55 protein-coding genes and 4 tRNA genes (2 of these 59 cut by a window edge) are annotated in these 55,492 nt (G+C 63.3%); 28 read left to right on the top strand and 31 right to left on the bottom strand.

All coding sequences use genetic code 11. The features are described 5' to 3' along the window. Positions 1-546, top strand: partial view of an AraC family transcriptional regulator gene (locus tag BM154_RS19565; protein WP_074888115.1) — the 3' portion only. Its footprint begins 303 nt before the window's first position; 546 of the gene's 849 nt are visible here — the last part of the coding sequence; the start codon falls outside the window, past its left edge; its stop codon occupies positions 544-546. Between the two features lie 6 nt (positions 547-552). Here BM154_RS19565 and BM154_RS19560 read toward each other — a convergent pair whose 3' ends face one another. The 8 genes from BM154_RS19560 to BM154_RS19525 form a co-directional block, all read right to left on the bottom strand. Then, complete coding sequence (locus BM154_RS19560; protein WP_074888770.1) at positions 553-1,197, bottom strand: methionine ABC transporter permease; 645 nt, start codon at positions 1,195-1,197, stop codon at positions 553-555. After that, entirely contained in the window at positions 1,187-2,284 is a 1,098-nt protein-coding gene (locus tag BM154_RS19555; RefSeq protein WP_074888112.1) for a methionine ABC transporter ATP-binding protein, read from the bottom strand. The genes BM154_RS19560 and BM154_RS19555 overlap by 11 nt, the downstream gene beginning before the upstream one ends. A 1-nt stretch (position 2,285) precedes the next feature. Beyond that, the gene (locus BM154_RS19550) at positions 2,286-3,077 is read right to left on the bottom strand and encodes a MetQ/NlpA family ABC transporter substrate-binding protein (protein ID WP_074888109.1); all 792 of its coding nucleotides are present in this window, start codon (positions 3,075-3,077) and stop codon (positions 2,286-2,288) included. Between the two features lie 20 nt (positions 3,078-3,097). Further along, the gene (locus BM154_RS19545; RefSeq protein WP_074888104.1) at positions 3,098-4,516 is read right to left on the bottom strand and encodes an LLM class flavin-dependent oxidoreductase; all 1,419 of its coding nucleotides are present in this window, start codon (positions 4,514-4,516) and stop codon (positions 3,098-3,100) included. Continuing rightward, positions 4,516-5,715: an SfnB family sulfur acquisition oxidoreductase gene (locus BM154_RS19540; protein WP_074888101.1), complete on the bottom strand. Its 1,200-nt coding sequence runs from the start codon at positions 5,713-5,715 to the stop codon at positions 4,516-4,518. The genes BM154_RS19545 and BM154_RS19540 overlap by 1 nt, the downstream gene beginning before the upstream one ends. 3 nt (positions 5,716-5,718) lie before the next feature. After that, entirely contained in the window at positions 5,719-6,963 is a 1,245-nt protein-coding gene (locus BM154_RS19535) for an SfnB family sulfur acquisition oxidoreductase (RefSeq protein ID WP_074888098.1), read from the bottom strand. 111 nt (positions 6,964-7,074) lie between these two features. Continuing rightward, positions 7,075-8,304, bottom strand: coding sequence for an acyl-CoA dehydrogenase family protein (locus tag BM154_RS19530; RefSeq protein ID WP_074888095.1), 1,230 nt, complete (start codon positions 8,302-8,304; stop codon positions 7,075-7,077). Continuing rightward, positions 8,301-9,263: an aliphatic sulfonate ABC transporter substrate-binding protein gene (locus BM154_RS19525; RefSeq protein WP_074888093.1), complete on the bottom strand. Its 963-nt coding sequence runs from the start codon at positions 9,261-9,263 to the stop codon at positions 8,301-8,303. The genes BM154_RS19530 and BM154_RS19525 overlap by 4 nt, the downstream gene beginning before the upstream one ends. Positions 9,264-9,633: 370 nt before the next feature. On the opposite strand from BM154_RS19525, the gene BM154_RS19520 reads away from it, so the two are divergent. The 4 genes from BM154_RS19520 to BM154_RS19505 all read left to right on the top strand — a co-directional run bounded on the left by BM154_RS19520 (position 9,634) and on the right by BM154_RS19505 (position 13,535). Beyond that, complete coding sequence (locus BM154_RS19520; RefSeq protein WP_074888090.1) at positions 9,634-10,950, top strand: OprD family porin; 1,317 nt, start codon at positions 9,634-9,636, stop codon at positions 10,948-10,950. Positions 10,951-11,012: 62 nt separating this feature from the next. Continuing rightward, a complete protein-coding gene (locus BM154_RS19515) occupies positions 11,013-11,996 on the top strand; it encodes an aliphatic sulfonate ABC transporter substrate-binding protein (protein ID WP_074888088.1) in 984 nt (327 codons plus the stop codon). Next, a complete protein-coding gene (locus tag BM154_RS19510) occupies positions 11,983-12,807 on the top strand; it encodes an ABC transporter permease (protein ID WP_074888084.1) in 825 nt (274 codons plus the stop codon). The genes BM154_RS19515 and BM154_RS19510 overlap by 14 nt, the downstream gene beginning before the upstream one ends. Then, complete coding sequence (locus BM154_RS19505; protein ID WP_074888081.1) at positions 12,804-13,535, top strand: ABC transporter ATP-binding protein; 732 nt, start codon at positions 12,804-12,806, stop codon at positions 13,533-13,535. Before BM154_RS19510 ends, BM154_RS19505 begins: the two co-directional genes overlap by 4 nt. Positions 13,536-13,781: 246 nt before the next feature. Here BM154_RS19505 and sseA read toward each other — a convergent pair whose 3' ends face one another. Together sseA and BM154_RS19495 are read right to left on the bottom strand one after the other, a co-directional pair. Then, positions 13,782-14,633: a 3-mercaptopyruvate sulfurtransferase gene (gene sseA, locus BM154_RS19500; protein WP_074888079.1), complete on the bottom strand. Its 852-nt coding sequence runs from the start codon at positions 14,631-14,633 to the stop codon at positions 13,782-13,784. A 110-nt stretch (positions 14,634-14,743) separates the two neighbouring features. Continuing rightward, entirely contained in the window at positions 14,744-15,022 is a 279-nt protein-coding gene (locus BM154_RS19495; RefSeq protein WP_074888076.1) for a peptidylprolyl isomerase, read from the bottom strand. A gap of 143 nt (positions 15,023-15,165) precedes the next feature. On the opposite strand from BM154_RS19495, the gene BM154_RS19490 reads away from it, so the two are divergent. Together BM154_RS19490 and BM154_RS19485 are read left to right on the top strand one after the other, a co-directional pair. Continuing rightward, the gene (locus tag BM154_RS19490) at positions 15,166-16,383 is read left to right on the top strand and encodes a PilT/PilU family type 4a pilus ATPase (RefSeq protein WP_208609462.1); all 1,218 of its coding nucleotides are present in this window, start codon (positions 15,166-15,168) and stop codon (positions 16,381-16,383) included. 102 nt (positions 16,384-16,485) lie between these two features. Next, positions 16,486-17,094 (top strand): DJ-1/PfpI family protein, encoded by a 609-nt coding sequence (locus BM154_RS19485; protein WP_074888071.1) that lies wholly within the window; start codon positions 16,486-16,488, stop codon positions 17,092-17,094. Here BM154_RS19485 and BM154_RS19480 read toward each other — a convergent pair. From BM154_RS19480 to alaC, 7 genes are all read right to left on the bottom strand, one after another. Next, positions 17,091-17,609 (bottom strand): thioredoxin family protein, encoded by a 519-nt coding sequence (locus tag BM154_RS19480; protein ID WP_074888068.1) that lies wholly within the window; start codon positions 17,607-17,609, stop codon positions 17,091-17,093. The genes BM154_RS19485 and BM154_RS19480 overlap by 4 nt on opposite strands. Positions 17,610-17,676: 67 nt before the next feature. Next, positions 17,677-18,396, bottom strand: a complete 720-nt coding sequence (locus BM154_RS19475; protein WP_074888065.1) for a substrate-binding periplasmic protein — start codon at positions 18,394-18,396, stop codon at positions 17,677-17,679. 146 nt (positions 18,397-18,542) lie between these two features. Next, positions 18,543-20,498, bottom strand: coding sequence for an acetoacetate--CoA ligase (locus BM154_RS19470; protein ID WP_074888062.1), 1,956 nt, complete (start codon positions 20,496-20,498; stop codon positions 18,543-18,545). Positions 20,499-20,557: 59 nt separating this feature from the next. Beyond that, positions 20,558-21,328 carry a 3-hydroxybutyrate dehydrogenase gene (locus BM154_RS19465; protein ID WP_074888061.1) on the bottom strand — a complete coding sequence of 257 codons (771 nt, stop codon included), beginning with the start codon at positions 21,326-21,328 and terminating at the stop codon, positions 20,558-20,560. Positions 21,329-21,380: 52 nt separating this feature from the next. Next, complete coding sequence (locus BM154_RS19460; RefSeq protein WP_074888058.1) at positions 21,381-22,772, bottom strand: GntP family permease; 1,392 nt, start codon at positions 22,770-22,772, stop codon at positions 21,381-21,383. A 289-nt stretch (positions 22,773-23,061) separates the two neighbouring features. Continuing rightward, positions 23,062-24,462: a sigma-54 interaction domain-containing protein gene (locus BM154_RS19455; RefSeq protein WP_074888767.1), complete on the bottom strand. Its 1,401-nt coding sequence runs from the start codon at positions 24,460-24,462 to the stop codon at positions 23,062-23,064. A 72-nt stretch (positions 24,463-24,534) separates the two neighbouring features. Beyond that, positions 24,535-25,779 (bottom strand): alanine transaminase, encoded by a 1,245-nt coding sequence (gene alaC, locus BM154_RS19450; protein WP_074888055.1) that lies wholly within the window; start codon positions 25,777-25,779, stop codon positions 24,535-24,537. Between the two features lie 247 nt (positions 25,780-26,026). Here alaC and ampC point away from each other — a divergent pair, with 247 nt between their 5' ends. After that, the gene (gene ampC, locus BM154_RS19445; RefSeq protein WP_074888764.1) at positions 26,027-27,190 is read left to right on the top strand and encodes a class C beta-lactamase; all 1,164 of its coding nucleotides are present in this window, start codon (positions 26,027-26,029) and stop codon (positions 27,188-27,190) included. Between the two features lie 2 nt (positions 27,191-27,192). On the opposite strand, the gene BM154_RS19440 is transcribed toward ampC, so the two are convergent. Both BM154_RS19440 and acnB read right to left on the bottom strand, forming a co-directional pair. Next, positions 27,193-28,542 (bottom strand): pyridoxal phosphate-dependent decarboxylase family protein, encoded by a 1,350-nt coding sequence (locus BM154_RS19440; RefSeq protein WP_208609461.1) that lies wholly within the window; start codon positions 28,540-28,542, stop codon positions 27,193-27,195. Positions 28,543-28,843: 301 nt separating this feature from the next. Continuing rightward, positions 28,844-31,468: a bifunctional aconitate hydratase 2/2-methylisocitrate dehydratase gene (gene acnB / locus BM154_RS19435; protein WP_074888053.1), complete on the bottom strand. Its 2,625-nt coding sequence runs from the start codon at positions 31,466-31,468 to the stop codon at positions 28,844-28,846. A gap of 381 nt (positions 31,469-31,849) precedes the next feature. Between acnB and BM154_RS19430 the strand changes: the two genes are divergently transcribed. Continuing rightward, the gene (locus BM154_RS19430; protein ID WP_074888050.1) at positions 31,850-32,326 is read left to right on the top strand and encodes a DUF1289 domain-containing protein; all 477 of its coding nucleotides are present in this window, start codon (positions 31,850-31,852) and stop codon (positions 32,324-32,326) included. Positions 32,327-32,395: 69 nt separating this feature from the next. Here the strand turns inward: BM154_RS19430 and ppnP are convergent, their stop codons facing one another. Next, complete coding sequence (ppnP, locus tag BM154_RS19425) at positions 32,396-32,677, bottom strand: pyrimidine/purine nucleoside phosphorylase (protein ID WP_074888048.1); 282 nt, start codon at positions 32,675-32,677, stop codon at positions 32,396-32,398. Between the two features lie 62 nt (positions 32,678-32,739). Further along, positions 32,740-33,303, bottom strand: a complete 564-nt coding sequence (locus BM154_RS19420; RefSeq protein ID WP_074888045.1) for a 3'-5' exonuclease — start codon at positions 33,301-33,303, stop codon at positions 32,740-32,742. A 182-nt stretch (positions 33,304-33,485) separates the two neighbouring features. Between BM154_RS19420 and BM154_RS19415 the strand changes: the two genes are divergently transcribed. From BM154_RS19415 to BM154_RS19400, 4 genes are all read left to right on the top strand, one after another. Beyond that, positions 33,486-35,699: an EAL domain-containing response regulator gene (locus BM154_RS19415; protein ID WP_074888043.1), complete on the top strand. Its 2,214-nt coding sequence runs from the start codon at positions 33,486-33,488 to the stop codon at positions 35,697-35,699. Beyond that, positions 35,696-37,606 (top strand): sensor histidine kinase, encoded by a 1,911-nt coding sequence (locus tag BM154_RS19410; RefSeq protein ID WP_074888040.1) that lies wholly within the window; start codon positions 35,696-35,698, stop codon positions 37,604-37,606. The genes BM154_RS19415 and BM154_RS19410 overlap by 4 nt, the downstream gene beginning before the upstream one ends. Before the next feature lie 80 nt (positions 37,607-37,686). Continuing rightward, positions 37,687-37,947 carry a YkgJ family cysteine cluster protein gene (locus BM154_RS19405; RefSeq protein WP_074888758.1) on the top strand — a complete coding sequence of 87 codons (261 nt, stop codon included), beginning with the start codon at positions 37,687-37,689 and terminating at the stop codon, positions 37,945-37,947. A 31-nt stretch (positions 37,948-37,978) separates the two neighbouring features. Then, on the top strand, positions 37,979-38,578 hold the full coding sequence (locus BM154_RS19400) for an START domain-containing protein (protein ID WP_074888038.1): 600 nt from the start codon (positions 37,979-37,981) through the stop codon (positions 38,576-38,578). 56 nt (positions 38,579-38,634) lie between these two features. Here BM154_RS19400 and BM154_RS19395 read toward each other — a convergent pair whose 3' ends face one another. Continuing rightward, positions 38,635-39,303, bottom strand: coding sequence for a Bax inhibitor-1/YccA family protein (locus BM154_RS19395; protein ID WP_074888035.1), 669 nt, complete (start codon positions 39,301-39,303; stop codon positions 38,635-38,637). A gap of 176 nt (positions 39,304-39,479) precedes the next feature. Here BM154_RS19395 and BM154_RS19390 point away from each other — a divergent pair. Beyond that, positions 39,480-39,570: transfer RNA gene (locus BM154_RS19390), tRNA-Ser, on the top strand. Positions 39,571-39,641: 71 nt separating this feature from the next. Here BM154_RS19390 and BM154_RS19385 read toward each other — a convergent pair. From BM154_RS19385 to BM154_RS24210, 3 genes are all read right to left on the bottom strand, one after another. Further along, positions 39,642-40,871, bottom strand: coding sequence for a two-component system sensor histidine kinase NtrB (locus BM154_RS19385; RefSeq protein ID WP_074888032.1), 1,230 nt, complete (start codon positions 40,869-40,871; stop codon positions 39,642-39,644). A gap of 606 nt (positions 40,872-41,477) precedes the next feature. Further along, complete coding sequence (locus BM154_RS19380) at positions 41,478-41,684, bottom strand: hypothetical protein (RefSeq protein ID WP_074888029.1); 207 nt, start codon at positions 41,682-41,684, stop codon at positions 41,478-41,480. Positions 41,685-41,755: 71 nt separating this feature from the next. Beyond that, positions 41,756-41,926, bottom strand: coding sequence for a hypothetical protein (locus BM154_RS24210; RefSeq protein ID WP_167364707.1), 171 nt, complete (start codon positions 41,924-41,926; stop codon positions 41,756-41,758). A gap of 87 nt (positions 41,927-42,013) precedes the next feature. Here BM154_RS24210 and gacA point away from each other — a divergent pair, with 87 nt between their 5' ends. The 5 genes from gacA (at position 42,014) to BM154_RS19355 (ending at position 45,331) form a co-directional block, all read left to right on the top strand. Then, on the top strand, positions 42,014-42,658 hold the full coding sequence (gene gacA / locus BM154_RS19375) for a response regulator transcription factor GacA (RefSeq protein ID WP_074888026.1): 645 nt from the start codon (positions 42,014-42,016) through the stop codon (positions 42,656-42,658). Next, positions 42,645-44,483, top strand: coding sequence for an excinuclease ABC subunit UvrC (gene uvrC / locus BM154_RS19370; protein ID WP_074888023.1), 1,839 nt, complete (start codon positions 42,645-42,647; stop codon positions 44,481-44,483). The genes gacA and uvrC overlap by 14 nt, the downstream gene beginning before the upstream one ends. Before the next feature lie 33 nt (positions 44,484-44,516). Beyond that, positions 44,517-45,077: a CDP-diacylglycerol--glycerol-3-phosphate 3-phosphatidyltransferase gene (gene pgsA / locus BM154_RS19365; protein ID WP_074888020.1), complete on the top strand. Its 561-nt coding sequence runs from the start codon at positions 44,517-44,519 to the stop codon at positions 45,075-45,077. Between the two features lie 66 nt (positions 45,078-45,143). After that, a tRNA-Gly gene (locus BM154_RS19360) sits at positions 45,144-45,219 on the top strand. A gap of 38 nt (positions 45,220-45,257) precedes the next feature. Next, positions 45,258-45,331: transfer RNA gene (locus tag BM154_RS19355), tRNA-Cys, on the top strand. 245 nt (positions 45,332-45,576) lie between these two features. Here BM154_RS19355 and BM154_RS19350 read toward each other — a convergent pair. After that, entirely contained in the window at positions 45,577-45,867 is a 291-nt protein-coding gene (locus BM154_RS19350) for an Arc family DNA-binding protein (RefSeq protein ID WP_074888017.1), read from the bottom strand. A 384-nt stretch (positions 45,868-46,251) separates the two neighbouring features. Next, positions 46,252-46,584: a YgaP family membrane protein gene (locus BM154_RS19345; protein WP_074888014.1), complete on the bottom strand. Its 333-nt coding sequence runs from the start codon at positions 46,582-46,584 to the stop codon at positions 46,252-46,254. Positions 46,585-46,789: 205 nt separating this feature from the next. Here BM154_RS19345 and BM154_RS19340 point away from each other — a divergent pair, with 205 nt between their 5' ends. From BM154_RS19340 to BM154_RS19320, 5 genes are all read left to right on the top strand, one after another. Next, entirely contained in the window at positions 46,790-47,041 is a 252-nt protein-coding gene (locus BM154_RS19340) for a DUF1652 domain-containing protein (protein ID WP_074888011.1), read from the top strand. 80 nt (positions 47,042-47,121) lie between these two features. Next, on the top strand, positions 47,122-47,373 hold the full coding sequence (locus tag BM154_RS19335) for a hypothetical protein (protein ID WP_074888008.1): 252 nt from the start codon (positions 47,122-47,124) through the stop codon (positions 47,371-47,373). 92 nt (positions 47,374-47,465) lie between these two features. Next, the gene (locus BM154_RS19330; RefSeq protein WP_074888003.1) at positions 47,466-47,801 is read left to right on the top strand and encodes an ElaB/YgaM/YqjD family protein; all 336 of its coding nucleotides are present in this window, start codon (positions 47,466-47,468) and stop codon (positions 47,799-47,801) included. A gap of 182 nt (positions 47,802-47,983) precedes the next feature. Beyond that, positions 47,984-48,070: transfer RNA gene (locus tag BM154_RS19325), tRNA-Leu, on the top strand. An 86-nt stretch (positions 48,071-48,156) separates the two neighbouring features. Next, a complete protein-coding gene (locus tag BM154_RS19320; RefSeq protein WP_074887999.1) occupies positions 48,157-48,726 on the top strand; it encodes a GNAT family N-acetyltransferase in 570 nt (189 codons plus the stop codon). 109 nt (positions 48,727-48,835) lie between these two features. On the opposite strand, the gene BM154_RS19315 is transcribed toward BM154_RS19320, so the two are convergent. Both BM154_RS19315 and BM154_RS19310 read right to left on the bottom strand, forming a co-directional pair. After that, on the bottom strand, positions 48,836-49,624 hold the full coding sequence (locus BM154_RS19315) for an outer membrane protein OmpK (RefSeq protein WP_074887996.1): 789 nt from the start codon (positions 49,622-49,624) through the stop codon (positions 48,836-48,838). 218 nt (positions 49,625-49,842) lie between these two features. Beyond that, positions 49,843-50,094 carry a hypothetical protein gene (locus tag BM154_RS19310; RefSeq protein WP_074887993.1) on the bottom strand — a complete coding sequence of 84 codons (252 nt, stop codon included), beginning with the start codon at positions 50,092-50,094 and terminating at the stop codon, positions 49,843-49,845. A 147-nt stretch (positions 50,095-50,241) separates the two neighbouring features. Here BM154_RS19310 and galU point away from each other — a divergent pair, with 147 nt between their 5' ends. After that, entirely contained in the window at positions 50,242-51,078 is an 837-nt protein-coding gene (galU, locus tag BM154_RS19305; RefSeq protein WP_074887990.1) for a UTP--glucose-1-phosphate uridylyltransferase GalU, read from the top strand. A gap of 109 nt (positions 51,079-51,187) precedes the next feature. On the opposite strand, the gene BM154_RS19300 is transcribed toward galU, so the two are convergent. Continuing rightward, entirely contained in the window at positions 51,188-51,610 is a 423-nt protein-coding gene (locus BM154_RS19300) for a VOC family protein (RefSeq protein ID WP_074887987.1), read from the bottom strand. 117 nt (positions 51,611-51,727) lie between these two features. Here BM154_RS19300 and gorA point away from each other — a divergent pair, with 117 nt between their 5' ends. Genes gorA through BM154_RS19285 form a run of 3 tightly spaced genes read left to right on the top strand, consistent with a single transcriptional unit; the run spans position 51,728 to position 55,142 of the window. After that, entirely contained in the window at positions 51,728-53,083 is a 1,356-nt protein-coding gene (gorA, locus tag BM154_RS19295) for a glutathione-disulfide reductase (protein ID WP_074887983.1), read from the top strand. A 7-nt stretch (positions 53,084-53,090) separates the two neighbouring features. Further along, on the top strand, positions 53,091-53,714 hold the full coding sequence (locus BM154_RS19290; protein ID WP_074888755.1) for a trimeric intracellular cation channel family protein: 624 nt from the start codon (positions 53,091-53,093) through the stop codon (positions 53,712-53,714). 48 nt (positions 53,715-53,762) lie between these two features. Then, positions 53,763-55,142: an FAD-binding oxidoreductase gene (locus tag BM154_RS19285; protein ID WP_074887980.1), complete on the top strand. Its 1,380-nt coding sequence runs from the start codon at positions 53,763-53,765 to the stop codon at positions 55,140-55,142. On the opposite strand, the gene tcyN is transcribed toward BM154_RS19285, so the two are convergent. Then, positions 55,143-55,492 carry the final stretch of an L-cystine ABC transporter ATP-binding protein TcyN gene (gene tcyN / locus BM154_RS19280; protein WP_074888752.1) on the bottom strand. It continues 412 nt past the right edge of the window, so 350 of the gene's 762 nt are visible here — the last part of the coding sequence; its start codon lies beyond the right edge, outside the window; the stop codon is at positions 55,143-55,145.

The following is a 55,492-nucleotide window of genomic DNA, read 5'->3' as shown; positions in this document are numbered from 1 at the left end:
AGTGCGCTGCCCAGCTGCCTGTGCCTGCCGCTTGCCACCTTGCCCGATTGCGTGCCGATACTGACGCTGCTGTTCGCCGAAGCACAGGCGACCAACTGCGGGCGGCAGGCAATGCTGGATCGCCTGTTCGAGGTGTTGCTCATCCAGCTGTTGCGCCACCTGATGGAACTCGGCAGCACCCAGGCCGGGCTGATCACGGGCTTGGCACATCCGCAATTGCGCCACGCCCTTGCGGCGATCCACCAGACACCCGCGCAGCCCTGGTCGGTGGAGTCCCTGGCCAGCCTGGCGGGCATGTCGCGCAGTGTCTTCGCCAACCAGTTTCGTGAGGTGGTGGGGGAAACGCCGGCCGGTTATCTGCAGCGCTGGCGTATCGGGTTGGTGCAGAAGTGGCTGAAGAATGGCCAGCCGCTGCGGCTGATCGCCGAGGAAGCGGGCTACAGCAGCGAACCCGCGTTGTCACGTGCGTTCAAGTCCCAGTGCGGCTTGTCGCCAAAGGCCTGGCTTGCTCAGGAGCAGCAGCACTCGCTCGACGCGCGACGCTAGCCCCGGTCAGCGTTTGTTCAACCGCTGCGCCAGCCTGTCGCCACCGAACTGGATGAAGCTGACCATCACCACCAAGACGACGATCACCGTCAGCATCACCTGGGTATCAAAGCGCTGATAGCCGTAGCGGTAGGCCAGATCGCCCAGGCCGCCTGCACCGATGGCGCCGGCCATGGCCGAGGAGTTGATCATGGTGACCAGGGTTATGGTGAAGCCGCCAACGATGCCCGGCAGGGCCTCGGGCAGCAGCACGTGCCAGACGATATGTCGGCGGCGACAGCCCATGGCCTGGGCGGCTTCGATCAGGCCGTGGTCGACTTCGCGCAGGCTGACTTCGGCGATACGGGCGAAGAACGGCGTGGCGGCGATGGTCAGGGGCACCACGGCGGCCCAGACGCCGTAGGTGGTGCCGACGATCAAGCGGGTGAAGGGGATCAGCGCGACCATCAGGATCAGGAAGGGGACGGAGCGGAACAGGTTGACGATGGCGCCGAGCACCCGATTCAGCCGCGGCGCCTCGAAGATGCCACCCCGGCTGCTGGTGACCAGAAATACCGCGAGCGGAATGCCGGCCAACAGCGCGAGCAGGGACGACACGCCAACCATCAGCAGGGTGTCGAGCAGGCCTTGCCAGAGGCGTTCAAACAGCAGCGACATAACCCAGTACCTCCACATGGTCGGCCAGCGCGCGGGCGTTTTCGATCAGCACTGCATGGCCTAGGGTTGATGGTCCGACGGACAGGATCAGGTGGCCCACGGCGTGGCCCTGAATCTGCTCCAGGCTGGCGTCGAGCAAGGTGGCGCGACCTCCCAGCGCCGCGCCAAGCGCCGGCAGATCGGGTTCCAGGCCCGTACCGGCGAAGTGCAGGCGCAGCACCAGGTCATCCGCGCTGCTGCCGCGCTCTAGCTGCAAGCGCTGTTGCAGGCTCGCCGGCAGGGCATGCTGCAGCGGTGCGAGCAGGGTGCGGGTGACGTCGTGGCGCGGCGCGCCGAAGACCTGCCACACCGGCCCTTGCTCGACCACTGCACCACGCTCCAGCACCACCACGCGGTCGCAGATCTCGCGGATCACTGCCATCTCGTGGGTGATCAGCACCACGGTCAGGCCCAGGCGCCGGTTGATCTCGCGCAGCAGGCCGAGAATGGCCTGGGTGGTTTCCGGGTCGAGGGCGCTGGTGGCTTCGTCGCAGAGCAGAATCTGCGGGTCATGCACCAGGGCGCGGGCGATGCCCACGCGCTGTTTCTGCCCGCCGGACAGCTGCGCCGGGTAGGCGCAGTGCTTGTCCTCGAGGCCGACCAGTTCGAGCAGCTCGCGCACCTTGCGCTGGCGCGCATCACGCGGCACGCCAGCGACCTTGAGCGGTAGCTCGACGTTTTGCCATACGGTCTTGGCGGACATCAGGTTGAAGTGCTGGAAGATCATGCCGATGCGCCGGCGCAGCGCCACCAGGGCGTCATCGTCATAGCCGGCGATGTCGCTGCCGTCGATCAGCACGCGGCCGCTGCTGGGCCGTTCCAGGCGGTTGATCGTGCGCAGCAGCGAGGATTTGCCCGCGCCGCTGCGGCCGATGATGCCGAACACTTCGCCGCGTTCGATCGCCAGCTCGATATCGCGCAGCGCCTGAACCGGGCCCTGGGCGCCCTCGTAGGTCTTGCCCAGGCGCTCGAAGCGCAGGTGCGCCTGGGTGACGCGGCTGGCTGCGGCGGCTTGCTGCAGAAAGGGATCGAAACCGCTCATGTCAGCTCTCCCAGCCGGCCTGGTAGAGGTTGCCGTGGGCCTTGTCGAGGGCGGCGCGCACCGCCGGGGAGTGCTGGTAGATATCGATGAACTTGAGCAGGCGCGGATCCTCTGCTTTCGCCGGCTGGGTGACGAACTGGATGATGTACTCGGGGTGATCCACGCCGTCGAACAGCAGGGCCGAGGCGGGATCGAAGGTCTTGGCCAGGCGGATGTAGGCCGGGTAGCCCTGTACCAGATCGACCTCGTCATAGGCGCGCACCAGTTGCACGGCCTCCAGCTCGATGATGCGGATGTTCTTCGGGTTGGCGGTGATGTCCTGCTGGGTCGCCTTGTAGCCGACGCCCGGTTTGAGCTCGATCAGCCCGGCTTTTTGCAGCAGTTGCAGGCCGCGCCCGCCGTTGACCGGGTCGTTGGCGATGGCCACCTTGGCGCCGTCCGGCAGGCTGGCGAAATCCTTGTGTGTTTTGGAGTAGAGGCCGACGTTGTTGATCACCCCGCGCGCCACCGGCACCAGGTCGTAGCCGCCTTCGGCCTTGGCGTTTTCCAGGAAGGGGATGTGCTGGAAGTAGTTCACGTCGATATCGCCATTGGCCAGGCTGACGTTGGGAGCGATCCAGTCGGTGAACTCGACCAGTTCCACGTCCAGCCCCTGCTTCCTGGCTTCGGCCACGGCCACTTCCAGGGGCGGCGCGAAGGCAGCGGTAGTGCCGAGTTTGAGGGGGGATTCGGCATGGGCCAGCGAGCTGGCCAGCAGGGCGCCGAGGATCAGGGTTTTCAACGGTTTAATCATGATTAGCGTCCTTGTTGTGCTCAGAGCAGGCTCAGGGCGTTTGCGCTGAGGCCTCGCAGGTTGTGATAGCCGGTGGTGTCGTGTTGCAGGCATGCGGGGTCGCGCCAGGCTGCGCCAGGGTGGTTGGCGGGCAGCCGTGGGCCGTTGCCAAACAGCTTGTGGCGCAGGGCGCCGCCTGAGTAGGCGGTCTTGTAGCGCCCGCGTTGTTGCAGCTCGGGAATCACCAGCTCGATGAAATCGGCGTAGCTTTCCGGGGTGACGATGCGGGTGAGGTTGAAGCCGTCCAGTCCGGTGGCATCGATCCAGGCGATCAGCTGGTCGGCCACCTGGGCGGGCGAGCCGATCACCAGCGGATAACGGCCGCCAAGTGCGTGTTGTTCCAGCAGGCGGCGCTTGGTCCAGCCGCTGAAGGTTTTCACCACCGATTCGATGGCGTTGGTCTTGCGCGCCAGGATCGGTTCGTCGAGGCCAAAGGCCGCCAGGTCGATCCCGGTGGAGCTGGAGAAGTGCGCGATGCCGGCTTCCGGGCTGGCGTAGCACAGGTACTCGGCGTGTTTGCCGCGCGCTTCGGCTTCGGTGCGCGCGACGATCACGCCAATGCCCATGAACACCTTGATCGCATCTGGCCCGCGCCCGGCCGCCACGGCGCTGGCCCGCACCTGTTCGACCTGGGCGCGCACCGCCTCGAAGCCATTGCCGCCAATGAACACGCATTCGGCGTGCTGGCCGGCGAAGCGCGAGCCGCGTGCTGACGAGCCAGCCTGGAACAGCAGCGGCGTACGCTGCGGCGACGGCTGGCTGAGGTGGTAACCGTCTACCTGGTAGAACTCACCATGGTGGCGCACCTTGTGCACCTTGCTGGGCTGGGCGTAGATGCGCCGCTCGCGGTCGGCGAGCACGGCGTCGTCCTGCCAGCTGCCCTCCAGCAGCTTGTAGAGCACTTCCAGGTATTCGTCGGCCTGGTCGTAGCGGCGGTCGTGTTCGACCTGCTGGCTCAGCCCCATGGCCTTGGCCGCACTGTCCAGATAGCCGGTGACGATGTTCCAGCCGATGCGACCGTCGGTCAGGTGATCGAGGGTGGAGAGCCTGCGGGCGAAGGTGTAGGGCGCCTCGTAGCTGAGGTTGGCGGTCACCCCGAAACCCAGGTGCTGGGTGACGCCGGCCATGGCCGAGACCAGCAGCAGCGGGTCATTGACCGGCAGCTGGATGGCTTCCTGCAGGGGCAGGTCGATTCCGCTGCCGTACACGTCATAAACGCCAAGGATGTCGGCGATGAACAGCCCGTCGAACAGCCCGCGCTCGAGCAGCTGGGCCAGGTCGGTCCAGTAGCTCAGGCTGTTGAATTCGGTCGACTGGTCGCGCGGGTGCGTCCACAAACCATGATGGATATGCCCGACGCAGTTCATGTTGAAGGCGTTGAGAAGAATCTGCTTGCTCATCAGATGGTCCCCCGGCGTGGCGGCAGGCGGTCGTTGAGGTAGAAGTCGCCGACGGCGTGGTATTTCCAGCGCACCGGGTCGTGCAGGGTGTGGGTGCGGGCGTTGCGCCAGTGGCGGTCGAGGCCGTGTTCGGCGAGGGTGGCGCGGCTTCCGGCCAGCTCCAGCAGCTTGCTGCCGAGCAGCAGCGAGGTTTCCGTGCTGATGGCCCTGGCTTCGGCCACCGCAACCGAGGCCGCAGCCACGCTGTCGGCATCCGGGGCGGCCTGGGCAAGGTCGACGAATTCACCAGCCCGCTCCAGCAGCGCCTCGCTGGCCGCCAGGCGCACGCGTAGCTTGCCGATTTCCTGCTGGGTCAGCGGGTCGTCACTGGCCTTGTCGATGCCAGCGTCGATCCACGGCCGCGACTTGTGCCGCACGAAGTGCAGCAGGTCTTCGTAGGCGCCGCGGGCGATGCCGGTGTCGATGGCGGCGTGCAGCAATTGAGCGAAGGGGCCGACGGTGGTCGGGCGCTCGAAGGCGCTCTGGAACGGCACCACGTCATCTGCAGCCACTGCAACGCCGTCGAACACCACGCTGCCGCTGCCGGTGGTGCGCTGGCCGAAGCCGCTCCAGTCATCGATCACCTGCACGCCGCCTGCCTGGCGCGGCACGAAGGCCAGAAAGCCGACACCGTTTTCGTCGATCGCCAGGGTCGGAATGCGCTGGGCGAACAGCGCCCCGGTGCAGTAGAACTTGCGCCCATCGATGCGATAACCGTCGGCCGTGCGGGTCAGGCGGGTGTTGCGATCCAGCGCCGTCCTGGTGCCCAGCTCGGCCAGGGCATTGCCAAAGCGCTGGCCGGCCAGCACCTCGGCATACAGGCGGCGCTGCTGCGCATCGCTGCCGTTCACGCGCAGCACCTCCAGGGCGTAGAAATGGTTTTGCGGGATTTGCCCCAGCGAGCCGTCCGCCTGGGCGATGCGGGCGATGACCCTGGCCAGGGTGACGCTGGAAACACCGGCGCCGCCATGCTCGCTGGGCACGCTGATGCCGCCGAGGCCGGACTGGCTGAACTGTTCCAGCTCGCCATAGGGCAACTGGCGTTCGGCATCGCGCTCGGCGGCGCCGGTTACGAAATGCCCGGCCAGGCGGTCGGCGGTGGCCAGTGCCTCGGCGTCGTCGCGGATCTTTACCGCTGCGGTTTTGAGAAGTGCGTTCATGGCTCAGATCCAGGAATGGCGGTTCGGGCGGTTGCCGTTGAGGTGCCAGGCGCCGATGGCGTGGTACTTCCAGCGCACCGGGTCGTGCAGGGTGTGGGTGCGCGCATTGCGCCAATGACGGTCGAGGCCGAACTCGGCCAGGGTGGCGCGGCTGCCGGCCAGCTCCAGCAGCTTTTCGCTGGCTTGCAGACTGATCTCGGTGGTCAGCGCCTTGGCTTCGGCCACGGCGATGGAGGCGCGGGCGGCGGCATCGGCGTCGATGGGCGCCGCAACCGTTTCATCGAGCACGCGCGCGGCTTTGTGCAGCAGCGCTTCGGCGGCGTGCAGCTCGATCTGCAGGCGACCGACATCGGTGATCACGTACGGATCGTCACCGGCGCGCTCGACCTTGGCATCGATCCACGGCCGCGCTTTGTCGCGCACGAAGGCGATGGCATCGCGGAGGGCTCCGTCGGCGATGCCCAGATCGATGGCGGACTGGATCAGCTGGGAAAAGGCGCCCTGGATGCTCGGCTTGTCGGTCAGCGGCCAAAGCGGCACGAGGTTGCCTTCGTCGACTTGCACCTCATCGAGCAGCACGGTGCCGCTGGCGGTGGTGCGCTGGCCGAAGCCGGACCAGTCGTTGACGATGCGCAGGCCCGGGCGGCCGCGCTGGACAAAGGCCAGCCACGGGCGGCCCTGATCGTCCAGCGCCTTGGCAGTGACCCAGTGGGCGAACAGGGCGCCGGTGGAATAGAACTTCTCGCCGCTGAGCAGCCAGCGGCCGCCCCGTTGGATCAGCCGCGCCTGGATATCCAGAGTGTGCTTGCTGCCGCGCTCCGGGCCGCCGTTACCGATGCGCCAGCCGGCCAGCACGCTGGCGAACAGGCGTTGCTGTTGCGCCGGGCTGGCGGCGGCGTGCAGCAGGCCGATCAGGCCGAAGTGGTTCTGCGGGATCTGCCCCAATGCCGGGTCCACGGCGCTGATGATGCGAAACACCTCGGCGATGGTCAGGTATGACAGCTGCGGGCCGCCGAATGCGCGCGGCACGGCGATGCTGCCCAGGCCGCTGGCGGTGAAACGCTCCACCAGCTCCCACGGCAGGCGCCGCTCGCGGTCACGCTGGATAACGCCGGCCTCGGCGGCGCGGGCCAGGGCATGGGCGGCCTCCAGCGCATCGGCATCGCTGGCCAGAATGGCGGCGGGGTGTAGCGGCGGCGCGACGTCCTGAGCGCAGGCGCTGTCCTCGAGGGTAATCGGACTGGTCATGTGAACCTCATCGTGTGGCTGTACCGCAGCGCCGCGGGGTGGGCGCGCTGCGGCGGGCAATCGAGGCTCCGGTGGTCCGGTGGCGAATGGTGTTTGTTTTACGGGGCGCGATCAGCTGTACAGCGAGGCTTGCGGGCCCTGGCCGCTGAGCAGCCAGTGACCGAGGTCGCGCACCTTGTAGTCGACGGGGTCGTGCAGGCTGTGCACCCGCACGTTGCGCCAGAAACGGTCGAAGCCGTAGCGCGAGCTGGTGGCGCGGGCGCCCATGTTTTCGAAGATCTGGCTGGTGATATCCAGGGCGGCGCGTACCGCCACCACCTTGGCTTCGCTGATTGCCAGGGCGACCTCGGCGCGTTCGGCGGCGGTCAGCGCCGACTTCTCCCAGGCACCCTGCAGGCGCACGGCCGCATGTTCGGCCAATGGCACGGCGGCGCGATAACGCAGCCAGAGATCGCCATAACGCTGCTGGATGAACGGGTCGTCGCTGGCTCTGGCCACACCGGAAGCCGGCCAGGCGCGGCTTTGCTCGCGGGTGTAGCGCAGCGCCGCATCGAGCGCGCCCTGGGCGTTGCCCAGGTACAACTGGGTGAGGATCAGCTGCGACAGGCAGGCGCGCAGGGTGGTGCGCGGGCTGGGGCCGACCGGGCCAAGCAGCTCGCTGCTGTCGACGAACACCTGCTCGAACTGCACGGTACCGCTGTCGGTCTGGCGCTGGCCGAAGCCGTCCCAGTCACTGTTCACGCTCAAGCCGTCGCGCCCGCCCGGCAGCACGATGAACACCCGGTCGTCTGGGCGATTGCCGCGTGGTGCGCTGATCACCAGCGCATCGGCGCCCAATGCACCGGAGCAGAAGGATTTGCTGCCGTTGAGTTCGAAGTGCTCCTCGCGCGGGCTCAGCGCCAGGCCGGTGTCGCGGCCATTGGTGGCGTTACCCCAGAACCAGTTTTCCTGCACGGTACGGGTCAGCCAGTAGCGCTGCTGCTCGGGGCTGCCGAACAGCTGGATGGTCGCCACCTGCAGATGCTGGAAGGCGAACAGGTGGGCCAGCGAACTGTCGGCCGCGGCCAGGTGGCGCACGATGCGGTAGATCTCCGGCCAGGCTGCGCCTTGGCCACCAAATTGCTGCGGCACGGCGAGGGTCAGCAGGCCGCTGCCGCGCAGCAATTGGCGCTCGGCCGGTGCGCTGCCGCCGGCCTTGTCGCGCTCCACGGCGCTGGCTGCCAACTGCCGGGCCAGGCGCTCGACCGTGGCGCTGCGGCTGCCGAAATCGGCCGGGAACAGATGCGCGGCGAACAGTGGTTGTTCCGGGTGGGCCAAATGGAGGCGGGCTTCGCTGCTCATTTCGCGGGGCTCCAGAGAGTGACCTTGCTGGCATCGACGGCCTTGGGCAGCAGGCCCGCGGCAAAGAAGGCATCGGCGATTTTCTGTTGTTCGGCCAGGCTGCCCGGTTGCACCAGGCGAACCTGGTAGCTGCGTTTGGCATTGGCTTGCTCGACCACCGCGGGGTCGAGATTGCCCCACAGCGGGCCGAGGATTTCGGCCGCCTGGCGCGGGTTGGCGCGCAGCCAGTCACCGGCTTTCACCAGTTCGCTGAACACGCTCTGCAACACCTGCGGATGCGCCTTGGCGAAGGCGGCGCTGCTCAGGTAATAGCGCTGGTAGTCGGCCAGACCTTCGCCGTCGGCGAGGATACGGGTGGGCAATTGTTGCTGAGCACCGCTGATAAAGGGCTCCCAGGTCACCCAGGCATCGACCTTGCGGTTCTCGAAGGCCGCGCGGCCGTCAGCGGGCGTCAGGTAGGCCGGCTCGATGTCGCTGAACTTGAGGCCTGCCTTGGCCAATGCGGCAATCAGCAGGTAGTGAACGCCGGCAGCCTTGGTGACGGCGACTTTCTTGCCTTTGAGGTCGGCCAGGGTTTTGATCGGCGAATCCTCGCGCACCACGATGGCCTGGGCATGGGGCGAGGGCGCTTCCTGGGCGAAGTAGGCGAGGTCGGCACCGGCGGCCTGGGCGAACACCGGTACGGTATCGGCGACGTCGGCCGAGAGGTCGATATTGCCGACGTTGAGGGCTTCGAGCAGCGGTTGGCCGCTGGGAAATTCGTGCCAGCTGACGGTGATGTCCTGGGCGGCCAGGGTCTTTTCCAGGCTGCCCTGTTGTTTGAGCAGGCTGATCAGCGTCGACGACTTCTGATAACCGATACGCAGCTGTTCAGCTGCCTGAGACAGCGGCGCGGTGGCCAGACCGAGACTCAGGAATAAAGCGAGGAACGGGCGGTGCAGAGAGCGCGGCAATGACATGGCTGGGCCTCGACAAAAACGCGTGACGGCCATGCAGGGACGGTCACACGTACTTCATGAATGAGCTTGAGAAGTCCGGTGGTCCGGTAGAGAGAAGCTAATCGATATAAAAAACGGTTGGTAAATAATTTTTTGTACTTAGCTTAGGTCGACAGTCCTCATTGCATGCATATGCAAAATAGTTACTACAAAGTGAAAAATAATTCTTTTTAGGGATTATCGTTGCTCTCGTAGATTAGCCACCAGCCGACAGCGGACCACCGCATCGGGCCCGAATCAGGGGCTCACTGCCAACGTCTTCATGTCGGCGACCGTCGAGCCCCTGTGCCGTGCCCGTTCATAACAGAACCCCTGCACTGGAGCATCGAACATGAACAAATCCACCCTGGCGCTGGCCGTATCCCTCGCCGCCCTGGCCAGCGAAGCGAGCGCCGCCGGCTTCATCGAAGACAGCAAGGCCAGCATCGGCCTGCGCAATTTCTACTACGACCTGAACACCAAGAACACCGCCAACAACAATGGCGAGGCGCAGGAGTGGGGGCAGGGTTTCATTTTCAACTACGCCTCCGGGTTCACCCAGGGCACCGTCGGCTTCGGCGTCGATGCCATCGGCCTGCTCGGCGTGAAGCTCGATTCCGGCGGCAGGGCGGGCAAGGCCGGCCGTGATCGCACCCCAGGCCAGCTGTTCCCACTCGATAGCGACGGCAGCGCGGTGGACGACTACAGCAAGGCCGGCGTGACCGCCAAGCTGCGTGTGTCGAAGACCGAAGCGCGTATCGGCACCCTGCAGCCCAAGCTGCCGGTGGTGACCTTCAACGATGGCCGTCTGCTGCCACAGACCTTCCAGGGTGGGCAGATCACCTCCAGCGAAATCGATGGCCTGACGCTCACAGCCGGCCAGTTGGAAAGCACCAAGACCCGCAGCTCAACCGACGACATCGCCCTGCGTATCGCTGGCGCCTCGGGCGAGGCGGACACCAACACGTTCTACTTCGCCGGCGGCGACTGGAAGGCCACCAAGGACCTGACGCTGCAGTACTACTACGGCAATCTGGAAGACTTCTACAAACAGCACTTCCTTGGGCTGGTGCACAACTGGGCCATCGGGTCAGGCTCGCTGAAGAGCGACCTGCGTTACTTCGACAGCAATTCCGACGGCAAGAATGGCAGCGCGGCGGGCCGCGCCCAGGGTTACACCAGCACCGGCTACTACGGCAACGGCGTGACCACTGGCGAGGTCGACAACCAGACCTGGAGCGCGTTGTTCACCTACACCCTGGGTGGCCATTCCGCCGGCCTGGGTTACCAGCAGGTCGAAGGCGACAGCGCCTTTCCGTTCCTCAACCAGGGAGGCGGCTCCTCCTCCTACCTGATCACCGACCGGCAGATCGGCAAGTTCGCCAGCGCCGGCGAGCGCACCTGGGTTGCCGAATACGCCTACGACTTCGCCAAGCTCGGCGTGCCGGGCCTGAAGGCCAGCGTCGCCTACCTCAAGGGTGACAACGTCGACTCCTCCAGTGGTGACCTCGAGGAGTGGGAGCGTGACCTGCGCCTGGATTACACGCTGCTCGACGGGCCGCTCAAGGGCCTGGGCGTGTCCTGGCGCAATGCCACCCAGCGCGGCAACGTGGCCACCGATGCCGATGAGAATCGCCTGATCCTGAGCTACACCCTGACGCTTCTCTAACCGCCCGCAATTGCGATGAGCTGGTGGACGGTCCGCCCGCGTCGTTCATAAGGAACAAGAACATGAAAAAAACCGCTTTGCGCGTCGGGCTCGCCGCCCTGTTTGCCGCCTGGTTGCCGGTTGCTGTGCAGGCTGCGCCGCTCAAGGAAGTGCGCCTGGACTACGCCTTCTATTCGCCGGAAAGCCTGGTGATCAAGCACAACGGCTGGCTGGAAAAAGACTTCGCGCCATCGGGTACCGAGGTGCGCTGGGTGCTGTCCCGGGGCAGCAACAACTCGCTGGAGTTTCTCAACAGCGGCGCGTCGAATTTTGCGCTCACCTCCAGCATCTCGGCCTTTGTCAGTCGTGCCAACGGCCAGCCGGTCAAGGCCGTCTACAGCTACCTCTGGTACGTGCCCAGCGCCATCCTGGTGCAGGCCGATTCGCCCTACCGGACATTGCATGACCTGCGCGGCAAGCAGATCGCCGCCACCAAGGGCACCGACCCATACTTCTTCCTGCTGCGCGCCCTGGCGGCTGAAAAGCTCGAGCCAGGCGACGTGAAGATCGTCCACCTGCAGCACCCCGAGGGGCGCACCGCGCTGGAACAGGGCCGGGTGGATGGCTGGGCGGGGCTCGACCCGCACATGGCTGGCGCGCAACTGGCCGGCGCACGCTTCATCTACGAAAACCCTGCGTTCGGTCTCGGCGCCTTTCTCAATACCCAGGAGCGCTTTCTCAGCGAACAGCCGCAAGCCGTGGCCACGGTGGTCACGGCCTACGAGCGTGCGCGGCGCTGGATAGTCGCCAACCCGCAAGAGGCGGCGCAACTGATCGCCGGGGAAACCCAGCTTCCGGTCGAGGTGATTCGCCTGCAACTGGGCCGCTACGATTTCAGCAAGCCGCTGCCAGGCCAGCGTCATCTGGAGGCGATCAAACCGGTCATCCCGCTGCTGGTTGCCGATGGTGTGCTGCGCCGCAATGCCGATAGCGAGGCGGCACTGGCCAGCCTGATCGACGCCCGGATCGCCAAGCAAGTCGTCGAGGCCAGCGATGAACCGCGCTGAGAGTCTGCCTCAGACCCAGCCGGGCGTCGTATGGCGCAGCCGGCTCCCTGGCTCGTCGAGCCTGCGCGGCTGGTTGCTGCCACTGACGCTGCTGGCGGTGCTCGAGTCGGTGGTGCGCATCGGCTGGATACCCGCATACCTGATGCCCGCGCCCAGCGAGCTGGCGATCACCCTCTGGGAACTGGCTGACGGCCCGCTGTGGACGCATATCCTGGCCAGCACCTTGCGCGTTTTGGCGGGTTTCGCCATTGGCGCTTCGCTGGCCCTGATACTCGGTTCGCTGGTCGGGCTGAGCCGCCGTCTGGAGGCTTATCTCGATCCGACCTTCCAGGCGCTGCGGGCGGTTCCGGGGTTGGCCTGGGTACCGCTCTTGCTGATCTGGCTGGGCATCGACGAGTCATCGAAAGTCACCCTGATCGCCATTGGCTCGTTCTTTCCGGTGTACCTCAACCTGGTGGCCGGTGTCCGTAACGTCGACCGCAAACTGGTCGAAGTGGGCGAGCTGTGCAAGCTTTCGCGCCTGGCGACCATCCGCCGGATCTTCGTGCCGGCCGCGCAGCCGTACCTGTTCACCGGCTTGCGTGCAGGGCTGTCGATGGCCTGGCTGTGTGTGGTCGCGGCCGAGTTGCTGGCCGCGACCGAAGGCATCGGCTACTTGCTGACCGATGGCCGTGAGGTTTCGCGCCCCGATCTGGTACTGGTGGCCATTGCCACTCTGGCCGTGATGGGCAAGCTGAGCGACAGCCTGCTCAAGGCGTTGGAAACCCGGGCGCTGATCTGGCGCGACAACTACGGTGGAGACAAGCCATGAGTGGATTGATCGAACTGCGACGGGTCAGCAAAGCCTTCGGTGCCACCCTGGTGCTCGATGAGGTCAGCTGTGGGCTGGCCCCTGGCGAGATCGTCAGCCTGCTGGGTCCCAGCGGCTGTGGCAAGAGCACTTTGCTGCGCATCGCGGCGGGGCTGGATCGCGACTACCAGGGCGGTGTGCAACTCGACCCTCAGCTCGAGCGCGTAGCTGGCAATGGCATTGGTGTGGTGTTTCAGGAGCCGCGGCTGATGCCCTGGCTGAGTGTGGCGCAGAACGTCGGTTTTGCCGATGGCTGGAGCGCCGAGGACAAATGGGTGCAACAGTTGCTGCGTGACGTCGGCCTGCAGGGGCGCGGCGATGCCTTGTCCAAGCAGCTGTCCGGTGGCCAGGCGCAGCGCGTGGCCATCGCCCGGGCGCTGTACGGCAAACCTCGGGTGTTGTTGCTCGACGAGCCGTTCAGCGCCGTGGATGCCTTCACGCGGATGAAACTGCAGGATCTGGTTGCCGACCTGGCGGTCCGCTACGGGATCGCCGTACTGCTGGTCACTCACGACCTGGACGAGGCGTTCTACCTGAGTGATCGGGTGCTGATTCTCGGCGGTACGCCCAGTCGGTTGCAGCGCGAACTGGCGGTGCCGCTGGCGCGTCCCCGTGATCGCCGCTCGCCCCAACTGGCGCAGCTGCGCGGTGAGGCGCTGACCGAGCTGTATCAATCCCACGCGCTATAAGCGCCCGTGAACGATCTTTCTCGGCAATGCGTACGTGCAACAAGGCAAGAGCAGACATCCAGCAAACTCGTGGGAGGGGCTTTAGCCCCGAGTTTTTTATCAAGGCAAACAAAGAGCTCGCGGCTAAAGCCCCTCCCACGATCGCGAACGGCTGGTATCGCCGCGTTGCAGTCAAAATAAATAAGGCCCGGCATGAAGATCATAAGCAGGCGCTAAGCGCCCGCGTTGGAGGCGGGCGCTGGTGTGTCACACCACGCCGGTAGCTTTCGGCGTATCGGCGCGGCTGCCCCATTCGGTCCAGGAACCGTCGTACAGGGCGCCTTCCGGCAGCCCGGCCACCTCCAGGCCAAGCAGCAGTACCGTTGCGGTAACGCCGCTGCCGCAGCTGGTGATCACCGGCTTCTTGCCATCGACACCCGCGGCGCTGAACAGGGTACGCAGGGTCTCCGCTGGCTGCAGGGTATGGTCGCTGCGCAGCAGGCGGCTAAAGGGCAGGTTCTGGCTGCCGGGGATATGCCCGGAGGCGACACCCGGGCGCGCCTCGGCGGTGCTGCCGTCAAAGCGGTTGGCAGCGCGGGCGTCGAGGATCAGCGTGTCGTCGCGCTCGATCGCTTCCAGCACATCGCCCAGGCCACGTACCTTGCGGGCATGAACGTTGACCTGAAAGCTGCGCTCGCCCGTGGCAGCGGGCTCGCCGGCTTCGGTGGCGCGCTGCTCGGCCAGCCACTTGGGCAGACCGCCGTCTAGTACCGCCACCTTCTGGTGACCGAAATAGCGAAACAGCCACCAGGCGCGGGCGGCGGAGAACAGCCCTTTCTGGTCGTAGACCACCACGCGGGTATCGTTGCCCACGCCTTCGGCGCCCGCCAGCCGCGCAAAGCGGCCCTGGGAAGGGAGAGTGTGCGGCAGCGGGGTGTCGGGATCGGAAAAGGTTTCGATATCGAAGAAGCGGGCGCCGGGAATATGCGCCTTGAGGTATTCCTCGCGGCCATTCTTCGCCTCGTTGGGCAGGTAGGTGCTGGCGTCGAACAGCACCAGATCGGTGGCGTTGCCTTCGCGGGCGAGCCAGTCGGTTGTTACCAGAGGTCCAAAAGTCATGCTTGATCTCCTTTCGCAGCGTTGGCGTTCATCCTGCCAGCTTGATGACCGCAGCGCAGCCCTTGGCGACCGGCTGTAACAAACCGATTGTGCCTATGCATAGAACGCGATCAATCGCGAAAGAACACCTGCACCAGGTGATAGCCGAACTGGCTCTTGATCGGCCCGTGCACTTCGCGCAGCGGCTTCTTGAAGATCACCTGGTCGATGACCCGCACCATCTGTCCGGGTCGCACCTCGCCGAGGTCACCGCCTTTCTTGCCCGATGGGCAGGTGGAGTGCTTGCGCGCCAGCACCTCGAAGGCTTCGCCGCCAGCGATGCGCTTTTTCAGGGCAGCGGCTTCCGCTTCGGTCTTGACCAGGATGTGGCGGGCCATTGCCTTTGCCATGACAGGTTCCTCATTTATCGGGCGCGTATTGTGCCAGTATTTGCGGCGCCAGCTAAATGGCGTCATTTATGTGGCCTGTGCGGGCCTTTGTCTTTAGTGAATCTTGGCTAACGTAATAGCTTCAGTCGACGGGAACGCTGCCCATGGATCTTCACGCAATGCTGAAAATACTCTCCAGCCAGGATGGCTCGGACCTGTACCTATCGACCGGTGCGCCACCCTGCGCCAAATTCAACGGCGTGCTCAAGGCGTTGAGCAGCGAGCCGCTCAAGGCCGGGGTCGTGGCGGAAATCGCCGATGGGGTGATGGATGGCGCCCAGCGCGAAGAGTTCGAGCGCGAGCTGGAAATGAACCTGGCGATCTCCCTCAATGGCGTCGGGCGCTTCCGCATCAATATCTTCAAGCAGCGCAACGAGGTGTCCATCGTCGCGCGCAACATCAAGCTCGACATTCCACGCTTCGAGGATCTGAAACTGCCTGAGGTGCTGCTCAAGACGGTGATGGAAAAACGCGGCCTGGTGCTGTTCGTCGGCGGTACCGGCTCGGGCAAGTCGACCTCGCTGGCCGCGCTGATCGACTACCGCAACCGCAACAGCGGCGGGCACATCATCACCATCGAGGACCCGGTGGAATACGTGCACCGGCACAAGAAGTCGATCATCAACCAGCGCGAGGTCGGCGTGGACACGCGCAGCTTCCACGCGGCGCTGAAGAACACCCTGCGCCAGGCGCCGGACGTGATCCTGATCGGCGAGATCCGCGACCGCGAGACCATGGAGCACGCCCTGGCGTTTGCCGATACCGGGCACCTGGCGATTTCTACCCTGCACGCCAACAACGCCAACCAGGCGCTGGACCGCATCATCAACTTCTTCCCCGAAGACCGCCGCCCGCAATTGCTCAATGACCTGGGCAACAACCTCAAGGCCTTCGTGTCCCAGCGCCTGGTCAAGACCGCCGACGGCAAGCGCCGTGCTGCGGTCGAGGTGCTGCTTGGCACGCCGACCATCCGTGACCTGATCAAGCGCAACGAGTTTTCCGAAATCAAGGAGATCATGGAGAAGTCCAGGAACCTCGGCATGCAGACCTTCGACCAGGCGTTGATCGACCTGGTCAACGAAGGCGCCATCGACGAGGAGGAGGCGGTCAAGAATGCCGACTCGGCCAATAACGTGCGTCTCAAGCTCAAGCTATACCGTGAGACGCCAGCTGTTCCGGCCCCCGCAGCCCAGCCAGCGGCTGCAGTGGCCGAGGTTCGCCCGCCCAAGCCGGCCGAGCCCGCAGACTGGGGGTTGGAGCTGAAGCTGGAAGATATCGAGGACGATACGCCACCCGAGGATCCGGGCCGCCACGGCATCTGATTGAGCCCAGCACTGTATGGGCGAAATCGTGAGGCGCTGTGCGTGGCGCGCATGCCGGGATGACCTTAGATTGCACCAGGTTCAAGAATTCTGGAGCAGGGCATGCGCGTAGCCGTACTGACATTCGATGGTTTCAACGAGCTCGATTCGTTTATCGCCAGTGCACTGTTCAACCGCCTGCGCGAGCAGGGCTGGCAGGCGCAGATCACCTGCCCGAGCGCCCAGGTAACCTCCTTGAACGGCGTGCGGGTTGAGGCTCAGCAGCCGCTCGAGTTCGCCCGCGAAGCGGATGTGGTGCTTTTCGGCAGCGGCATCAAGACCCGCGAGGTCGCCCAGGACGAAAGCATCCTCGAGCGTCTGCAGCTCGATCCATGCCGGCAGCTGATCGGCGCTCAATGCTCGGGAACGCTGCTCATGGCCAAGCTGGGTTTGTTGCAGGCGCTGCCGGCCTGTACCGATCTGACCACCAAGCCCTGGGTGGTGGAGGCCGGTGTCGAGGTGCTGAACCAACCCTTCTGTGCCCGTGGCAACCTGGCGACGGCGGGCGGTTGCCTGGCTGCACCGTACCTGGCTGCCTGGGCTATCACTCGGCTCGCCGGTGAACAGGTGAGTGCCGAGGTGCTGCACTACGTGGCGCCCGTGGGCGAAAAGGAGGTATTCGTCGAGCGGGCACTGAATGTGATCCGCCCTTATCTGCCGGCGACCGCTTAACCCTGATCGCGTTTCTCGTGGGCTTCGATGATTGCCAGCAGGTCGGTCAAGGTGCTTTGCAGATAACGGCCGGCGCGGTAGTCCGGTTTGATCGCTTCGCCGCCGTTGATGACTGCCTGGGGGCGCTCGATAAAGCGACCGATGAGTTCGAAGCCCTCGTCCAGCACGGCGACGACCGGTATCAGGATGCGCTCGAGCTCCAGGCGATCCAACAATTCGTCTTCGGCACGGCCCTTGGTGATGATCGACAAATCGATACGCGGCTGCAGGGTTTGCATCCGGTGCATTGCCGTAACATTGAGTTGGCAGTCGGGGCACCACATTTCTGCGGCCACCAGCAGGTGATAACGCCCGGTTACAGCGTGCAGCCGTTGCAGGGTCGTGGTGTCGAACGCATCGCTGGCGTTCAGCAGTTGTTGAACACGCTCCACCGCGGCAATTTCGTCGGGCAGGCCGCGGTGAATGAACGACTCGAAAGACTCGCCAATGGCGAAGAGTGCCTGATAGCTGGCCATGCTGACTTCTCGAATGGGTGAGGGCGCAGTCCAGCAGAAAAGCGCGGGGGCGGCAACCGCTGTCGATCTAGCGCGTTGGCACGTAGCGTTCGACGATGCGCTGCAGGCTGCCATCACTGCGCATGCCTTCGAGGGCGTCGTGGACGGATTCGACCAGCTTGGGGTCGCACTGCAGCGAGCAGGCGATATACATGTCCAGCGGTGCGAGCAGGGCGCTCATCGCCAGCTCCGGGCCGCTGTCCCACTGGTGGCGGCCTTCCAGGTCGGTGGTGAACCAGGCATCCACCCGGCCGCGCCTGACCAGCTGGATCGGCCGGTCGCCCAGTTTCAGGGCATACAGCTGGTCATCGCTGAAACCCGCCTGCCTGAGGATTTCTTCCTGCGCCGTGCCCAGGCCGACAGCTACCAGGCGATAGCGCTGGCGCGCTTGCTCCAGGCTGGAAACCGGATTGTCGAGGGTGAAGAAGGCGCGGGACAGCGGCTGGATATTGGCGACCCAGGTGTAGTGGTCTTCCCGTAATGCGGTTCTGGACAAGGGCACGATCAGCACGTCGTGGGCTTCCTGAGTGCGTTTCTGGGCCCTGGCCCATGGCGCGTTCTGCACCGCCACACGATAGCCGGCCCGCTGTACGGCCATTATGGCGGCATCGCCAGTGATGCCGTGGCCATCCTCGCCATGCTGCGCCAAGGGTGGGGCATCCGGCAGATAGAGCTGGATGGTCGGTGGCTCGGCAGCGAACGAGCAGGGCAGCAACAGTAATGACAGCAGGCAGGCGAGAAGGCGCAACGTGGAGGTTCCTTGGCGTTATGCCAGGAGTATAGGAGCTGCCGGGAGGATATCTGTGAACCATTGTTGATTGGCCGGCAAAAGCAGACAGGCTGCCTGGGCGAGGGGCGCATCGCCCGGGGTGTGCCCCCAGGCGACCGACTGCGTCAGTGCCGCAGCTGAGGCAGGTCGCGGAACAGCTCCAGCGCCTGGGGGTTGGCCAGGGCATCGGTGTTCTTGACCGGCTGGCCATGCACCACGTTGCGCACCGCCAGCTCGACGATCTTGCCGCTGATGGTACGCGGAATATCGGCGACGGCGACGATCCGCGCCGGCACATGGCGCGGTGTGGTGTTGGCACGGATCACCTGGCAGATCTGCTTCTGCAACGCCTCGTCGAGCGTCACGCCGTCGCGTAGGCGCACGAACAGCACCACGCGCACGTCGCCGTCCCACTCCTGGCCGATGGCGATGGATTCCAGTACCTGCTCGACCTTTTCCACCTGGCGGTAGATCTCGGCGGTGCCGATGCGCACGCCGCCGGGGTTGAGCACGGCGTCCGAGCGGCCGTGGATGATCAGCCCGCCATGGGGCGTTTCCTCGGCGTAGTCGCCATGGGCCCAGATGCCCGGGAAGGTCTCGAAATAGGCGCTGCGAAACTTCTCGCCGTCGGCATCGTTCCAGAAGCCCACCGGCATCGAGGTGAAGTGCTTCGCGCAGACCAGTTCACCTTTCTCACCGATCACCGCTTTGCCGGCGTCGTCCCACACCTGCACGTCCATGCCCAGGCCCTTGCACTGGATTTCGCCGCGGTACACCGGCGAAACCGGGTTGCCGAGGGCGAAGCACGAGACGATATCGGTGCCGCCGGAAATCGATGACAGGCAGACGTCGGCCTTGATGTCGCGGTACACGTAATCGAAGCTTTCGTGGGCCAGGGGCGAGCCGGTAGAGAGGATCGCCTTGAGGCGGCTCAGTTTATGGGTTTCGCGGGGCTTGGCATCGGCTTTTTCCAGGGCCGCGATAAACTTGGCGCTGGTGCCGAACACGCTGATGTCCTCGGCATCGATCAGGTCGATCAGCCGCGTGGGCTCGGGATGGAATGGCGAGCCGTCGTATAGCACCAGGGTGGCGCCCAGGGCCAGGCCGGAAACCAGCCAGTTCCACATCATCCAGCCGCAGGTTGTGTAGTAGAACAGGGTGTCCTCGGCCGTCACGTCGCTGTGCAGGCCGAGCTCCTTGACGTGTTGCAGCAGCGTACCGCCGGCGCCGTGGACGATGCACTTGGGCACGCCGGTGGTGCCGCTGGAGTAGAGAATGTACAGCGGTTGCTCGAAGGGCACGGGCGTGAAAGCTGGCTCGCCTTCGGCCTGGTAGAAATCTTCCCAGCAGGCGACCCTAGCCTCGGTCTGGAAGTCGTCGGCCGTGCAGCTGGTGTTGGCGTAAGGCACCACCACCAGTTCCTGCAGGGTTGGCAGGTGGGTGAGGATCTCGTTGAGCTTGCCGGTCAGGTCTAGGTTCTTGCCGGCGTAGCGGTAGCCGGCGCAGGCGATCAGCACCTTGGGCTCGATCTGCCCAAAGCGGTCGATCACGCCCTGGGTGCCGAAGTCCGGTGAGCAGCTCGACCAGGTGGCGCCCAGGCTCGCGGTAGCGAGCATGCCGACCAGGGTTTGCCAGGTGTTGGGCATAAAGGCCGCGACCCGGTCGCCAACATCCACGCCGGCCGCCTGCAGGCTGCGCTGCAGGCCGGCGACATGGGTGGCCAGTTGCGCATAGGTGAGTTGCTCACGGCTGCCGTCCTCGCCCACGGCAACGATGGCCGGGTGCTCATCGCGGCGACGCAGCAGATGCTCGGCGAAGTTCAGGGTAGCGCCGGGAAACCAGTGGGCGCTGGGCATCGCCGGGCCTTCTTCGAGCACCGCCTGCGGCGCCTGCTCGAAGCGGATGTCGAAGACCTCGACTATGGCCTGCCAGAACGCCTCGCGCTCACTCACGCTCCAGGCGTGCAGCGCCGGGTAGTCAGCCAGCTGCTGGCCGTGACGCTCGTTCACAAAGCGCCGGAAGGCGTCCATTCGGGTGCTGCCGATGCGTTCTGCCGAGGGCGTCCAAAGCGCTTGCTGCATGCTGTTACCTCACTACTTTTTATTCGCTGGGCAGCGTCGTGCGACCCTGCCGATGTCTATTACTGTGCCAGCCAGCCGCCGTCCATGTTCCAGGCCGCGCCGCGTACTTGAGCCGCAGCGTCGCTGCACAGGAACAACGCCAGCTCACCGAGCTGCCTGGGAGTGACGAACTCCAGCGACGGCTGTTTCTCGGCCAGCAGATTACGCCGTTCGCCCTCGCTGTCACCGCTTTCGGCGGCGCGCGCATCGATCTGCGCCTGTACCAGAGGCGTCAGCACCCAGCCAGGGCAGATGGCGTTGCAGGTGATGCCGGTGGTGGCGGTTTCCAGGGCCACCGATTTGCTGAGGCCGACCAGCCCGTGCTTGGAGGCCACATAGGCGCTCTTGCCAGCCGAGGCCGCCAGGCCATGGGCCGAGGCGATATTGATGATGCGCCCCCAGTTGCGCCGGCGCATGCCGGGCAGCGCCAGGCGGGTGGTGTGGAAGGCCGAGGACAGGTTGATGGCGATGATCGCGTTCCAGCGCTCCGGGGCGAAATCCTCCACCGGCGAAACGTGCTGGATGCCGGCGTTGTTGACCAGAATGTCGATGGCGCCGAACTCGCGCTCGGCGTAGGCGATCATCGATTCGATCTGCTGCGGGTCGCTCATGTCCGCGGGGTGGTGTAGCACCTTGCCGCCAGATACGGCCACGACCTCGATGCCCGCCTGGGCATCACCGAAACCATTGAGCAGCAGGTCGGCGCCGGCTTCGGCCAGCACCTGGGCGATACCCAGGCCGATGCCGCTGGTGGAGCCGGTGACCAGTGCGGTCTTGCCTTTCAGATTCATAGAAACTCCTCAGGTGCGCGGTGGTTACAGCAGACCGTGCATCTCACAAAAACTAGACGATGCCGGTGCTGTAGAAAACGCCGATGACAAAGAAGACCGCGAGTGTCTTGATGATCGTGATGCCGAAAATATCCTTGTAGGCTTCGCGGTGGGTCAGCCCGGTGACCGCCAGCAGGGTGATCACCGCGCCGTTGTGGGGCAGGGTGTCCATACCGCCGCTGGCCATGGAGGCGACGCGGTGCATGACTTCCAGCGGGATGTTGGCGGCGTTGGCCGCGGCGATGAAGCTGTCGGACATGGCGGCCAGGGCGATGCTCATGCCGCCCGAGGCCGAGCCGGTGATGCCGGCCAGCAAGGTGACGGTCACCGCCTCGTTGACCAGCGGATTGGGGATGCCCTTGAGCGCGTCGGCGAGTACCAGAAAGCCCGGCAGCGAGGCGATCACCGCACCGAAACCGTACTCCGAAGCGGTATTCATTGCCGCCAGCAGCGAGCCACCGACGGCGCTCCTGGTGCCCTCGGCGAGCTTCTCGCGGATCACCCCGAAGGCGCTGACCAGCACCATCAGGATGCCCAGCAGCAACGCGGCCTGTACAGCCCAGATGGCGGTGAGCTTGCTGACGTCGGTTTGCAGCGGTGCGGCCATGCCGGCCAGCTGCAGGCTATGGGTCTTGCCGTAGAACTCGGGAATCCAGTGGGTGAACAGCAGGTTGGCGACGCCCACCAGCACCAGCGGTGCGATGGCCAGCCAGGGACTGGGCAGCTTGATGTCGTCCGGGGTTTCCGGCTCGTTGCGCAGTTCGGTACCGTAGCCTTCGCCAGCGCGCAGCGCCTTGTTCAACTGGCGGCGCAGGTAGAGCATGCCCATGCCGAGCACGAACAGACTGCCGATCAGCCCCAGCCAGGGCGCTGCCCAGGCGGTGGTGTTGAAGAAGGTGGTGGGAATGATGTTCTGGATCTGCGGCGTGCCGGGCAGGGCGTCCATGGTGAAGCTGAACGCGCCCAGGGCAATGGTCGCCGGGATCAGCCGCTTGGGGATGCCGCTCTGGCGGAACATCTCGGCCGCGAACGGGTAGACCGCGAACACCACCACGAACAGCGACACGCCGCCGTAGGTCAGCAGGGCGCACACCAGCACGATCACCAGCATCGCCTGGCCGGTGCCCAGGAGGCGAATGGCGGCTGCGACGATGGAGCGCGAGAAGCCGGACAACTCGATCAGCTTGCCGAACACGGCACCGAGCAGGAATACCGGGAAGTAGAGCTTGATGAAACCGACCATCTTCTCCATGAACACCCCGGTGAACGCGGGCGCCACGGCGCTTGGATCGGTGAGCAGCACCGCGCCGAGGGCGGCGATGGGAGCGAAGAGGATGACGCTGTAGCCACGGTAGGCAGCCAGCATCAGTACAGCCAGTGCAGCGAGGGCGATGATGACACTCATCGACGATCTCCTGACCCTACAACGCGGCGAATCGACAGGCTGCCGTAGCCATTCGAGTAACTCGCACAGGCGCTGTGGGCGCTTTTGTTTTTGTTGTCGGCGGCGGGTGGGCCCGCCGCCAGGCAATAGCGAGTTCTGTGCCAGTTTTATAACTTATTGAATTCCAATGATTTTATTTAAACCCTTGGTAGCTGCGCGTTGATTTATCCCGATTTCGGGATGGAAATTGATTCTGGCGCACGCCACGCCGGTATCTGCTGAAGTCCTGAAAGTGAGATCAGTCCCATTTTCAGGATTGCAGGCCAAGTTCCAGCATCTTGCGGTACAAGGTGGATCGCCCCAGGCCCAGGCGTTGCGCGGCTTGCGGCACATCCCCGGCGGTTATGGCCAATGCCTTGCGGATCAGCTCGCGCTCGAAGCTGGCTCGCGCCTGATGGAAGTCTTCGATCTGCCCATCGCTCGCCGCTGCTCGCTGTGCTTCTGGCAGCGCCTGCAATGTCCCGATCGCTGCCGCCACCGTGGTACGGTCGAGCAGCGTGTCATCGCTGAGCAGGCAGGCGCGCTCCAGCACGTTGTGCAGTTCACGCACGTTGCCGGGCCAGGCGTGGCGGGCGAGCAGGGCCATGGCCTCGGGGTGCAGTTCGTGGCGACCCTGCAGCGCATCGAAGATCGCCTCGCAGAGCGCCGGCAAGTCTTCCAGGCGCTCGCGCAACGGTGGCACGGCGAGGGTCAGCACGTTGAGCCGGTAATACAGGTCGGCGCGGAAGGTACCTTTGCGCACCGCCGCTTCCAGGTCGATGGAGGTGGCGGCAATCAGCCGAACGTCGCTGCGCAGCACTTCGTTGGAGCCCACCGGCTCGAACTCCTTCTCCTGCAGCACGCGCAGCAACTTGCTCTGCAGCGGTAACGGCATGTCGCCGATCTCGTCGAGAAACAGCGTGCCGCCATGAGCGATCTGCAGCTTGCCGGCGCGGCCCTTGCGGTCGGCACCGGTGAAGGCGCCCGGCGCGGTGCCGAAGAACTCGGCTTCGAGCAGGGTCTCCGGGATCGCTGCGGTGTTGAGGCTGACGAAGGGTTTGCTGGCCCGCGGCGAGGCATTGTGGATGGCGTGGGCGAGCAACTCCTTGCCGGTGCCGGTCTCGCCCAGCAGCAGCACTGCAGAGTCACTGGTGGCGCTGCGCCGCGCCAAGCGCTTGACCTCCAGGCTGCGGGCGCTGGTGCCGATGAACTGGGCGAAGCTGTACTTGGCCTGGCGCGACTTGAGTTGCGAGCGGGTCGATGCCAGTTCCTGCTGCATGCTCTGGTAGCGGGCCAGCAGCGGTGACAGCGATTGCAGCTCGTCGAACAGGGCGAAGCCGATGGCGCCGATCACCTGGCCGGCGTCGTCATGGATGGGCAGGCGCATGACCACCAGCGGTTCGCGGGGCGTGTCCATCATGTCCAGCAGGATCGGCCGGCCGCTGTTCACCACATCGCGCAACAGGCTTCCGGGGATCACGCTTTCGCAGGGGCGGCCGATCGCCTCACTGGCGCTTTGCAGGCCGAAGCGCTGGGCGTAGCGCTCGTTCATCCAGACGATATGGGCGTCGCGGTCGACGATGATGGTGCCTTCGCTGGATTGCTCGAAGATCTCGAACAGCGAACGGATGGCCGACTGGCGAATGTGGGGGTAGTTGCCGAGGTCCTGCATGGCGCGCTCGTATGCGGGGTGAGCGTCGATCATAACGCGGCGCGGCACCCTTGCGGTGCCGCGCCATGGCGGTCAGCCGGCTTCGCTGGCCTTGCGCGGGGTTTTCGCGGCTGGCGCCTCGATCAGCCCGTCGGCGCGGAACATCGCCTTGATACCGCGCACGGCCTGGCGGATACGATCCTGGTTCTCGATCAGCGCGAAGCGCACATGGTCGTCGCCGTAATCACCGAAGCCGATGCCCGGCGACACGCAGACCTTGGCTTCGGCCAGCAGCTTCTTGGCGAACTCCAGGGAGCCGAGGTGGGCGTAGGCCTCGGGGATCTTCGCCCAGACGTACATTGAAGCCTTGGGGTTCTCGACCATCCAGCCCAGCTCGTGCAGACCCTTGACCAGCACGTTGCGGCGCTGGCGGTACTGCTCGGCGATATCCAGCACGCATTGCTGGTCGCCTTCCAGGGCGGCGATGGCCGCCACCTGCAGCGGCGTGAAGGTGCCGTAGTCGTGGTAGCTCTTGATTCGCCCCAGGGCATTGACCAGCTCCGGGTTGCCGACCATGAAGCCGATCCGCCAGCCGGCCATGTTGTAGCTTTTGGACAGGGTGAAGAACTCCACGGCAATGTCCTTGGCGCCCGGCACCTGCATGATCGACGGGGCCTTCCAGCCGTCGTAGACGATGTCGGCGTAGGCCAGGTCGTGGATCACCAGCACATTGTACTGCTTGGCCAGGGCCACCACGCGCTCGAAGAAGTCCAGCTCTACGCACTGCGCGGTGGGGTTGGAGGGGAAGCCGAGGATCATCATCTTCGGCTTGGGGATGCTCTCGCGGATTGCCCGCTCCAGCTCGATGAAGAAGTCCACGCCCGGCACCAGCGGCACCGAACGCACCTGGGCGCCAGCGATCACTGCGCCATAGATGTGGATCGGGTAGCTGGGGTTAGGCACCAGCACCGTGTCGCCGTGGTCCAGGGTGGCCAGCATCAGGTGCGCCAGACCTTCCTTGGAGCCGATGGTGACGATGGCTTCGCTCTCCGGGTCGATGTCGACCTGATAGCGCTCCTGGTACCAGCGCGAGATCGCCCGGCGCAGGCGCGGGATGCCACGGGAGGTGGAGTAGCCGTGGGTGTCTTCACGCTGGGCAACCTGCACCAGCTTTTCCACGATATGCGGCGGCGTGGCGCCATCGGGGTTGCCCATGCTCAGGTCGATGATGTCCTCGCCACGGCGGCGAGCGGCCATCTTGAGTTCGGCGGTGATGTTGAAAACGTAAGGGGGGAGACGATCGATGCGCGCAAAGCGACGCGAAGCCTGTTCAGACATGCTTTCCTCGAAGAACGTAAGCGCCCGGAACCGTCCGAGCGACGTAGGCCACTGCGGTGGCCTGGGCGGACAATAAGGCCCGCCACGGGCTTTGTCGAGAGGCTTGATCAGCGCGGCAAGCGGTTTTGTGGATTGCCTGCTGGGTGCCACGAAACGATATCCTTGGCGCTGACTCGAACACCCACGCACCATGCAGGCACCGGGCAGACTGGTGTCGCATCACAACAAGACAGAGAGCCTTATTCAGATGACTCAACGCACCATCGCCATGGGCCTGTTCACGGCCAGCCTTGCCGTGACGCTGCCGGCCGCTGCCATGACCGAGCAGCAATTCAACGATGCGGCAGCGCAGGTGTTCGCGCCGCTGATGGCCGAGTACGACGTGCCGGGCCTGGCGGTTGGTGTCACCTGGCAGGGCAAGCATTACGTTTACACCCAGGGCCTGGCGAATCGCGATGCCAACATCGCGGTATCCCGGCAGACACTGTTCGAGCTGGGCTCGCTGAGCAAGACCTTCAACGTCACCCTGGCGGCATTGGCCCAGGAGCGTGGGCTGCTGTCGCTGGATGATCAGGTCGGTGAGCGCCTGCCGGTATTGAAGGCCACACCGGTCGGCGACTTGAGCCTGATGGACCTGGCTACCCATCAAAGCAATGGCCTGCCGCTGCAGGTGCCGGATGACATCCAGAGTGACAGCGCTTTGATGACCTGGCTGCGTCAATGGCAGCCGACGGCAGACGCCGGGCATGAGCGCGCGTACTCCAACATCAGCATTGGCCTGTTGGGGCGTATTTCCGCCAGCGCGTTCAGCCAGCCTTATGCCCAGGCGTTGCATGACCAGGTATTGGCACCGTTGGCGCTGGGCAGCACCTATATCCAGGTGCCTGCAGCGCAGATGCCGCGCTACGCCTATGGTTATGCGCGGCAGACCAACAAGGCCATCCGCGTGAGCCCCGGCATGCTGGATGCCGAAGCGTACGGCCTGAAGTCGAACATCGACGACATGCTGCGCTTCGTCGATATCAACCTGGGTTCGACAGCGGTGCCCGAACCACTCGCTGCCGCCATCGCGGCTACCCATCAGGGGGTGACGCGAACCGCGCCGTTCACCCAGGCGATGATCTGGGAGCGCTACCCGTGGCCGCTCGCGCCTGAGCGTCTGCTGGCGGGTAACGCCCCATCCATGGCCATGCAAGCGCAGCCTGCTAGCAGACTGGATGCGCGGGAAACCAGCGAACATGGGGTGCTGTTCAGCAAGACCGGCTCGACCAATGGCTTTGGTGGCTACGCGGCGTTCGTGCCGGATGAGCGCATCGGCGTGGTGATGCTGGCCAACCGTAACGTGCCGCTGGAGGCTCGAGTCGATGCGTCCCACAAGCTGCTGCAGCAGGTGCTGAAAGCTGAACGGTAGGCTCAGGCGTTTTTCAGGCGCAGCAGCAGGGCGATCAGCACCTCGATATCGGCATCCGTGGTTCGCCAGGAGCTGACGCTCAGGCGAAAGGCCGGTCGGCCCTGCCAGATGGTGGCGCCGAACCAGACTTCGCCCGAATCCTGCGCAGCCTTGAGAATGGCCGTGGTCTGCTCGTCCGAGTCGGCGCGTACCAGCACCTGATTGAGGTGCACGCGGTTGAGCACCTGATAGCCGCCATTGCGCAGTGCGTCGGCCAGGTGTCCGGCTTGACGGATATGCTGGTCGATCATCGTGCGCAGGCCATCGCGCCCCAGGTTGGCCAGTGCCGCCCAGATCGCCACGCCCCGCGCGCGGCGCGAGAACTCCAGGGTCAGGTTCTTCTGCGAGTCCTTCGAGGCCATGGCGTACGCCGCATCGCTGTTCATCGCCGCAGCCAGGGCTTCGCCGTCGCGGCAGATGGCCATGGCGCTGTCGTAGGGTGTGTTCAGCCACTTGTGGCCATCGGTGGTCCAGCTGTCCGCCAGTTCCACGCCCTCGGCCAACCTGGCTGATGACGAGGCCCGCGCCCACAGGCCGAAAGCGCCGTCGACATGCACCCAGGCGCCGGCCGCCCTGGCCTTGGGGATCAGCTCGGCGAAGCGGTCGAACTCCCCGGTATTGACCTCGCCAGCCTGGAGGATCAGCAGGGTGCGATCATCCAGATCCGGAAGCCTGGCCGGATTGATGCGGCCGTGTTCGTCGACCGCCGCCAGTTGCAGGCGGCGCATGCCGAAGCCGAGCACGCGTAGGGCTTTCCTGACGGTGATATGGGCGGTTTCGGAGATCACCACGCGAATTTCCGGGGCGCCGATCAAGCCATCCTGATCGAAATCCCAGCCGTGCCTGGCGAGCAGCGCGCGCCGTGCTGCGGACAGGCAGGCGAGGGTACAGGCGGTGGCACTGGTGCCAAAACCCACGGCGCTTTCGCGTGGTAGGCCGAGTGCTTCGCAGACCCAGCGGGCGGCGACCTTCTCCAGCTTGTCGGCGATGGGTGAGCCGTCGAAGGATGACGCGCACTGGTCCCAGGCCAGCACCAAGCGCTCGGCCGCCGCCGCGGCAGGCAGGGTGGCACCGATCACGAAGCCGAAATAGCGCGGGCCATTGCTGGTGACGGTGGCGGGCGAGCCGAGTTCATCGAGCGTATGCAATACCTGCCCGGCCTCTTGCCCCGTGCCTGGCAGGGGCTGGTCGAAGGCATCCAGGGCGGCGATGGCGCTCTCGTGAGGGTAAACCCGGCGCTGATCGAGCGAGTCGTTATAGGCGATGGCGCGGCGGTCGGCGTCGGTCAGCAGGGCGTGTTCGGCAATGCGCATGGGGCGGGTCTCGGAAGTTGGCAGCGATGTGCAACCCTAACCGAGGGGGATGGCGGCCTGTCAGATACAGCCCACGGCTGCTTGTCCCCTACAGCGCAGCGGCCAGCACAGCTGTATCCGGTACAGTTAGCGCAAATCTCAGGCGAACAATGTCTTTGTAGGAAGCTGGCCTGGGATCAGCGGCAGCCTGTGAAGGGCTCGCGGCTGAAGCCGCTCCCAGGTAATTCGTTGCCCGACGAATTGTGAAAAACCATAAAAAAGCCCCGCACTGGGCGGGGCTCCTTCTTGACGCTAGTAACGCTTAGGCTTGAACGACCGGGATGTTCGCGTTGGCCGCAGCCTCGCGGAACTCGGCGATCTGGTCGAAGCTCAGGTAGCGGTAAACGTCGGCAGCCATGCTGTCGATGTTCTTCGCGTACTCCATGTACTCCTCGACGGTCGGCAGCTTGCCCAGGATGGACGCGACAGCGGCCAGCTCGGCAGAAGCCAGGTACACATTGGCACCATCACCCAGACGGTTCGGGAAGTTACGGGTCGAGGTCGAAACCACGGTCGAATTCGGCTCGACGCGTGCCTGGTTACCCATGCACAGCGAGCAGCCCGGCATTTCCATGCGCGCGCCAGCCTTGCCGTAGATACCGTAGTAGCCTTCTTCGGTGAGCTGGTGAGCGTCCATCTTGGTCGGCGGCGACAGCCACAGACGAGTCGGCAGCTGCCCCTTGACCTGATCCAGCAGCTTACCGGCAGCGCGGAAGTGACCGATGTTGGTCATGCACGAGCCGATGAACACTTCGTCGATCTTCTCGCCCTGAACGGTCGACAGCAGGCGTGCGTCGTCCGGGTCGTTCGGCGCGCAGAGCACCGGCTCTTTGATGTCGGCCAGGTCGATCTCGATGACCTCGGCGTACTCGGCGTCCTTGTCGGCGCTGAGCAGCACGGGATTGGCCAGCCAGGCTTCCATCGCTTGAGCACGACGCTCCATGGTACGGGCATCGCCGTAGCCTTCGCTGATCATCCAGCGCAGCAGGGTGATGTTCGACTTCAGGTACTCGGCAATGGCTTTTTCCGGCAGCTTGATGGTGCAACCTGCAGCGGAGCGCTCGGCCGAGGCGTCGGACAGCTCGAACGCCTGTTCGACGGTCAGCTCGTCCAGGCCTTCGATTTCCAGGATGCGGCCGGAGAAGGCGTTGATCTTGCCTTTCTTCTCGACGGTCAGCAGGCCCTTCTGAATGGCGTAGTAGGGGATGGCATGCACCAGGTCACGCAGGGTGATGCCTGGGTTCAGCTTGCCCTTGAAGCGCACCAGAACCGACTCCGGCATGTCCAGCGGCATGACGCCGGTGGCCGCGGCGAAGGCCACCAGGCCGGAACCGGCCGGGAAGGAAATGCCGATCGGGAAGCGGGTGTGCGAGTCACCACCGGTACCGACGGTGTCCGGCAGCAGCATGCGGTTCAGCCAGCTGTGGATGATGCCGTCGCCAGGACGCAGCGACACGCCGCCACGGGTGCGGATGAAATCCGGCAGGGTGTGGTGGGTGGTGACGTCGATCGGCTTCGGATAGGCCGCGGTGTGGCAGAACGACTGCATCACCAGGTCGGCGGAGAAGCCCAGGCAAGCCAGGTCTTTCAGCTCGTCGCGGGTCATCGGGCCGGTGGTGTCCTGGGAGCCGACGGTGGTCATCTTCGGTTCGCAGTAGGTGCCCGGACGCACGCCTTTGCCTTCCGGCAGACCGCAGGCCTTGCCGACCATTTTCTGCGCCAGGGTATAGCCCTTACCGGTGTCGACCGGCGCTTCCGGCAGTTTGAACAGGTCGGTTGGGCCCAGGCCCAGCTCGGCACGCGCTTTCTCGGTCAGGCCACGGCCGACGATCAGCGGGATACGGCCGCCAGCACGCACTTCGTCGAGCAGTACCGGGGTTTTCAGTTCGAAGGTGGTGATCACTTCGTCGCTGTTGTGCTTGCAGACCTTGCCCTGGTGCGGGTACAGGTCGATCACGTCGCCCATGTTGATGTTCGACACGTCGAACTCGATCGGCAGGGCGCCGGCATCTTCCATGGTGTTGTAGAAGATCGGGGCGATCTTGGTACCGAAGCAGAAGCCGCCAGCACGCTTGTTCGGCACATAGGGGATGTCGTCGCCGAAGAACCACAGCACCGAGTTGGTGGCGGACTTACGCGAGGAACCGGTACCGACCACGTCACCGACGTAGGCAACCGGGAAGCCGTCGCCGTACATCTGGGCGATCTGCTTCATCGGGCCGATGGAGCCTTGCACGTCCGGCACGATGCCTTCGCGGGCCATCTTCAGCATGGCCAGGGCGTGCAGCGGGATATCCGGGCGCGACCAGGCATCCGGAGCGGGCGACAGGTCGTCGGTGTTGGTTTCGCCAGTGACCTTGAATACCCGCAGGCTGATCTTGTCGGCCAGGGTCGGGCGCTTCTTGAACCACTCGCCATCGGCCCAGGACTGCAGCACGGCTTGCGCATTGGCGTTGCCGGCCTTGGCTTTTTCGGCCACGTCATGGAAGGCATCGAACATCAGCAGGGTGTGCTTGAGCTGCTCGGCAGCAACCGCGCCCAGCTCGGCGTCGTCGAGCAGTTCGACCAGGGTGGCGATGTTGTAGCCGCCCTGCATGGTGCCGAGCAGTTCGGTGGCGCGTTTCTTGTCGAGCAGCGGGGAGGTGGCTTCGCCCTTGGCGACAGCGGAGAGGAAACCGGCTTTCACATAGGCCGCTTCGTCGACGCCTGGCGGCACGCGATTGGTGATCAGGTCGAGGAGAAATTCTTCTTCGCCGGCCGGCGGGTTCTTCAGCAGGTCGACGAGACCGGCGGTTTGTTCGGCGTTTAGCGGCTGGGGCACGATACCCTGGGCGGCACGCTCTGCTACGTGTTTGCGGTAGGCTTCAAGCACAGTTATTACCCTCATCAGTGGTCCCAAATAGGGTGTCCGGGACGCATGCAGGAACGCATTAAACACATCCGTGGAGCAGCCTCATGGGCTGAGCACGATGGTTTCAATGCTTCCATCCGGAAGCTGCTTTCAAAGTTTTACGCCTGCAGGACGGGTCTGATGAGGGGCTGGCATGGCCTGAGGGTAACCATGCCAACATCGTACCTGCAGGATCGACTGTGCTCGTGACGCTTTGAAAACAGCTTCCAACGGACATTGGCGCCTTTCGCAAGGCGCGCTGATTCTAGCGGAAAGCTGCAACAAAGTTAAGTGAAAGACCCATCGTCCTCTGGGGTGATCCCCATTAGACAAAGGGCTAAGATGCACCCTCTACCGTTCTGTGTATCGATGTAACGCATGCCCAATCAACGTATCAAGACGCCTTGTGTAGGCCTGTGCTCCACGGTCTTCGGGGATTCCGTGTGCCGCGGCTGCAAGCGTTTCCACCATGAAGTGATCAACTGGAACGGCTACAGCGATGAGGAAAAACAGGCGGTCTGGCTGCGTCTGGAGATGTTGCTGGTGCAGGTGATGGCTGCCAAGCTGGAGGTATTCGACGAGACGCTGCTGCTCAAACAGCTGGAGCAGCGAAAAATTCGCTTCGTGCCCCACCAATCCCCTTACTGCTGGGCCTATCAACTGCTAGCCCGCGGGGCGAGGGTGATCATGCAGGTGGAGGCCTATGGCATTGCGTTGTTGCCCGAGTTCCGCGATTGGGAGCTGCCAGACCTGCGCGACGCGATCGACCGCGAGTTCTTCCTGCTTTCCGAGGCGCACTTCGAACGCTACATCGCGCCGCGCTTTCTCAAGGAGGGCATGGAGCTACGCGTCTAACGGCCTGCAAGCACGCCTCATTGATGCAAAAAGCCCGGCATTTGGCCGGGCTTTTTTCTGCAGGACCTGTCAGCGGTATTCGCACAGGTAGGCGGTGTCCTGTTCGACCTTGAGCTGGAACTTGCTGTCGGCCGGCACGGTGAAGCGGCTGCCGGCGGTGAAGGTTTCCCAGTTGTCGCTGCCCGGCAGTTTGACGGTCAGTGCGCCAGCGATCACGTGCATGACCTCCAGCTGGCCGGTGCCGAACTCGTATTCGCCCGCTGCCATCACGCCAATCGTGGCCGGGCCTTCTGCCATGCCGAACGCGATGGATTTGACGGTACCGTCGAAATACTCGTTGACCTTGAACATATGCATCCTCGTGAGCGGCAGAAATAGATGGCTGGCAAGTATGCCCAAGGCGTTTGATGGCGTCACGTGCTGCGCGTATTGGCGCGCTCGACCAGTACCAGCGGCAGCAGGCGGGCGGTATTGCGCGCGTCGCTGAGGGCACGATGCTGCTGGCCGCTGAAGCTGCTGCCGGCCAGTTGCAGCGCGGCGTTGAGCCCGACCGGGCGGGACAGTTGGCGCTCCTCGGCGAAGCGGCGTTTGAGGTCCAGGTGCGGCAACTCCTGCAGGTGGCTGGCAATGCCATGACGCTGGCATTCCTGGTACAGCTGCTGACGATCGTAATCGCCCCAGCTGCACCAGCCCTGCAAACGCGGATGATAAGGCTCCAGCCAGCGCTCGAACTGCGGCCACAGCACGGGCAGGGGCGCCGCCGCGTCCACCTCGGCCTGGCTGATATGGGTCAGTTGCCTGCAGAATCGAGTGAGCATGGGGCGGCGCATCGGCCGCACGAACCGCTGGAAGTGGTCGATTTCGTGACCACTGGCATTGACCAGGCTGGCACCGATCTCGATGATCTCCATATGCTCGACCGGCCAGCCACCGTCTTCGGTGGTGGCCTCCAGGTCGATGACCAACCAATACCCCATCGCCACTCCTTGATCGCCACGCCACGCCGTTCTGTCGGTGGCACTTGCATTCAGACCGACGAGTGGTGTGATTTGTGCCGTGTACGAAATGCCATCATGGCCGTTGTGTCTTTGTGGCGCTGACTATACTTGCCCACGGAAGGCCGGTTCTCTTACCCCAGCGTGATAGGTGAGTATGCTTCATGGATGAATCCGTGGTGTTTTCAGATGACGAGACGGTTGGGGACAGTAACCAGCCGGCCTGGCGCATTCTGACCGTAGACGATGACCCAGATTTTCAGCGCGCCACCGCCTTTGCCATTCGCGAGATGGAAATTCTGGGCCGGCGCGTCGAGGTTCAGCAGGCATTCAGCAATCGTGAAGCCGCCATGCTGCTGGCCGAGCAACAGGACTTCGCCCTGGTGTTGCTCGATGTGGTGATGGAGACCGAGGACGCCGGTTTGCGCCTGGTCAAGACCCTGCGGGAGGTCATCGGCAACGCCGAGATTCGCATTGTGCTGCTCACCGGTGAACCCGGCATGGCGCCGGTACAGAGCGTGATGCGCGACTACGACATCAACGACTACTGGTCCAAGAGCGAGCTGAGCGCCGAACGCCTGCTTACCGTGCTCACCGCGGGTTTGCGCAGCTATTCCCAACTCAAGGCCACCGCCCGCGCGCGGCGCGGCCTGCAGATGATCGTCGAATCCAGCAATGCACTGTTCTGCTCGAAGAACACTCGCGAGCTGTCGGCCAAGATCCTTTCCGAAATCGCCTCGTTGCTCGATCTGCAGGCCGAGGGAATCGTCTGCGTCAAGGCGCACGAAGCCAGTCTGGGCGAGTTGCCCGATGCCTACGTGATCAGCGCCAGTGGGCGCTTTTACCGCTCCATCGACGGCAATCTCAGTGGCCTGGGCGACGAAGCGGTAGCCGGCGCGTTGCGCTGCTGCCTGCAAAAGCAGAGCACGCTGCGCTTTGACGACTGTACGGTGCTGTTCTTTCCCCGCTTTCAGGCTGGTGCCGATTACGCCTGCTACGTGGCCACCGAACGCACCCTGGACGATACCGAGCTGGAACTGCTGGAAGTATTCAGCGCCAGTATCAGCCGAGGCCTTTATAACGTCGCCCTGTTCAGCCGCCTGGAGGAGATGGCCTACCAGGATGATCTGCTGAAGATCCCCAACCGCAATGCGCTGATCCGCATGCTCGACATGACCTTGAACAGCTCCAACAAGGATGAGCGCGTGCTGGTGCTGCTCGATATCGACAATTTCTCCGGTGCCAATACGGCTTTTGGCACCGGCTATGGGGATTTCATCCTGGGGCTGGTGGCCAACCGCCTGCGTGACGCGTTCGACGGCAACGTGCTGATCGCCCGGATTCGCGACGACCTGTTTGCCGTGCTGGGGCCGGAGGATCAGGTACGTGCCGAGGACATCGTGGCCTTGTTTCGCCGCCCCAACCGTCCTTACGAACTGGGCCAGGTGCACAGCCTGAGCAGCGTTACCCTGTATCTGCGCGACTTTGACGACACCGCCAGCGTGGCCCTGCAGGACGCGCGGCTGACGCTCAAGCAGGCCAAACAGTTCGGCCACGACCAGCATGTGGTGCACGACCGGCGGTTGCAGAGCGCCCATGCCGAGTCGTTTCGCCTGCTGCTGGCGTTGCGCGACGCCGTGGCCAGCGACCTGATCAGCATCGAGCTGCAGCCCCAGGTCGACCTGCGCAGCGGTTCGGTTACCGGGGTCGAGGCCTTGGCGCGCTGGTACCACGCCGATGGCAAGGCAACGCCGCCGCTCGAGTTCATCCCCCTTGCCGAGGCGACCGGCTACATTCTGCCGCTTGGCGACTTGCTCATGCGCCTGGCGTTGCAGGCGGCACGGCGCCTGGCCGAAGCCGGCTACCGGGACATCCGGGTGGCGATCAATGTCTCGGCAGCCCAACTGCTGCAGCGCGACTTCATCGAACGCTTCACGCTGCATCTGCAGGCTGCTGGAGTCAGGCCCGCGCAGGTCGAGCTGGAAATCACCGAGTCGGTGGCCATGCGCTCTTTCGAACAGGTCTGCGAGCAACTGCTGGCGTTGCGCGCGATGGGCGTCAAGGTGGCCATTGACGACTTCGGCACCGGGTTCTCCTCGCTCAGCTACCTGCGCCAACTGCCTGCCGACCGCTTGAAGATCGACCGTAGCTTCGTCGAGGAGCTGCGCGCCGAAGATGATGGCCAGGCAATCGCCGAGGCGATCATCCAGATCGCGCGGCGGGTGGGCATGTCGGTGATTGCCGAGGGTGTGGAAAACCAGCAGCAGGTCGAATGGTTGAGGGAGCATGACTGCCTGGAGGCGCAGGGCTATCTGTTCGCCAAGCCAATGCCCCTGGAACGGCTGCTGAGCTGGTTGGGCGAGCATTCATCGCGATGATCGCTCGCCGCCTGGCCGGCTGGCGAGAAATCCTCGCCAGGCCGTTGCCGCGTAACCTGCTGGTGCTGTTTCTGCCCTGGTCGCTGTTGATCGTGGTGCTCAGCCTGCTGCTTTACGACCGCATGCTCAGCGACCGTCTGGAGCCTCTGCTCGACGCCGAGTCGGACAGCCTCAACGAAGGTGTTGCGGTGCTGGAGCGGCATCTATCCAGCCTGCGCGGTGATCTGCAGTTTCTCAGCCAGCAGCCGCTGCTCAACCGCGCGCTCAGGCATGCCTCCGCTAGCAGCTACGCCGCGCTGAGTGAGCTGTTCGCCGAGTTTTCCAATAGCCGCGGCATCTATCAGCACATTCGCTGGCTCGACGAGAACGGCATGGAACGCGTGCGTATCGACGGCGGCTCGGGAAAGGCACGACAGGTCGAGGCGGCAGACCTGCAGAACGACTCGGCCGCCTATTACTTCGTGGAGACCATGCATCTCTACAAGGGCGAGTCCTATCTGTCGCGCTTCGATCTGGAACGGCATTATCGACCCGATGGCAGCCTCGAAGCGCTTGTGCCGATCCTGCGAGCCGCGGTGCCGGTTTTCAGTGAGCGCGGTGAGCGGCGCGGCGTTCTGATCCTCGATTACCGGGCCGAACGGCTGTTGGCGCGCTTGCGGGAAACCTCGCTCGCCTATGGCGGCTCGCTGCAGTTGCTCGACCATGAAGGCTACTGGATGCTGGGCGAGCGGCCCGAGCACGCCTGGGGCTTTCTGCTCGGCAAGCCAGAGCTGACGCTGGCCAGCCGCCAGCCGGCCACCTGGCGGCGATTGCAAACCGAGCAACGTGGTTCGTTTATCGACGCCGCGGGTTTCTGGACCTACAGCCATTTCCGGCCGAGTGACGCCGCCGCGGCCACCAGCAACGTCGCCGATCACTGGCTGTTGCTGTCGCACTTGCCGGCCGAGCACCTCAACCAGCTGCGGTGGGGCGTGCTGTGGCGCGTATTGTTGTTCTTCAGCGTGCTGCAGGGGCTGGGGCTGCTGATCAGCGTAAGGCGGGCGATCGACGAGGCCGAACGCTTGCGTGCCGAGCAGGGGCTGCAAGTGAGCAGCAAGGCATTGGCGGCGAGTAACGAGCAATTGCAGCGTACTGTCGAGCAGCTGCAGCGCACCCGTCGTGCCTTGTTGCAGGCTGAAAAGCTATCGTCCCTGGGCACCATGGTCGCCGGCGTCGCCCATGAGTTGAATACGCCAATTGGCGCCGCCAGCGTGGCCGCTTCGACCCTGGAGCGGGCCAGCCAGGAATTTCAGGCAGCGATGCGCGAAGGCCTGAAGCGCACCACCCTGGAGCGTTTCGTGCAGCGCACCGATGACGGCCTGAGCATCATTCTGATCAGCCTGGAGCGGATGTCGCAGCTGACCCGTGCTTTCAAGCAACTGGCCACCGACCGTGCCAGTACCGAGCGGCGGCGCTTCGACCTGCTCGAACTGGTGAACGAGGTGGCGCTGCTGCTACAGCCGAAGCTGCGCCAGAACGACCATCGAATCGTCGTGGACGTGGCCCCGGATCTGGTTCTGGACAGCTACCCAGGGCCTCTCGGGCAGATCGTGCAGAATCTCGTCGACAATGCGCTCGTTCATGCATTCGATCCCGGCGTGAAGGGTGTCGTCACCGTTCGTGGCCAACTAGATGAAGCGCAAGGGCAGTGCGTCATCGAGGTCATCGACGACGGTCGCGGCATGGATGAGGAGCTGCTGGACAAGATATTCGACCCGTTTTTTACCACCCGTCGCGGCCAGGGCGGCACTGGCCTGGGTTTGCATATCACCCACCAGCTGGCGGTGGATGTGCTCGGCGCCGAGCTGGAGGTCGACAGCACGCCGGGCGAAGGATCGCGCTTCAGCATCCGCTTCGATTTGAACTAGCCGTCGGGGGCTGCCGGCTCGCCATGCTGTAGGCTAGAATCGCCGCCGTTTGCTGCATGCCCTTGTTCGAGGTCCGCTCCATGCAATGCCGTCCTGGTTGTGGCGCCTGCTGTATCTCCCCGTCGATCAGTTCCTTTATCCCCGGTATGCCCAATGGCAAGGCCGCCGGTGAGCGCTGCGTGAATCTGGCCGAGGATAATCGCTGTTCGATCTTCGGGCGCGAGGATCGACCCGCCGTATGTGCCGCATTTTCAGCTGATTCCGCTGTCTGCGGTAATAGCCGTGAAGAAGCCATCCGCCTGCTGGCGTGGCTGGAAGGTGCCACCGCAACGGCTGTCTGACGCTCTACAGGCCAACCCCCGGAGAATAAAAATGTCGTTCACCCGTTTGTTGCTAGCAAGTACGGCGCTATGTCTCGCCTCCGCCGCCCATGCCGAGGACTGGCGCCTGGCCAAGGACGAGGAGGGTATCAAGGTCTACCTCAGCGAGGTGGCCGGCTCCCCTTACAAGGCCTACCGCGGCGTGACCTCGATCAAGACCGATGTGGCCAAGCTCCGGGCACTGCAGGAGGATGTGGTGGCCTCCTGTGCCTGGATCCACGAGTGCCAGGAGCAGCGGCTGCTCAAGCATGAAGGCGACAAGAGCTGGACCTACACCCGTTTCAACACGCCATGGCCGGTGACGCCGCGGGATTCGGTCATCGAGGTCACCACCGAACAGGGTGCAGATGGCAGCGTAACCCGCACCCTGCACGGCGTACCTGATTACCGGCCCGAGGAAAAAGGCTATGTGCGCGTCGCAAGTGTTGAAGGGCGCTGGACGATGACGCCAAAGCCGGATGGCATGGTCGAGGTCGTCTACGAGGCGCATACCGATCCCGGTGGCAGCGTTCCCTCGTGGTTGTCCAACAAGTTCGTGGTCGAAGCGCCGTTCAATACGCTCAGGGGCATGCGCGAAAAGGCCCAGCAGTAGTTTGCAAGCAATAAAAAACCCGCCACTAAGGCGGGTTTTTTCGTGTTCAGTAACGATCAGTCGTCGCCGCCCATGATGCCGAAGATCTGCAGCAGGCTGACGAACAGGTTGTAGATCGACACGTACAGGCTGATGGTCGCCATGATGTAGTTACGCTCACCACCGTGGATGATCGCACTGGTCTGGAACAGGATACAGGCCGACGAGAACAGCACGAAGCCAGCGCTGATCGCCAGTTGCAGGCCGCTGATCTGGAAGAACAGGCTGGCCAGTACCGCACCCAGCAGCACGAAGAAGCCGGCGGTGATGAAACCGCTCAGGAAGCTCATGTCCTTGCGGGTGGTCAGCACGTAAGCCGACAGGCCGAAGAACACCAGCGCCGTCATCATGAACGCCGAGCTGACGACCTCGGCACCGTTGGCCATGCCCAGGTAACGGTTGAGAATCGGGCCCAGGGTGTAACCCATGAAGCCGGTGAGGGCGAAGGTCGACAGAATACCCCAGCCGGAGTCACGCAGCTTGGCGGTCAGGAAGAACAGACCGTAGAAGCCGATCAGCACGACAAAGATATTCGGGTAGGGAACATTGGCGCGCTGCGCCATGAATGCAACGATACCGCTGAATGCCAGGGTGAGAGCCAGCAAACCGTAAGTGTTGCGCAGAACGCTGCTGACTGCGGTTTGTTCAACCCGTGAAGGGCTATGTGCGTAATCTTGTTCGCGCATGGCGACACTCCTAGTAAATGCTGTTGGTCCGTGACCAAGGTCGAGAAGCATCTTAACAGAGCCTTGGGTACTGCCAAGTCAGAGTGTTTGACAGTGTGTTGCGTTCCGGTAAGATGCCGCCCGCAACCTGCGAGGTTGCAAAGGAATGTTTCGGCAAGAAACGTCCGTGTCGACCTGGAGGGTTGGCAGAGCGGTTGAATGCAACGGTCTTGAAAACCGTCGAACGTTAATAGCGTTCCCAGGGTTCGAATCCCTGGCCCTCCACCAAATACAAGAGCCTGGCGATGCCAGGCTTTTTTTTGCCTGCGCTTCGTGGCCAGGCACTCCCGGACGGCAGGTCACCGATCGGCGCCGTCTACCGCCTGCGAATGCTCTGTGCCGTAGCTGGGAAAGTACAGGCGCACGCAGGTGCCTTGCCCCGGTTCGCTTTCAATGGTGAGCTGGCCGTTCATCTCGTTGACGAAGCCGCGCACCATGGCCAGCCCCAGCCCTGTGCCCTTGCCATCTTCCTTGGTGGTGAAGAACGGGGCGAACACCTTTTCGAGCACCTCGGGCGTCATGCCGCAACCGCTGTCGATCACGCTGATCACCACGTAGCTGCCGGGCTGGAAATTGGCGTTGTGCCCCGGGAAGTTGTGGCGGTCGAGGTTGGCGTCGTGGGTGCTCAGGTCCAAAGTGCCGCCGTCCGGCATCGCGTCCCGGGCATTGATGGCCAGGTTGAGTATCGCGCTCTCCAGTTGCTGCTTGTTGGCCTTGAGGAACCGGGTATCCGGTGCCAGGTCGAGATTGACAACAATCCTGGCGCCGACCGCGGTGCGGATCAGCGAAGTCATGCCAAGCACCAGCTGATTGGGATCCAGCCGTTCCAGCTTCTTGGCACGCTTGCGGGAAAAGCGCAGCAGGTTGTCGGCCAGTGAAGTGGCGCGCTCGACGGCTTCCTTGCACAGGTCGAAGTAGCGGCGCAATTTTTCGGAGTTCGCGGCTTCGACTTCCCGCTCCATCAGCGAGAGGCCCATGCTCATGCTTGCCAACTGGTTGTTGAAGTCGTGGGCCAGGCCGCTGGTGATCTGCCCGACCACTTCCATCTTCTGCGACTGGAACAGCGCGTTCTCGAGATGTTGCTGGTTGAGTTCCTGGGCAACCTGCTGACGCAGGTCTTGCACGCTGTTCATGAAGCCCAGCATGGTTCCGTCGCTATCGAACAAGGGCACGATATTGGCGAGCACCGGCACCCGGCTGCCGTCTCTGCGCTCGACGATGGTGCGAAAGTTGGTCACGGCCTTCTGGGTGACGAGAATTTCCGCCAGTGGCGTCTGGTGATGGGGGATGTGTACGCCTTCGGGGGTCAACAGCTTATGCGCGCCACAAAATTTGATTTGGCTCTCACCCAGGTTTGGCGATTCGCCCCAGATGTCGGCTGCCTTGTGGTTGTAGGCCACCACCGTACCCTGGGCGTTGCACAGATACACGCCTACCGGAAGGTGTTCGATGAGTTCATGGCTGAGTTTGCTGGCAAGTGAGGTGCCGGGAGGCAGCAGCAAGCTGATGCTGAGAGCGTTTTCTGGCATGGGGTAGCGCTGCGGCGGGAGGCGAGAGCGCTAGATTAGTTGGATTCGTGCGCAGGCGCGAGACGCTGCGCGTCAAAGCAGGGGTATACAGCCGCAAAAAGGCAATACTTGATGGCCCCGGCCACTTCCGGGGGGCGCCCCAGATGCCAGCTTGATCAGCCTTGGCTGAATTCACCAAGAATCTGCAGCAGTGAGTAAATGCCTGCGCCGAGCAGTGATGCGACAGACAGGGCGACCCCGAGTACGATCCAGATCATGGCAATGCTCTTTCTTGGCTGTTGGCTGATTGCTTGCCCGTCCGCCCATGGCGCAATGCTGGCAAGCGATGATCAACATAGAATGAGCGGCAAGAGGGTTCGTTCAGAGTATTTGTGCGACTGCTCGGTCACTTTTGCGGCGCGCAAATCCATGGTTTTCGGACATGGCGGATTAGCGTCTCGGCTTACCGAGTCGGCGGTCTGGTCGCCTGGTGCGCTGTAACCGGTGAGAGCAGGCTTGTGCAGCGGGGCAGGGGATGGCGCGACGATTTATCAGCGCGGTTTGGCAAGGCCGTGACCGCGCTTGAGGGACGGGCAGGCTGATCAGCAGGGGCGGTGAACGCGCCGATCAGTAGCCCAGCGTACCCTTGAGATCTGCATAGACGGCAGTCATCAGAATCTTGTTCTGCAACTGGGCTGCGGTTAGGCGGCGCGTTGCCACTAGGTTGCATTGCAGATCCAGGCAATCGACCTGCAGGCCTTCGGCGGAAGTTTCCGTGACGATGTGATAACGGCCGGCAGTCACTGTCTTGAGCTGCTTGATGAGCATGTCCATTGAAAATCCCTCGGGTATGGTTCACGTCTGTAATGTCAGAGCAGTGCCCAGGGCTGCACGTTCCGCCTAAATTATTCGCCATTGCTTACCCAGCAGTCTTTCGCGGCTGTCGCGTGATGGATGGCTGCATAGTCCCACCGTTCCTGGCGCGACGCTCCTAGCGGATCCGCGGCGAGCGGCACGGCGACAAACGCGGCGATTCGGCAATGAAAGTTGTCTGGCGCTTGCAAATTGACGCTCATTGCTAACTCACCTGTCAGGTTTTTTGATATGGTGCGGTTCTCTCAAGTAGTCGCCTTGCGGCGCTCGCGCAGGTACGAGGTGTTCGTTTGATTAAGGTATTGGTGGTTGATGATCACGACCTCGTTCGTACGGGTATTTCGCGCATGCTGGTCGATATTGACGGCTTGCAGGTCGTTGGCCAGGCGAGTTCGGGTGAAGAGGCGCTGAAGAAGGTGCGTGAGCTCAAGCCCGATGTCGTGCTGATGGATGTGAAGATGCCCGGCATCGGCGGGCTCGAGGCGACTCGCAAGCTGGTGCGCAGCCATCCCGACCTCAAGGTGGTGGCGGTTACCGTGTGCGAAGAGGATCCGTTCCCCACGCGCCTGTTGCAGGCCGGGGCTGCCGGCTACCTGACCAAGGGAGCAGGCCTCGAGGAAATGGTGCAGGCCATACGCATGGTCTTTGCGGGGCAGCGCTTCATCAGCCCGCAGATTGCCCAGCAGCTGGCCCTGAAGTCGTTCCAGCCGCAGAGCAGCAACTCGCCGTTCGACCTGCTCTCCGAGCGCGAGATCCAGATTGCCTTGATGATCGCCGGTTGCCAGAAGGTGCAGAGCATCTCCGACAAGTTGTGCCTGTCCCCCAAGACGGTGAATACCTACCGCTACCGAATTTTTGAAAAGCTGTCGATCACCAGTGACGTGGAACTGGCGCTGCTCGCGGTCCGTCACGGCATGGTCGATGCAACCAGCTGACGTGAATCCCGTGTTCGATGCCAGCGCATTCCTGGCTACCTGTAGTGGCCGTCCCGGTGTCTACCGGATGTTCGACGCCAGCGGCAACCTGCTGTATGTCGGCAAGGCCAAGAACCTCAAGAAGCGTCTCGCCAGTTATTTCCGCAAGACCGGGTTGGCTACCAAGACCTCGGCGCTGGTCGGCAAGATCGCCCAGGTGGAAACCACCATTACCGGCAACGAGACGGAAGCGCTGCTGCTCGAGCAGACGCTGATCAAGGAATGGCGCCCCCCCTATAACATCCTGCTGCGCGATGACAAATCCTACCCTTACGTCTTCCTGTCCGATGGCGATTACCCGCGCCTGGATATCCATCGCGGTGCGAAGAATCGCAAGGGGCGTTACTTCGGGCCCTATCCCAGTGCCGGGGCGATCCGTGAAAGCCTGGCGTTGCTGCAGAAAACCTTTCTGGTTCGTCAGTGCGAGGACAGTTACTACCGCAACCGCACGCGCCCCTGCCTGCAGTACCAGATCAAGCGCTGCAAGGCGCCTTGCGTCGGGCTGGTAGAGCCGGCCGAGTACGCCGAGGACGTGCGCCATTCGGTGATGTTTCTGGAAGGGCGCAGCAATGCCCTGAATGCCGAGCTCTCGGCAAACATGCAGCAGGCCTCCGCGGCCCTGGATTTCGAGAAAGCCGCCGAGCTGCGTGACCAGATGGCCTTGCTGCGCCGGGTGCAGGATCAGCAGAGTATGGAAGGCGGCACCGGAGACGTCGACATCGTCGCCGCCCTGGTCAACCCGGGCGGCGCCTGTGTGCACCTGATCAGCGTGCGCGGCGGCCGCGTGCTGGGCAGCAAGAATTTCTTCCCGCAGGTGGCGATCGAGGAAGAAGCCCAGGACGTTCTCGTCGCTTTTCTCGGCCAGTACTACCTGGGTAGCCATGAGCGCGACCTGCCCAGCGAGCTGATCGTCAATGCGCCCCATGAAGACTATCCCGTATTCATCGCCGCCGTGCAGGAGCTGCGTGGCCGCGAGCTGGGCATCAGCTATCGGGTTCGCGGTACCCGGGCGCGCTGGCAGGCACTGGCGGTAACCAATGCCGAGCAGGCGCTCGGCGCCCGGCTGGCCAATCGCGAGCACATGGCAGGGCGTTTCGACGCGCTGGCCGAAGCGCTGGGCATGGATGAGGTGCCGCAGCGCCTGGAATGCTTCGATATCAGTCATTCCAGCGGCGAGGCGACAGTGGCCTCCTGCGTGGTATTCGGGCCCGAAGGCCCGACCAAGTCCGATTACCGGCGTTACAACATCGAAGGCGTGACCGCCGGCGATGATTATGCGGCCATGCACCAGGCGCTGACCCGGCGCTTCAGCAAGATCAAGCAGAACGAAGGCAAGCTGCCGGACATCCTCCTGGTGGACGGCGGCAAGGGCCAGTTGGCAATGGCGCGCGAGGTGTTGACCGAACTGGAAGTGCCACCGCTGATCCTGCTTGGAGTAGCCAAGGGCACGACGCGCAAGCCCGGCCTGGAAACCCTGTACCTGAACGACGCCGCCCATGAATTCACCCTGCCAGGCAACTCACCCGCCTTGCACCTGATTCAGCAGATTCGCGACGAATCGCACCGCTTCGCCATCACCGGCCACCGTGCCCGCCGTGGCAAGGCGCGCCGCACCTCGAGCCTCGAGGAGGTGGCGGGCGTGGGACCGAAGCGGCGCCGTGAACTGCTCAACCACTTTGGCGGTCTGCAGGAGTTGTCCCGCGCCAGTACGGAAGAAATCGCCAAAGCACCCGGTATCAGTAAAAAGCTCGCCGGTTTGATTTATGCCGCACTGCACAGCGAGTAGAATGCCGCCTCACCTAACCGTCCAGTCGAGCCGATGAATATCCCCAACCTCCTAACGGTGCTCCGCGTTCTGCTGATCCCGATCTTCATCCTGTTGTTCTACATGCCATTTTCGTGGAGCTATTGGGCTGCCAGCGCGGTATTCGCCTTTGCTGCCATAACCGATTGGCTGGATGGCTACCTGGCTAGGCGCTGGGAGCAGAGCACCCCCTTCGGCGCCTTTCTGGATCCGGTTGCCGACAAGCTGATGGTCGCCACCGCGCTGGTGCTGCTGGTGGCCGAGCATGCCAACCTGTGGCTGACGCTGCCGGCTACCATCATCATCGGCCGCGAGATCGTCGTGTCGGCCCTGCGTGAGTGGATGGCCGAACTGGGCGCCAGGGCGCATGTGGCAGTATCCAACTTGGGCAAATGGAAAACGGCGGCGCAGATGGTCGCCCTGGTGATCCTGCTCGGCAACCCGCCATTGTTCGGCTTTTGGGTGCTGCTGGGCTATGTGCTGCTGATCGTTGCGGCAGCACTCACCCTGTGGTCGATGGCGCAATACCTGCTCGCTGCCTGGCCGCATCTGAGTGTGACCGCGGAAAAGAAATAACTTTTTTGAATCAAAGGCTTGACTGGGCGACGGGAAGATATAGAATGGCGCCCGTCGACAAGACAAGCGGGAATAGCTCAGTTGGTAGAGCACGACCTTGCCAAGGTCGGGGTCGCGAGTTCGAGTCTCGTTTCCCGCTCCAGTTTCAACGGGCCGTCATGTACGGCCCGTTCAGTTTAAGGCTGAGTAGCAGAGTGGTTATGCACCGGATTGCAAATCCGTGAACGCCGGTTCGATTCCGACCTCAGCCTCCAAACGCAAAGCCCCGTAGCCATTGGCTACGGGGCTTTTTTGTGCTCGCAAGCTAGTGCCTCGTTTCGAGTCGTTTTAGGGATGGATCTGGAAACTCACTCAGCGATAGGGCACTGCGATGGCGCCAAAGCGAGGTTCACTTCGAGCGCCTGGGTGCGCTAGCCCAGCCGTACGCCGCATTGAAATAAAAAGCCCCGAGAGGGTCGGGGCTTTTGATGGTGCTGGGGTGCCCAATGCCGCATGTAGGCTAGCGTGTACCGGTTTTGAGGCCGTCGAGGTAATCGATGTTGGCTTCCTGGGTCTTTTTGCCAGGCTTGCTTGCAGCCTGCAGTTCGCTTTTCAACTTCGCTTCCAAGGCATCGATCAGCAGCGTCTGCCTGGCCTGACCCTCCAGGTGAGCTTCGATGGCGCGGATGATCTCGGTGTTCATGCTGGTGTAATTGTCATTGGCCAGATCTTCGATGCGCTTGCGCATTCCATCAGGCAAACGAACGACAAACTTGTCCGCGGTACGGGCATTGAATACGGGCTTGCTCACGATTGGTTCCTCCATATCGAGTAATACTAGCTATTTGATGGTAGCTGGGGCGATAGTTCAGTTGGCCGGACGATTGGTATCGAAAAAAGGCGTCTAACTTATCGGGCTGCCCTGATCAAACAGCTAGCCGCTCTGGTCGCACGCAAGGCACCTATTATACTCCTGCTGATGTGGCATGGTGATATCGCCTGTCAACTGGGGCCATCCAACAGGTCGAGAGCGTGATGCAGGCATCATTATCAGAATGAAGGGCGGACGGCCGCTGCACTCGCTCGCTTTCACCACCTGCTCCCATTTGCTGCCATTGCACGCCATGCTCAAGCATTGATGCCGTCCAGCCGGTCAGCCGGGAGGCTGAGTTTGCTGGCCGGTAGCGTTGACGCTTCAAGGCGATATAGGGTCGCTGGCCGGAAATGTCTCCTCCAGGGCATTATCGATGCGAGATTCCTGATGCGGTACGACGCTGGCAGTCTTAGCACGAGGCTCCCTGGCTTGCTGTGGGTGCTGTGCGGGTGCGTTGTCCGCGCCAGGGCGCTGTCCTTCCAGCAGGGTCTTGAGCTGGCAGTGCCCGGTCAACCCGCGCTTGGCAATCATCGCCGACGCGGCAATCTTGAGCAGACCGCCCACGCCTCCTTGTCTGATACCGCTGACCATTCCCATCATTCCAACGGCCAATGAAAGTACCCGTTCGGTACCTTCGACATTCTGGTTATGCATGTCTCACCTCATCAGCGTGTGGCCATACCCGACATGGGCATTGCAAGTAAGGGAGAGGGCAGAGCGCCATGAGGTTCAGGGTGACTTACCAGCGGTCGCGGTCAGCTGGTTAGGCAGCCGATGGACGGAGGCAAAATGCCGCATGCCAGAAGATACGCAGCGGCTAGACTGCAGTGGTCATCAACGTGAGGAAGGAGTTTCTGGGATGATGTCCGTTCTCGAGCAGCGTCATATTGTCGAGTGTGCGTTCTTACCATTGGTGTGTAGTTGTTCCATCGATGGCAGCGAGTCGGTGACGATACAGATCAGGGATCCGGTCACGGCACAGGTCTATTTGAATGTCTCGGGTATTTCCCGGGCCGACCTGTCGACCTCGCGGCAGATCTCCCAGCTGGTGATGCAGTTGCGCCAGGATCTGCACATGCTCAATTCTGGCACCGTCAAACGACACGCCTGAGCAGGGCGCGGCACAGAAAGGGAACTGTCTGGCCGCGCGCGTGGCCTCAGTTAGCAACACTGACTGAGGAGGGCCCTGGTATGGACGGTGGCAAATTCGACGGCTATGACCTCGAACGTTTCAATGCATTACTGGCCGAGGAACTCGGGCTGACCGCGGACGAACTGCAAACCTGGATGCAGGAAGAGCGCGAGCGCGTCGACGAAAATGGCCAGCTGATCGGCCACGCGGTCACCTTCAGGCCGGACATGCCCTTCGACTTGCGCGCACGCGTGCGGGGAATGGCGGGAGAGTATGTCGCGCACACCGGCATCATCCCCCTCGATGCCTGAGCCGATGACGGTTGCAAGCGGCAAAAAGCCTGAACTCTGCTGGTTGGCGATACCTCCAAGTACCGTCAACCACTGTTAAGGAGCATTCGCCAATGGCACGTAAAACTTCGCTTGAAAGCGGCCTGGATCAGTTTCAACAGGAAAGCGCCAAGGAACTGAAAAAGCTGCTCGACCAAGCCAGCAAAGCGCTGGGGGATGCCGAGTCTTTCTCTGGCGACAAGGCCCATGAGGCACGTGAGAAGGTTATTGCCCTATTGAACGAAGCCAAGGGCACCATCACCGAGAAGGGCCGTGAAGCTGTCGAGCTTGGTCGTGAAACCATCGGCAACGCCCAGGACCGCATCGAGAGCAATCCCTGGACTTCGGTTGCCGTCGCTTCCGGTTTCGGTCTGCTGATCGGTCTGCTGGTAGGCCGTAGCAGCAAGTAATCGCTGCGCCGCGCCCGCACTCTATAGTGCAGCTCATCATGATGCGCCCGCTGTCGCTGCGTTGCTCGCGAGCTCAGCGAGATAACCTCGTAGATCAATGATTTACGAGGTTTCTTATTGCACGCTTGGAACTTGCGGGGTGGCCTGGGGCTGTATATAGTCCTGCCCTCGCATATTTCGCCGCCCCGATGGTGAAATTGGTAGACACAGCAGACTTAAAATCTGCCGGCCGCAAGGCCTTGCCGGTTCGATTCCGGCTCGGGGCACCAATTCTGAGCGTCGGCCTATGCGCAGCCCGCGCGTTTTCCGCTCATTGTTCTCCCCGGTGGTCCCAGCCTGAGGCTTCATAGCAATCATGCGCAGCGCCGACGAGGCATTCCCCGTATTCAGCCTTAGCGACTGCACCCTGCGGTGCATTCGCGGCGATGACATCGAGCAGGTGTATGCCGGACTGTCTCACCCGCAGGTGATCGCCCATTACGGAGTCTCCTACGCCAGCCTTGCGGCCACTGGCGCGCAGATGCAGTGGTACGAGCAATTGCTCAGTGCTCGAATGGGCATCTGGTGGGCGGTTGCCGGCGCTGATGATGTGCTAATCGGGGCCTGTGGCTTCAACGACTGGAACCACGAACACCACAGTGTGGAAATGGGGTACTGGTTATTGCCCGAGTACTGGCAGCGCGGCCTGCTGCAAAGGGGGTTGCCGCGGATCATGCGCTATGCCTTTGAGGCGTTGAACGTACATCGTATCCACGTCGATATCGAACCCGAGAATATCGCCAGCTGCCGATTAGTCGAAAAGCTGGGGTTTACCCATGAAGGCACGCTGCGTGACGTGGAGTGCAAGAACGGCCGTTATCTCAGTCTGCACCAATACAGTCTGCTGGCTAGTGACCACGCCGCCCGGGCATTGCTCGCCGGCTAAGGGCTGTTGAGGGCTCTCGCCGCAACGCGCGACTTGCATTTGCCATCTCAGCAGCCCTCGCGGCGCAGGCGGTCGCGATGCCCGCCACCGCCTGCATGATTCGACGCCGTTAGAAGTGCGCCTTGACCAGCAGGCTGATGGCGCTCTGGTTGGTACCGCCCAGCACCTCGTCCCCCAGTTGGCTGTCGTTGTCGATGCCGTACTTGTTTTTCCAGTAGTCGTATTCGACGCCCACGTAGAATTTCTCGCCCCAGCCCAGGGCCTTGGCCAGGTCGTACTTGATCTGCGGGTTGATATGCAGGTTGGCGTGGTAGCTGTCGTCGTTGTCCACCACCCAGTCGATAAAGCCATCGATCACCAGATTGGAGCGGCCGACGGGAATCGTGTAGCTCCACGCCGGGGTGATCTGCCAGACGTTACGGCCGTCACGCTTGCCATCCGGACGGCGCAAGTAAGTATTGAGCTGGAAGTAGTCGAAGCCGGGAATTGCCAGGTCCACGGCCGGGCCCAGCAGGTAGGCGTCGACATCGTCCTCGCCGAATTCGTAGGTGGCGGAAAGCAGCACATCCTTGACCGGGCCGAATGACAGATCGCCGCCGCTGAGCTTGCCGAACGATAGCCGCGGGCTGATCTCACCGTAGAAGGTATGGCCGTCACCGGCGCCGTTGCTGGCTTCGGTGTTGTACTTGATGCCGTCGACGAACAGGAACAGGTCACCGAAGCTCCAGCCGCTGGCATGTTCGAAGGTCAGCGTCTGCTGGCGAGGTGGATCGATCTTGAAGTCGATGCCGTTGAGATACGTCAGGCTGTTGTCCTGCCATAGCAGCAGATCGGCCATGGCCTGGACAGGGGCCAGCAGGCTGCCCGTCAGCAGCAGGGAAGTTGCGGTGTGTTTCATTCAGAGGTGTTCCGGCAAATAGGGGGGCGCCATAAGGGCGCTCGGCGCACATCCAGGAGCCGGAGCGGCTCACTGGCTCGCGCGGCAGGTATGCCCGGCCTCGCGCGGCGCGGGAGTTTACAGTATTTGCGGGTCTGAACGTGATGGAGCTGTAGGTGCCTGGGCAGCTGCGCCGCTCACGCGTGGTGAAAGAGCGGCGCAGCCTTGCCGGGCTGTGCTCAGGCGTCGAGTTGTTTGGCGGTTTCCACACCGGAAGCGCTGAGTTTGATGGGGTAGTTGAGCGAGACGACACCGGCCGTTTCCGCCAGGCTGCCATCCTGAATCAGGCCGTTTTTCTGCAGCTCGCCGAGCACTTCGGCGACGGCATGCTCGCCACGGAAATTGTCCAGCACCTCCTTGCCCAGGCCGCCAGGGTGAGCGTGGAGGAGGCGAGTGAGAACTTCTTTCTTCAGGTCATTGTCGATGGACATGCGAACCTCGCGTTGCGGTGGGTTTCACCTGTTGTGACTGCTCACCGGCATAAACGTTTGAGGTGTTTACAGCAGTGCCGTTGTAAGCCGTGTGCGTCCTGCTAGACTGCTGCGGCGTCGATAACCCTCTCTCATTCAGGGACTTCCATGATCAAGAAATGCTTGTTTCCCGCCGCTGGCTACGGCACTCGTTTTCTCCCGGCAACCAAGGCCATGCCCAAGGAAATGCTGCCAATCGTGAACAAGCCGTTGATTCAGTATGGTGTGGAGGAAGCGCTGTCTGCCGGCCTTACCGAAATCGCCATGGTGACCGGCCGCGGCAAGCGTTCTCTGGAAGACCACTTCGACATCAGTTACGAGCTCGAAGAGCAGATCCGCAACACCGACAAGGAAAAGTACCTGGTCGGTATCCGTCGCCTGATCGACAACTGCACCTTCTCCTACACCCGTCAGGTAGAAATGAAGGGCCTGGGCCACGCGATTCTCAGCGGTCGCCCGCTGATCGGCGACGAGCCGTTCGCCGTGGTGCTGGCCGACGACCTGTGCCTCAACCTCGAAGGCGACAGCGTGCTGACCCAGATGGTCAAGCTGTACAACCAGTTCCGCTGCTCGATCGTCGCGGTACAGGAAGTGCCGATGGACGAGATCCACAAATACGGCGTGATCGCCGGCGAGATGATCCGCGACGACATCTTCCGCGTGAACAGCATGGTCGAGAAGCCCAAGGCCGAAGATGCACCGTCGAACCTGGCGATCATCGGTCGCTACATTCTGACCCCGGATATCTTCGAGCTGATCGAGAATACCGAGCCAGGCAAGGGTGGCGAGATCCAGATTACCGACGCCCTGATGAAACAGGCCCAGGACGGCTGCGTGCTGGCCTACAAATTCAAGGGGCAGCGTTTCGACTGCGGTGGTGCCGAGGGCTATATCGAAGCGACCAACTTCTGTTTCGAGAACCTCTACAAGACCGGCAGGGGCTAACAGCCTTCAGCTTTTACAAAAACCGCCTCCGGGCGGTTTTTTTGTACCCAGTCTCCATGTTCGCTGGCACGGGCTGGTCTGCACGACCAGGCCAATGTGCCGGGTAAGCTCAGTTGGCGTTGATCGGTGTGGCGCCTGGGCCCAGCGGCTGGCCGTAGCTGAACTCGATCTGGTGGCCAGCGGGATCGCGTACCCCGCAGTAGTAGCCCACCGGATAGGGTTCGTCGCGCTGTGCCCACAGCAGGCACCCGGCGGCGCGGGCCTTGTCGACCACGGCATCCACCTCGGCACGACTCTGCAGCGCGAAACCGAAGTGGCTGTAGTCGCCCGCCGCCAGTTGCCGCGGCTCGCCGCCTGGCATGATGACGAAGATGAAGTCGCTTTCGCGGCCTGGCTCGGCCATCCACACGATCTGCGAGCCTTTGCCGGGGCGCCGGTGAATGACCTGCATACCGCAGAAGTCCTGGTAGAAGTCGATGCAGGCCTGCAGATCGGGTACGTGCAGAGCGAGATGGGTAAGAATCGGGCGCATGGCGGGGCTCCTCTGTTAAGGCTCTAGACCCGGCTAGTCGATGACAGTTTGATCCATGTGCCAGGCGGGCAGGGCACTGGGTTTGCGGTATGCTCTGCGTCTGTTCAGGAGGCTGTTATGACCTACGATTTCGATTTGTTTGTAATCGGTGCCGGCTCCGGTGGCGTGCGCGCGGCGCGCTTTTCGGCGGGCTATGGTGCCCGTGTGGCCGTGGCGGAAAGCCGCTATCTGGGCGGCACCTGCGTCAACGTCGGGTGCGTGCCGAAGAAACTGCTGGTCTACGGCGCCCAGTTCGCCGACGAGTTCGAGCATGCCGAAGGCTTTGGCTGGACGCCGGGGCAGGCCAGCTTCAGCTGGCCGACGCTGATCGCCAACAAGAACCGCGAGATCGAGCGCCTCAACGGTATTTACCGCAAATTGCTGGTGGGCAGCGGGGTGACCCTGCTCGAGGGCCATGCGCGCCTGCTCGATGAGCACCGCGTGGAGGTCGACGGCAAGACCTACAGTGCCGAGCGCATTCTGATCGCCACTGGCGGCTGGCCGCATATCCCGGATATCCCGGGTCACGAGCACGCGATCAACTCCAACCAGGCATTTTTCCTCGACGAACTGCCCAGGCGCGTGCTGGTGGTCGGCGGTGGTTACATTGCCGTCGAGTTCGCCTCGATCTTCAATGGCCTGGGCGCCCAGACCTCGCTGCTGTATCGCGGCGAGCTGTTCCTGCGAGGTTTCGACAACTCGTTGCGTACGCACCTGCACGAAGAACTGGGCAAGCGTGGCCTGGACGTGCAGTTCAATACCGATATCGCGCGCATCGACAAACAGGCCGACGGCAGCCTGCAGGCCACCCTCAAGGATGGCCGCACACTGGAGGCCGATTGCATCTTCTACGCCACCGGGCGGCGGCCGATGCTCGACAACCTGGGGTTGGAAAACACCGGGGTGACCCTGGACGACAAGGGCTATATCGAGGTCGACGACGAATACCAGACCAAGGCGCCATCGATCCTGGCCATCGGCGACGTGATCGGCCGTGTGCAATTGACGCCCGTGGCGCTGGCCGAAGGCATGGCCGTGGCGCGCCGGCTGTTCAAACCGGACGAATACCGCAAGGTCGATTACCGGATGATCCCCACCGCCGTGTTCAGCCTGCCGAATATCGGCACCGTGGGCCTCAGCGAAGAGCAGGCGCGGGAGGCCGGGCATCAGGTGAAGATCTACGAGAGCCGCTTCCGGCCGATGAAGCTGACCTTGACCGAAAGCGACGAACGTACGCTGATGAAGCTGGTGGTCGATGCCGACACCGACCGCGTGCTGGGCTGCCACATGGTCGGCCCCGATGCCGGCGAGATCGTTCAGGGCCTGGCCATTGCGCTCAAGGCGGGAGCGACCAAGCAGGTGTTCGATGAGACCATCGGCGTTCACCCCAGCGCCGCCGAGGAGTTCGTTACCCTGCGTACGCCGGTGAACTGACTTGTCGATGACCCAGTTGTTCTACTTCGCGGATCTGTTCGGGGTGGCGGTGTTCGCCATCACCGGCGCGCTGATGGCCGGACGCAAGTCCATGGACCTGTTCGGCGTGCTGGTGATCGCCATTATCACCGCCCTGGGCGGTGGCACCCTGCGTGACGTGATTCTGGGTAACCACCCCGTCAGCTGGATCCGCAACGATAGCTATATCCTGGTCGCCACCCTGGCGGCGCTGGGCACTGTGGCCTGGGTACGCATGACTCGGCCGATCCATGAAAAGGGCCTGTTGATCGCCGACGCCTTCGGGCTGGCGGTGTTCACCGTGATCGGCACCGAGGTCGCCCTGCAACACGCCATGCCATCCAGTACGGCGGTGATCATGGGCATCATGACCGGGGTTGCCGGCGGCGTGATGCGCGATGTGATCTGCAACGAGATTCCGCTGATCTTCAAGAAGGAGATCTACGCCACTGCCTGCCTGGCCGGTGCGGTGACCTTCGTGCTGTTGCGCATGCTGCAAACCCCGCACTGGCTGGATACCGGGGTGGCCATGCTGGTGGTGCTGGGCATTCGCCTGGCGGCCATTCGTTGGCGGTTTTCGCTACCTCGTTTTCACCTGCTCGACCGCGACTAGGGCCGTCTGGCCCTGGCGCTAACTCATCTGTATTGCCAAGGAAGGTAAATGCGACGTTTGCTTGTGTGTCTGTGTGTACTCAGTCTGGGCGTTAGTGCCAGTGAGGTGGTCAATGACGTGACCGGTCTCAATCCGGTCATGGCCGAGAGGGTCATCGTGCCGCGCACCGAGCAGGAAGTCGTCGAGGCACTGCGCAGCCACCCGGGACCGATCAGCATCGGCGGCGGGCGTTACAGCATGGGCGGGCAGACCGCTGCAGACGGCGCACTGCAGCTGGACATGCGCAGCCTCGATAAGGTGCTCGAGTTCTCCCCGGAGCGCCGCGAGATTAGTGTGCAGAGCGGAATCACCTGGCGCGCGATACTCGAGTACATCGACCCCTACGACCTGTCGCCGCAGATCATGCAGTCCTATGCCAACTTCACGGTGGGCGGCTCGTTATCGGTCAACGTGCATGGCCGCTATGTGGGCGAGGGGCCTATCGTGGGGTCGGTAAAGGCCATCCGCGTGGTGCTCGCCGATGGCCGCGTGGTGAACGCCAGCCCGACCGACAATGCCGCGCTGTTCTACGGGATGATCGGTGGCTACGGTGGCCTCGGGGTGATTGTCGAAGCGACGCTGGGGTTGGCGGAAAACACCCGTATCGCCAGGGAAAGCCAGGTCATGGCGCTACGGGACTACCGGCCCTGGTTCTACCGCGAGGTGGCTTCCCAGGCCGATCTGCTGATGCACAACGGCATTCTCTACCCCGATGATTTTTCCACGGTTCGCGCGGTTTCTTATCGGCGCACCGAGGCGGCGCTTACCGAGCCTGACCGGTTGAGCCCTTTGAAGCAGGGCAGCCATCTGCAGCGCGTGGGGATTCGTCTGAGCGGCTCGCCATCGGGCATCAAGCTGCGCGAAGCGGCGCTCGACCCGCTGCTGTTTCGCAGCCCCAAGGTGCAGTGGCGCAACCATGAGGCCAGCCTCGACGTCAGCGAGCTGGAGCCGATATCCGGGGCGGATTTCAGTTACGTGTTGCAAGAGTACTTCGTGCCGCCGGCGCAGCTGGAACGGTTCGTTGGTGAGCTGGCGCGGCTGACTCATCAGCACCGGGCCACGTTGATCAACGTTTCCATTCGCCATGCCCAGGCCGATCCGCACACATTGCTGAGCTGGGCGCCGGAGGAAGTCTTCGCCCTGGTGCTGTATTATCGCCAGGGCTCATCAAAGCTGGAGCGGGAGCGGGCGGCGGCCTGGACGCGTGACCTGATTGCCGCTGCATTGCGCTGTGGCGGTCGGCATTACCTGCCGTATCAGATTCACGCCAGCCGCGAGCAGTTTGTGCAGGGTTACCCGCGGGCTGCGGAGTATTTCGCGCTCAAACGCCAGGTGGATCCCAGCAACCGGTTTCGCAACCGGCTGTGGGATCTCTACTACCAACCCTGATCAGTGACGCGCCGATACGTCGCCAAGAAACTTGCTGAGAAATTGCTGGGTGCGTGCCTGCTTGGGCGTGCTGAACAGCTCTCGCGCGTCGCCCTGTTCGACGATCACGCCGCCGTCGATGAAGATCGCCCGGTTGGCCACGTCACGGGCGAAACTCATCTCGTGGGTGACGATCACCAGGGTGCGGTTTTCCTCGGCCAGGGCGCGGATGGTCGCCAGCACTTCACCCACCAGTTCCGGATCCAGCGCCGAGGTCGGTTCGTCGAACAGGATCACGTCCGGTTCCATGGCCAGCGCCCTTGCGATGGCAACGCGCTGCTGCTGGCCACCGGACAGGCGCTTCGGGTAGG

The organism is Phytopseudomonas argentinensis, from assembly GCF_900113905.1.
Lineage (GTDB): Bacteria > Pseudomonadota > Gammaproteobacteria > Pseudomonadales > Pseudomonadaceae > Aquipseudomonas > Aquipseudomonas argentinensis.
This window is presented reverse-complemented; position numbering and strand designations above follow the sequence as displayed.

Coding starts and splice junctions, on each gene's coding strand:
- ampC (WP_074888764.1), top strand. CDS start 26,027: ATGACTCAACGCACCATCGCCATGGGCCTGTTCACGGCCAGCCTTGCC.
- BM154_RS19335 (WP_074888008.1), top strand. CDS start 47,122: ATGGACGGTGGCAAATTCGACGGCTATGACCTCGAACGTTTCAATGCA.
- gorA (WP_074887983.1), top strand. CDS start 51,728: ATGACCTACGATTTCGATTTGTTTGTAATCGGTGCCGGCTCCGGTGGC.
- alaC (WP_074888055.1), bottom strand. CDS start 25,779: ATGTCTGAACAGGCTTCGCGTCGCTTTGCGCGCATCGATCGTCTCCCC.
- BM154_RS19395 (WP_074888035.1), bottom strand. CDS start 39,303: ATGCGCGAACAAGATTACGCACATAGCCCTTCACGGGTTGAACAAACC.
- BM154_RS19545 (WP_074888104.1), bottom strand. CDS start 4,516: ATGAGCAAGCAGATTCTTCTCAACGCCTTCAACATGAACTGCGTCGGG.
- BM154_RS19285 (WP_074887980.1), top strand. CDS start 53,763: ATGCGACGTTTGCTTGTGTGTCTGTGTGTACTCAGTCTGGGCGTTAGT.
- sseA (WP_074888079.1), bottom strand. CDS start 14,633: ATGACTTTTGGACCTCTGGTAACAACCGACTGGCTCGCCCGCGAAGGC.
- BM154_RS19415 (WP_074888043.1), top strand. CDS start 33,486: ATGGATGAATCCGTGGTGTTTTCAGATGACGAGACGGTTGGGGACAGT.
- galU (WP_074887990.1), top strand. CDS start 50,242: ATGATCAAGAAATGCTTGTTTCCCGCCGCTGGCTACGGCACTCGTTTT.
- BM154_RS19330 (WP_074888003.1), top strand. CDS start 47,466: ATGGCACGTAAAACTTCGCTTGAAAGCGGCCTGGATCAGTTTCAACAG.
- BM154_RS19490 (WP_208609462.1), top strand. CDS start 15,166: ATGGATCTTCACGCAATGCTGAAAATACTCTCCAGCCAGGATGGCTCG.
- BM154_RS19555 (WP_074888112.1), bottom strand. CDS start 2,284: ATGAGCGGTTTCGATCCCTTTCTGCAGCAAGCCGCCGCAGCCAGCCGC.
- BM154_RS19345 (WP_074888014.1), bottom strand. CDS start 46,584: ATGCATAACCAGAATGTCGAAGGTACCGAACGGGTACTTTCATTGGCC.
- ppnP (WP_074888048.1), bottom strand. CDS start 32,677: ATGTTCAAGGTCAACGAGTATTTCGACGGTACCGTCAAATCCATCGCG.
- BM154_RS19410 (WP_074888040.1), top strand. CDS start 35,696: ATGATCGCTCGCCGCCTGGCCGGCTGGCGAGAAATCCTCGCCAGGCCG.
- BM154_RS19465 (WP_074888061.1), bottom strand. CDS start 21,328: ATGAATCTGAAAGGCAAGACCGCACTGGTCACCGGCTCCACCAGCGGC.
- BM154_RS19340 (WP_074888011.1), top strand. CDS start 46,790: ATGATGTCCGTTCTCGAGCAGCGTCATATTGTCGAGTGTGCGTTCTTA.
- BM154_RS19485 (WP_074888071.1), top strand. CDS start 16,486: ATGCGCGTAGCCGTACTGACATTCGATGGTTTCAACGAGCTCGATTCG.
- BM154_RS19400 (WP_074888038.1), top strand. CDS start 37,979: ATGTCGTTCACCCGTTTGTTGCTAGCAAGTACGGCGCTATGTCTCGCC.
- BM154_RS19455 (WP_074888767.1), bottom strand. CDS start 24,462: ATGCAGGACCTCGGCAACTACCCCCACATTCGCCAGTCGGCCATCCGT.
- BM154_RS19520 (WP_074888090.1), top strand. CDS start 9,634: ATGAACAAATCCACCCTGGCGCTGGCCGTATCCCTCGCCGCCCTGGCC.
- BM154_RS19470 (WP_074888062.1), bottom strand. CDS start 20,498: ATGCAGCAAGCGCTTTGGACGCCCTCGGCAGAACGCATCGGCAGCACC.
- BM154_RS19320 (WP_074887999.1), top strand. CDS start 48,157: ATGCGCAGCGCCGACGAGGCATTCCCCGTATTCAGCCTTAGCGACTGC.
- BM154_RS19480 (WP_074888068.1), bottom strand. CDS start 17,609: ATGGCCAGCTATCAGGCACTCTTCGCCATTGGCGAGTCTTTCGAGTCG.
- BM154_RS24210 (WP_167364707.1), bottom strand. CDS start 41,926: ATGAGCGTCAATTTGCAAGCGCCAGACAACTTTCATTGCCGAATCGCC.
- uvrC (WP_074888023.1), top strand. CDS start 42,645: ATGCAACCAGCTGACGTGAATCCCGTGTTCGATGCCAGCGCATTCCTG.
- BM154_RS19290 (WP_074888755.1), top strand. CDS start 53,091: ATGACCCAGTTGTTCTACTTCGCGGATCTGTTCGGGGTGGCGGTGTTC.
- acnB (WP_074888053.1), bottom strand. CDS start 31,468: ATGAGGGTAATAACTGTGCTTGAAGCCTACCGCAAACACGTAGCAGAG.
- BM154_RS19405 (WP_074888758.1), top strand. CDS start 37,687: ATGCAATGCCGTCCTGGTTGTGGCGCCTGCTGTATCTCCCCGTCGATC.
- BM154_RS19300 (WP_074887987.1), bottom strand. CDS start 51,610: ATGCGCCCGATTCTTACCCATCTCGCTCTGCACGTACCCGATCTGCAG.
- BM154_RS19540 (WP_074888101.1), bottom strand. CDS start 5,715: ATGAACGCACTTCTCAAAACCGCAGCGGTAAAGATCCGCGACGACGCC.
- BM154_RS19440 (WP_208609461.1), bottom strand. CDS start 28,542: ATGCGCATTGCCGAACACGCCCTGCTGACCGACGCCGACCGCCGCGCC.
- BM154_RS19310 (WP_074887993.1), bottom strand. CDS start 50,094: ATGTCCATCGACAATGACCTGAAGAAAGAAGTTCTCACTCGCCTCCTC.
- pgsA (WP_074888020.1), top strand. CDS start 44,517: ATGAATATCCCCAACCTCCTAACGGTGCTCCGCGTTCTGCTGATCCCG.
- BM154_RS19550 (WP_074888109.1), bottom strand. CDS start 3,077: ATGATTAAACCGTTGAAAACCCTGATCCTCGGCGCCCTGCTGGCCAGC.
- BM154_RS19385 (WP_074888032.1), bottom strand. CDS start 40,871: ATGCCAGAAAACGCTCTCAGCATCAGCTTGCTGCTGCCTCCCGGCACC.
- BM154_RS19460 (WP_074888058.1), bottom strand. CDS start 22,772: ATGAGTGTCATCATCGCCCTCGCTGCACTGGCTGTACTGATGCTGGCT.
- BM154_RS19505 (WP_074888081.1), top strand. CDS start 12,804: ATGAGTGGATTGATCGAACTGCGACGGGTCAGCAAAGCCTTCGGTGCC.
- BM154_RS19510 (WP_074888084.1), top strand. CDS start 11,983: ATGAACCGCGCTGAGAGTCTGCCTCAGACCCAGCCGGGCGTCGTATGG.
- BM154_RS19420 (WP_074888045.1), bottom strand. CDS start 33,303: ATGGGGTATTGGTTGGTCATCGACCTGGAGGCCACCACCGAAGACGGT.
- BM154_RS19530 (WP_074888095.1), bottom strand. CDS start 8,304: ATGAGCAGCGAAGCCCGCCTCCATTTGGCCCACCCGGAACAACCACTG.
- BM154_RS19515 (WP_074888088.1), top strand. CDS start 11,013: ATGAAAAAAACCGCTTTGCGCGTCGGGCTCGCCGCCCTGTTTGCCGCC.
- BM154_RS19430 (WP_074888050.1), top strand. CDS start 31,850: ATGCCCAATCAACGTATCAAGACGCCTTGTGTAGGCCTGTGCTCCACG.
- BM154_RS19380 (WP_074888029.1), bottom strand. CDS start 41,684: ATGGACATGCTCATCAAGCAGCTCAAGACAGTGACTGCCGGCCGTTAT.
- BM154_RS19535 (WP_074888098.1), bottom strand. CDS start 6,963: ATGACCAGTCCGATTACCCTCGAGGACAGCGCCTGCGCTCAGGACGTC.
- BM154_RS19315 (WP_074887996.1), bottom strand. CDS start 49,624: ATGAAACACACCGCAACTTCCCTGCTGCTGACGGGCAGCCTGCTGGCC.
- BM154_RS19525 (WP_074888093.1), bottom strand. CDS start 9,263: ATGTCATTGCCGCGCTCTCTGCACCGCCCGTTCCTCGCTTTATTCCTG.
- BM154_RS19495 (WP_074888076.1), bottom strand. CDS start 15,022: ATGGCAAAGGCAATGGCCCGCCACATCCTGGTCAAGACCGAAGCGGAA.